49 protein-coding genes (2 of these 49 cut by a window edge) are annotated in these 57,671 nt (G+C 41.2%); 1 reads left to right on the top strand and 48 read right to left on the bottom strand.

The genetic code is table 11. The features are described from left to right. The 34 genes from NO992_RS14415 to NO992_RS14250 all read right to left on the bottom strand — a co-directional run. Positions 1 to 68 carry the start of a sugar transferase gene (locus NO992_RS14415; protein WP_371378273.1) on the bottom strand. It extends 493 nt beyond the left edge of the window, so 68 of the gene's 561 nt are visible here — the first part of the coding sequence; it begins with the start codon at positions 66 to 68; the stop codon falls past the left edge of the window. Position 69: 1 nt separating this feature from the next. Next, positions 70 to 1,284, bottom strand: coding sequence for a glycosyltransferase family 4 protein (locus NO992_RS14410; protein WP_371378269.1), 1,215 nt, complete (start codon positions 1,282 to 1,284; stop codon positions 70 to 72). A gap of 2 nt (positions 1,285 to 1,286) precedes the next feature. Then, the gene (locus NO992_RS14405) at positions 1,287 to 3,101 is read right to left on the bottom strand and encodes a heparinase II/III-family protein (protein ID WP_371378265.1); all 1,815 of its coding nucleotides are present in this window, start codon (positions 3,099 to 3,101) and stop codon (positions 1,287 to 1,289) included. Next, the gene (locus NO992_RS14400; protein ID WP_371378262.1) at positions 3,101 to 5,239 is read right to left on the bottom strand and encodes a bi-domain-containing oxidoreductase; all 2,139 of its coding nucleotides are present in this window, start codon (positions 5,237 to 5,239) and stop codon (positions 3,101 to 3,103) included. The genes NO992_RS14405 and NO992_RS14400 overlap by 1 nt, the downstream gene beginning before the upstream one ends. 8 nt (positions 5,240 to 5,247) lie before the next feature. Next, positions 5,248 to 7,140: an asparagine synthase (glutamine-hydrolyzing) gene (gene asnB, locus NO992_RS14395; protein ID WP_371378259.1), complete on the bottom strand. Its 1,893-nt coding sequence runs from the start codon at positions 7,138 to 7,140 to the stop codon at positions 5,248 to 5,250. 1 nt (position 7,141) lies between these two features. Continuing rightward, entirely contained in the window at positions 7,142 to 8,374 is a 1,233-nt protein-coding gene (locus NO992_RS14390) for a hypothetical protein (RefSeq protein WP_371378256.1), read from the bottom strand. 11 nt (positions 8,375 to 8,385) lie between these two features. Then, a complete protein-coding gene (locus tag NO992_RS14385; protein WP_371378254.1) occupies positions 8,386 to 9,756 on the bottom strand; it encodes a hypothetical protein in 1,371 nt (456 codons plus the stop codon). A 21-nt stretch (positions 9,757 to 9,777) separates the two neighbouring features. Then, positions 9,778 to 10,899: a hypothetical protein gene (locus NO992_RS14380; protein ID WP_371378251.1), complete on the bottom strand. Its 1,122-nt coding sequence runs from the start codon at positions 10,897 to 10,899 to the stop codon at positions 9,778 to 9,780. 55 nt (positions 10,900 to 10,954) lie between these two features. Then, positions 10,955 to 11,971: a nucleotidyltransferase family protein gene (locus tag NO992_RS14375; protein ID WP_371378249.1), complete on the bottom strand. Its 1,017-nt coding sequence runs from the start codon at positions 11,969 to 11,971 to the stop codon at positions 10,955 to 10,957. Next, the gene (locus tag NO992_RS14370; protein ID WP_371378247.1) at positions 11,964 to 12,644 is read right to left on the bottom strand and encodes a cytidylyltransferase domain-containing protein; all 681 of its coding nucleotides are present in this window, start codon (positions 12,642 to 12,644) and stop codon (positions 11,964 to 11,966) included. The genes NO992_RS14375 and NO992_RS14370 overlap by 8 nt, the downstream gene beginning before the upstream one ends. Further along, a complete protein-coding gene (locus NO992_RS14365) occupies positions 12,644 to 13,699 on the bottom strand; it encodes an N-acetylneuraminate synthase family protein (protein ID WP_371378244.1) in 1,056 nt (351 codons plus the stop codon). Before NO992_RS14365 ends, NO992_RS14370 begins: the two co-directional genes overlap by 1 nt. Continuing rightward, positions 13,696 to 15,153: a glycosyltransferase gene (locus NO992_RS14360; protein ID WP_371378241.1), complete on the bottom strand. Its 1,458-nt coding sequence runs from the start codon at positions 15,151 to 15,153 to the stop codon at positions 13,696 to 13,698. Before NO992_RS14360 ends, NO992_RS14365 begins: the two co-directional genes overlap by 4 nt. A 183-nt stretch (positions 15,154 to 15,336) precedes the next feature. Then, positions 15,337 to 16,476 (bottom strand): LegC family aminotransferase, encoded by a 1,140-nt coding sequence (locus tag NO992_RS14355; protein ID WP_371378238.1) that lies wholly within the window; start codon positions 16,474 to 16,476, stop codon positions 15,337 to 15,339. A gap of 8 nt (positions 16,477 to 16,484) precedes the next feature. Further along, positions 16,485 to 17,675 (bottom strand): UDP-N-acetylglucosamine 4,6-dehydratase, encoded by a 1,191-nt coding sequence (locus NO992_RS14350; RefSeq protein ID WP_371378235.1) that lies wholly within the window; start codon positions 17,673 to 17,675, stop codon positions 16,485 to 16,487. Continuing rightward, positions 17,676 to 18,938, bottom strand: a complete 1,263-nt coding sequence (gene wecC, locus NO992_RS14345; RefSeq protein ID WP_371378232.1) for a UDP-N-acetyl-D-mannosamine dehydrogenase — start codon at positions 18,936 to 18,938, stop codon at positions 17,676 to 17,678. It lies immediately after the preceding gene. 46 nt (positions 18,939 to 18,984) lie between these two features. After that, positions 18,985 to 20,100, bottom strand: coding sequence for a non-hydrolyzing UDP-N-acetylglucosamine 2-epimerase (gene wecB, locus NO992_RS14340; protein WP_371378229.1), 1,116 nt, complete (start codon positions 20,098 to 20,100; stop codon positions 18,985 to 18,987). 491 nt (positions 20,101 to 20,591) lie between these two features. Continuing rightward, positions 20,592 to 22,826 (bottom strand): polysaccharide biosynthesis tyrosine autokinase, encoded by a 2,235-nt coding sequence (locus NO992_RS14335; protein ID WP_371378226.1) that lies wholly within the window; start codon positions 22,824 to 22,826, stop codon positions 20,592 to 20,594. A 14-nt stretch (positions 22,827 to 22,840) separates the two neighbouring features. Beyond that, positions 22,841 to 23,275, bottom strand: coding sequence for a low molecular weight protein-tyrosine-phosphatase (locus tag NO992_RS14330; protein WP_010368554.1), 435 nt, complete (start codon positions 23,273 to 23,275; stop codon positions 22,841 to 22,843). 11 nt (positions 23,276 to 23,286) lie between these two features. Further along, on the bottom strand, positions 23,287 to 24,402 hold the full coding sequence (locus tag NO992_RS14325; RefSeq protein ID WP_371378223.1) for a polysaccharide export protein: 1,116 nt from the start codon (positions 24,400 to 24,402) through the stop codon (positions 23,287 to 23,289). Between the two features lie 225 nt (positions 24,403 to 24,627). Beyond that, positions 24,628 to 24,810: a hypothetical protein gene (locus NO992_RS14320; protein ID WP_010368557.1), complete on the bottom strand. Its 183-nt coding sequence runs from the start codon at positions 24,808 to 24,810 to the stop codon at positions 24,628 to 24,630. A gap of 1,433 nt (positions 24,811 to 26,243) precedes the next feature. Further along, entirely contained in the window at positions 26,244 to 26,723 is a 480-nt protein-coding gene (gene rfaH / locus NO992_RS14315) for a transcription/translation regulatory transformer protein RfaH (protein ID WP_010368560.1), read from the bottom strand. 75 nt (positions 26,724 to 26,798) lie between these two features. Beyond that, entirely contained in the window at positions 26,799 to 27,965 is a 1,167-nt protein-coding gene (locus NO992_RS14310) for a nucleotide sugar dehydrogenase (RefSeq protein WP_253104245.1), read from the bottom strand. Positions 27,966 to 28,017: 52 nt separating this feature from the next. Further along, positions 28,018 to 29,169 carry a hypothetical protein gene (locus tag NO992_RS14305; protein ID WP_253104242.1) on the bottom strand — a complete coding sequence of 384 codons (1,152 nt, stop codon included), beginning with the start codon at positions 29,167 to 29,169 and terminating at the stop codon, positions 28,018 to 28,020. A 2-nt stretch (positions 29,170 to 29,171) separates the two neighbouring features. Beyond that, the gene (locus NO992_RS14300) at positions 29,172 to 30,101 is read right to left on the bottom strand and encodes a glycosyltransferase family A protein (RefSeq protein WP_305776867.1); all 930 of its coding nucleotides are present in this window, start codon (positions 30,099 to 30,101) and stop codon (positions 29,172 to 29,174) included. A 24-nt stretch (positions 30,102 to 30,125) separates the two neighbouring features. After that, a complete protein-coding gene (locus tag NO992_RS14295; protein ID WP_371378217.1) occupies positions 30,126 to 31,208 on the bottom strand; it encodes a DegT/DnrJ/EryC1/StrS family aminotransferase in 1,083 nt (360 codons plus the stop codon). Positions 31,209 to 31,220: 12 nt separating this feature from the next. Then, on the bottom strand, positions 31,221 to 31,799 hold the full coding sequence (locus tag NO992_RS14290) for an acyltransferase (protein ID WP_371378214.1): 579 nt from the start codon (positions 31,797 to 31,799) through the stop codon (positions 31,221 to 31,223). Continuing rightward, the gene (locus NO992_RS14285; RefSeq protein ID WP_017217123.1) at positions 31,799 to 32,746 is read right to left on the bottom strand and encodes a Gfo/Idh/MocA family protein; all 948 of its coding nucleotides are present in this window, start codon (positions 32,744 to 32,746) and stop codon (positions 31,799 to 31,801) included. The genes NO992_RS14290 and NO992_RS14285 overlap by 1 nt, the downstream gene beginning before the upstream one ends. Before the next feature lie 16 nt (positions 32,747 to 32,762). Further along, positions 32,763 to 34,043: a Vi polysaccharide biosynthesis UDP-N-acetylglucosamine C-6 dehydrogenase TviB gene (gene tviB, locus NO992_RS14280; protein WP_371378211.1), complete on the bottom strand. Its 1,281-nt coding sequence runs from the start codon at positions 34,041 to 34,043 to the stop codon at positions 32,763 to 32,765. 7 nt (positions 34,044 to 34,050) lie between these two features. Next, complete coding sequence (locus NO992_RS14275) at positions 34,051 to 34,809, bottom strand: WecB/TagA/CpsF family glycosyltransferase (RefSeq protein WP_371378208.1); 759 nt, start codon at positions 34,807 to 34,809, stop codon at positions 34,051 to 34,053. Positions 34,810 to 34,843: 34 nt separating this feature from the next. After that, positions 34,844 to 35,920: a glycosyltransferase gene (locus tag NO992_RS14270; protein WP_371378205.1), complete on the bottom strand. Its 1,077-nt coding sequence runs from the start codon at positions 35,918 to 35,920 to the stop codon at positions 34,844 to 34,846. Then, positions 35,920 to 37,002, bottom strand: coding sequence for a non-hydrolyzing UDP-N-acetylglucosamine 2-epimerase (wecB, locus tag NO992_RS14265; protein ID WP_017217127.1), 1,083 nt, complete (start codon positions 37,000 to 37,002; stop codon positions 35,920 to 35,922). Before wecB (NO992_RS14265) ends, NO992_RS14270 begins: the two co-directional genes overlap by 1 nt. A gap of 248 nt (positions 37,003 to 37,250) precedes the next feature. Beyond that, complete coding sequence (locus tag NO992_RS14260) at positions 37,251 to 38,825, bottom strand: asparagine synthase-related protein (RefSeq protein ID WP_371378201.1); 1,575 nt, start codon at positions 38,823 to 38,825, stop codon at positions 37,251 to 37,253. Continuing rightward, entirely contained in the window at positions 38,822 to 39,994 is a 1,173-nt protein-coding gene (locus NO992_RS14255) for a glycosyltransferase (protein WP_371378307.1), read from the bottom strand. Before NO992_RS14255 ends, NO992_RS14260 begins: the two co-directional genes overlap by 4 nt. Positions 39,995 to 39,996: 2 nt before the next feature. Further along, positions 39,997 to 41,388, bottom strand: coding sequence for a lipopolysaccharide biosynthesis protein (locus tag NO992_RS14250; RefSeq protein ID WP_371378198.1), 1,392 nt, complete (start codon positions 41,386 to 41,388; stop codon positions 39,997 to 39,999). A 512-nt stretch (positions 41,389 to 41,900) separates the two neighbouring features. Between NO992_RS14250 and NO992_RS14245 the strand changes: the two genes are divergently transcribed. Then, positions 41,901 to 43,472 (top strand): Ig-like domain-containing protein, encoded by a 1,572-nt coding sequence (locus tag NO992_RS14245; RefSeq protein ID WP_371378195.1) that lies wholly within the window; start codon positions 41,901 to 41,903, stop codon positions 43,470 to 43,472. Positions 43,473 to 43,549: 77 nt separating this feature from the next. Here the strand turns inward: NO992_RS14245 and rfbA are convergent, their stop codons facing one another. The 14 genes from rfbA to NO992_RS14175 form a co-directional block, all read right to left on the bottom strand. Then, complete coding sequence (rfbA, locus tag NO992_RS14240) at positions 43,550 to 44,437, bottom strand: glucose-1-phosphate thymidylyltransferase RfbA (protein WP_371378192.1); 888 nt, start codon at positions 44,435 to 44,437, stop codon at positions 43,550 to 43,552. Then, a complete protein-coding gene (gene rfbB, locus NO992_RS14235) occupies positions 44,434 to 45,498 on the bottom strand; it encodes a dTDP-glucose 4,6-dehydratase (RefSeq protein ID WP_371378189.1) in 1,065 nt (354 codons plus the stop codon). Before rfbB ends, rfbA begins: the two co-directional genes overlap by 4 nt. Positions 45,499 to 45,500: 2 nt before the next feature. Then, entirely contained in the window at positions 45,501 to 46,451 is a 951-nt protein-coding gene (locus NO992_RS14230; protein WP_371378187.1) for a glycosyltransferase family 2 protein, read from the bottom strand. Positions 46,452 to 46,454: 3 nt separating this feature from the next. Beyond that, positions 46,455 to 47,195, bottom strand: coding sequence for a class I SAM-dependent methyltransferase (locus NO992_RS14225; RefSeq protein ID WP_371378185.1), 741 nt, complete (start codon positions 47,193 to 47,195; stop codon positions 46,455 to 46,457). Between the two features lie 6 nt (positions 47,196 to 47,201). Next, entirely contained in the window at positions 47,202 to 48,626 is a 1,425-nt protein-coding gene (locus NO992_RS14220) for an oligosaccharide flippase family protein (RefSeq protein WP_371378182.1), read from the bottom strand. Continuing rightward, on the bottom strand, positions 48,619 to 49,647 hold the full coding sequence (locus NO992_RS14215) for a TDP-N-acetylfucosamine:lipid II N-acetylfucosaminyltransferase (protein WP_371378179.1): 1,029 nt from the start codon (positions 49,645 to 49,647) through the stop codon (positions 48,619 to 48,621). Before NO992_RS14215 ends, NO992_RS14220 begins: the two co-directional genes overlap by 8 nt. Further along, positions 49,641 to 50,213, bottom strand: coding sequence for a DapH/DapD/GlmU-related protein (locus tag NO992_RS14210; protein WP_253104196.1), 573 nt, complete (start codon positions 50,211 to 50,213; stop codon positions 49,641 to 49,643). Before NO992_RS14210 ends, NO992_RS14215 begins: the two co-directional genes overlap by 7 nt. Next, complete coding sequence (locus tag NO992_RS14205; protein ID WP_253104193.1) at positions 50,191 to 51,303, bottom strand: DegT/DnrJ/EryC1/StrS family aminotransferase; 1,113 nt, start codon at positions 51,301 to 51,303, stop codon at positions 50,191 to 50,193. Before NO992_RS14205 ends, NO992_RS14210 begins: the two co-directional genes overlap by 23 nt. 160 nt (positions 51,304 to 51,463) lie before the next feature. Continuing rightward, positions 51,464 to 52,789 (bottom strand): hypothetical protein, encoded by a 1,326-nt coding sequence (locus NO992_RS14200; protein ID WP_253104191.1) that lies wholly within the window; start codon positions 52,787 to 52,789, stop codon positions 51,464 to 51,466. 379 nt (positions 52,790 to 53,168) lie between these two features. Then, positions 53,169 to 55,226, bottom strand: coding sequence for a type II secretion system protein GspD (locus NO992_RS14195; RefSeq protein ID WP_371378174.1), 2,058 nt, complete (start codon positions 55,224 to 55,226; stop codon positions 53,169 to 53,171). Between the two features lie 13 nt (positions 55,227 to 55,239). Further along, a complete protein-coding gene (locus NO992_RS14190; protein ID WP_371378171.1) occupies positions 55,240 to 55,749 on the bottom strand; it encodes a hypothetical protein in 510 nt (169 codons plus the stop codon). After that, positions 55,742 to 56,308, bottom strand: a complete 567-nt coding sequence (locus NO992_RS14185; RefSeq protein ID WP_371378168.1) for a GspMb/PilO family protein — start codon at positions 56,306 to 56,308, stop codon at positions 55,742 to 55,744. Before NO992_RS14185 ends, NO992_RS14190 begins: the two co-directional genes overlap by 8 nt. Continuing rightward, positions 56,301 to 57,434 carry a hypothetical protein gene (locus NO992_RS14180; RefSeq protein ID WP_371378165.1) on the bottom strand — a complete coding sequence of 378 codons (1,134 nt, stop codon included), beginning with the start codon at positions 57,432 to 57,434 and terminating at the stop codon, positions 56,301 to 56,303. The genes NO992_RS14185 and NO992_RS14180 overlap by 8 nt, the downstream gene beginning before the upstream one ends. Before the next feature lie 7 nt (positions 57,435 to 57,441). Next, on the bottom strand, positions 57,442 to 57,671 hold the 3' end of the coding sequence (locus tag NO992_RS14175; RefSeq protein ID WP_119231951.1) for a type II secretion system protein GspK. 622 nt of this gene lie beyond the right edge of the window; only the last 230 of its 852 coding nucleotides appear in the window; the start codon falls outside the window, past its right edge; the stop codon is at positions 57,442 to 57,444.

The raw sequence follows: 57,671 nt of genomic DNA, 5'->3' as shown, positions 1-57,671 counted from the left end.
ATAACAAGTAGGGGTAACAACGCGAGTAAAACTAGACTTGTAATACAAATATCAAATAATCTTTTCACCTCAGCGAGCCTCCGTAACCCAGTTGACCCATTTGCCGGACAAACATTTTCTATCAAATTGTTGTTTTGCTAACGTAAGAGCATTTTCTGACATTCTAGGCAGCTCGTTTCGATTGTCTGCAAGGTATTCCAATGCATTCGCAAAGGCCTGTGGATCATCTGGCTCCACTGTAACACCGCACTGATGTTCATCAATCATCTCTTTTAGCCAGCCTGGGTAATTATTCAGTACGGGCAAACCCGCAGAGATGTAATCGAAGAATTTATTAGGCGATGTGCCGTAATAAAACGCTGGTATATTTGCCAATAGCTGCAAACCAAGATCAGCAGCTTTCATCAATCCAGCTAGCCGCTCTTTATCAACAGGTTCATGAAAAATGACCGTATCTAATTGCTCACTTTGCGCTCGCTCCATTAAAGATGGTTTGAGCATTCCTTGGCCAACCAATACCAGCTTTATATCTTCACGCTCACGTTGCTTCAGTATAGCTGCGGCATTCAGTGCGGCTTCTAAGCCGTTAGCTTTACCGTGCGTCCCAGTAAAAATCGCCATAAAGTCATTTTGGCCTACGCCTTCAGGACGCCAGCTCATGATGTCATTTTGGAAAATATCTAGGTCACAGCCATTTGGCACTAAAGTGACCTTATGCTCAGGTACACCTCTTCGCACAATGCCATTTACTATCCCTGGAGACAAACCGATACACCGGTGAGCACTACGATAAGAAAGCCATTCCAACGCGGACATCGCTCCCAACACTAGGGGGTTTTTGATAACTCCCATCTCCTTTGGTATTTCCGGCCACAAATCACGCACCTCGAAAATGAACTTTTTATTTCTGAGCCACCTTGCAAAAATTCCAGGGATACCTGCTGTCAAAGGTGTTGTGGTAGCAAACACAACGTCATACTGGTGTGTTAAGGCGATACCAATACTTTTACACGCAAACTTTAAAAACGTGAGCGTTCTTTTCAAAAAGCCATCTGAATTTGAGTAAGCCAGATCAAATTCTATAATATCAATACCATCAATTTGCCCTGAACGCCTTCCGTTAACAAAAACGCCCTCAATACCCGTTTGTGCGGCACCATAGCTACCACACACCATAGTGACACTATGCCCCTCTTTAACTAACTTGCGAGCCATTTCATAGGATCGTATACCTGTCGCGCCTTGTGGCGTTGAAAAATGCTGATGAAAATATAGTATCTTCATAATTAATAATGTATTTCCGTTGTAATTCTACCCGCTTCGTGTACGTCGATTTCCAATACTAGAAGGTCATTTTCACGATAATAATATCTCGACTCTTTACCTTGAACTAAATCAACTCTCTTTATTTCTACATTGGCACTAAAAGTGATTGTACATAGACCTGACACCAGTTTTTCACCAATTAGCTTCCACTCCATTGGAGCAAGTCTGAATCTAAGACATGCTTTGTCTTGAAATCCTGAAACCTCGTCCGTGATCCGCAACATACCATCACCTAGTTGCAAAAACCGCCTGTGAGTACATCCAAACCGATCCGTGTAACCAGCAGCAAAGCTTTGTAAGCCTTGGGCCCGTGTAAACGGCTTTTTAAAGTTGGTTTTAAGCCAATCACCTAACAGAAAACGACTCAACCTAGGCATCTGCTCATGTTGATCAAATTCCACAGTGCTATGACTTTTGACCCCACCATAATAATCGATGTAATGCGAACCTGCGTTATAACTAAAAGTACCGCCATCACGAATCAAGTTGACTTCATTTAGCCAAATGTCTACATGTAACGCATCACACTGACAGGGACGGAATCTATAACTTGGATAACGCAAGTAAACTTGCAGGTCCGAACTATTGAGGTAACAATATCCACCATCCCCAAAATCTCTGGAATCTTTGTCACCAAGATATTGAGATGGTGGCGATATCTTCAGCCATCGCAGTGGTAAGTTATAATCTCTGTCTTTGGTGTATGCGGTAGCATTACAGAATAAAGCAGCAGCCAACTGTACGCTCGGTCGAAAATCTCGGTAATCTGTATTTGCTAATGGAAGAAGCTTAGCACCATCGTTTGAACCTAAATTAGGCGCATCACCAGTATCCGTATCAGTAAAGGTGTAAAGCCAGATAGTTGCCGCAGCAAGCTTTTTGTAACACTCAGATGAAAACTTTGCCAAGTTTTGAGCGCTTCTCCAAACTTCTACCACGCTATACGTATCGAGCATCAATCGATGATAGGTAACTGAGTACTGACTAAAGCTACCATCATTTTCTATCAACCTTTTAGCTCGGTTTTCAAGCCACTTTCGCCCCTGTTCTTGCCACTGCCGTCCATCCACATCGCCATTTAAGGACAGCCAAGATCCACCAATAAAAAGAGCTGCTGCCTCAGTTGTCGCGTGGTTATTATCTTGCGCAACTGCATACATGATCGTTGGAGATATGCGTTTTAAGTGTGCCTTTATAAAACTTAACAGTGCAGGTTGAGTTTTGTTCGCTTGTTGCAAAATGACCGCAGCTACGGCTAGATGAATGACGCGAAATGACGCTTCTTGTCCACATTTCCAGTTAACACCATTGTAGAATGGGTTACTACAACACCAATCTTCCAGCCATGTATTTAGTGTTGCAAGTGCATCACTATCACCCTGATGAGCCTTCTGTGACAAACTAATGACCCAATCAAAACGCGATGATTCCCATACTCCTTTAATATCTCCAATTTCGGCATCAAAATCACTGATAGCAAACCATGGTTTATCATTTGGTGCTACTTGTCCAGTGAGGCAGTTTTTATGCCAATTAGGTAATCCCGACACCGTGGACTCAAGCCCAAAGAAGCAGTGTTTTTTCAACCAGTTGGTATTTCCAGCTAGGTGTTCATCAGTCTCATAGTTTGCTGAGAAGAATGGACCTTCTGCTAGCTCACTTCTAATGGCTTTTACAGGGTTTAATCCTGACTTAACTCCCAGCCTATAAAAAAATATGCGCGCTAGGTTTTGAACTCCTAGCGCTAATGCCGTTTTAGCTTTCACTAAACTCATTACTGTTTTCTCAGCTGTTCCGCAATATCTATCGTCACTTTCGCAACTTCAAAAAGCTGCTCGGCAGAAATTGGCGATGGCTTACTTTGTCTAATCGCATCAACAAACGCAGCAGAACACGCGGTTTGACCTTTATCTTGTTTCCATAAGTTTAGGTTTTTAAAGCCTTTCCAACCGAACCCTTTCAGCTTCCTAAAGTTATCCAGCTGCAATGTGCCACCTGCCGCAAACACCTCAATCCGTTCTTTCGGGAAGTTGGTGGCTCCATTAGCTAGGTAATGAATAGTGCCAAAAGAGCCATCTGCAAACCCGAGTATAATGGCCGCTTTGTCAGAGACGACAGCCACAGAGTCTGTTTCTCCCATACAACGAGCCTGTACAGATACAATCTCGCTGTCAGCCAAATAGCGCATCAAATCAATAAAATGACATGCCTCACCAATGATACGACCACCACCTATTGAACTGTCTTGTGTCCAATGTTCTGCAGGAATGCTTCCCGCATTCATCGTCATGATAAACGATTTGGGCTCTTTAATGGGGGCCAAGAGCTGTTTCATTCTTTGTACATGAGGAGAGAAGCGGCGATTAAAGCCAACCATCAATTTAGGCGCTAGACCAGTTGCACATACAGCTTCATATGTTGCTTTAACTTCATCTAACTCTTGATGAGTTATAGCAAGCGGTTTTTCAACAAAAACATGTTTACCAGCTTTGAGCGCTTGTTGGACAAAGTGTGCGTGGCTATTGTGACGGGTCACGATAGCAATCGTATTGATACTTGGATTATCGATCATTGCTTGCGTATCAGTCGTAGCTTCAGAAAAACCCGCTTTTTCTCCATGTATGACACCGTTGATCCCACCAGAGGTCGCGATGCTGTGAAATTGCGCACCTGCGGCCTTAAATGCCGGAATTAACATGCGAGAGGCGTAATTCCCTGCTCCTATAAACCCGACGACAGGATCTGATGCTTGATATTCTTTAACCGCGCTCAGTTGTACCGTTGTTTCGTGTCTGCTGCGTCTATCTGATTCAAACTGAAGTAAAATACCAAGAGCGCTCTTGTCTGTTGTTAGCAGTTCATAAGCTTTTTCCGCACTTTCAAACATGAAGCGATGTGTAATTAAAGGCTTAACATTTAACAAGCCACCAGACATCATATCTAAAATTGCTTCAAAATTGCGCTGCTCTGTCCAGCGAACAAACGCCAGAGGATAATCATTTCCCTGTTCTTCGTAACTGGGATCATAGCGGCCTGGACCGTATGAGCATGACACCTGAAAGGTCAGCTCCTTTTCATAAAAGTCTACACGACTCAATTCCAAGCCTGTAACCCCCACAAGGATAATACGGCCTCTTTTTCTACTCATTCTCGCTGCATGAGTAACAGGGTCATTAGATTTTGTAGAAGCGGTAATAATAACGCCATCAACACCTACCCCTCGACTGAAAACATTACCGACTGCAACAGGGTCTTCACCCATACCTGGGTTACAAATTTCTGCGCCAAACTGTTTCGCCAAATCAAGTTTCGCTTGATCATAGTCTATCGCTAAAACACGGCAGCCCTGAGCGCGCAACATCTGTACGGTAAGCAAGCCAATTAAGCCAACTCCTGTGACAACAAAGCACTCACCCATTGTTGGGTTCGCCAACCGAATGCCTTGCAAACCTATGCTCGCAACAACAGTAAATGCGGCTTCTTCATCAGATACATTACTAGGAATTTTTGCCACTAAATTTTTACTAACGCGAACAACATCCGCATGAGGCCCGTTTGATATAACCCGATCACCAACTTTAAAAGCGTCAGCCCCTTTGCCAACACTCTGCACTTGGCCCACATTGCAATAGCCAAGTGGTAAGGGCTGTGCCAACTTAGATTTCACCGCCTCTACCGTTGTCATGAGGCCATCTGTTTTCACTTTTTCAAGCACCATTTTCACTTTGTCTGGTTGTGCTCGAGCTTTATCAATTAAATTCGCCTTGCCAAAATCAACCAACATTCGTTCAGTGCCCGCTGAAATGAGTGTTGTTGTGGTGTTGATTACCACATGATTCTTTGTTGCATGGGGTGCGGGAGCTTCAACAATCGTAGATCCTCCTTTAGACATGTCTTGAAGTATTTGCTTCATTAGATCCTCTACTCAACGTCATTATCGATAAATATTTTAAACCAAGCTTCAATACACAGTAGCGAAAAGATTGGGTAGCTATAATCTTGCTTGCCTGAACGATCTGCCTCAATTAAGGACCAAACTGCGTCTGCATCAAAAATACCGCGTTGCGTAATTTTTTCTTTCGCTAACGATTCATCTACTAGACCTTTGAGTTCATTGTTAAGCCAAGAGCGCAATGGAGCACCAAAGCCGGATTTAGAACGATATATAATCGACTTTGGCAGATACTGTTCCGCTGATTTCTTTAAAATGTACTTCCCGACGCCATTTTTTTGTTTCAATGGATCAGGGATATTTGCGGCCGCTGCAACGACTCTTTTATCTAGAAATGGCACTCGAACTTCTACGCCACAAGCCATGCTCATTTTATCTGTATAATTAAAGTTATGATCAATGAGGAAGTAGTTCTTATCCAAAAACAACATTTTCTCTATCGGGGTAGCCGTGGTCATATCATCTAACTTGTTTAATATGAAATCCATCGGATTATCGGACAAACGAGTTCTCACTTTCTCAGAAAATAGTGATTTCACTACTTGTGGGTCAATCCAATAAAAATATGATAAGAGTCTTTCATTCGCGTCCAATCCAGCATAAGAAAATGCTTTAGAGAAACGTCTTAGATTAGGGTTCGACTTAGGTATTTTACGCGCTTGCGATTGTAAAGCTGTGCGCAGTGGTTTCGGCAACCAAGACCAAAACTTCTCTAATTGCAAAGCCTTATGTCGGCGATATCCTGTGAATAAGTCATCACCACCCGCCCCCGATAATAATACCTTAACCCCTTTCTCTTTTGCTTGTTTTGAAATTGCCAGTACAGATAACGGTGCGGGATCGGCTTGTGGCTCATCCAGTGTATAAACCATCTTATGAAGATCATTGACGATATCAGGTTGAGACTGCACAACATTTAACGGAACACCCAAAAGCTCTGCGACTTTTTTAGCATAGGGCAGATCATCCACAAAGCCATCGTTTCCTTCATTAGCTGAGTCGATAGTAAAGCATGTCAGAGAGTCTTTTAGACTTTCATTGGCCATAGACACAATCAAGCTTGAATCTACCCCACCTGATAAAAAAGATCCGACAGGAACATCTGACACTAACTGCGATTCAACACTTTCTTTCAATGCGTTGGTCACTGAAGAAATATGCTCTTTCTCTGAGAGGTTAATTGCTTCTTTCAACGGCCAATTCCAATATTTAACCTTGCTAATCACTTTATTAGATTTAATTTTTAGCAAAGTACCTGGTTCAAGCTTTTTTACCGACTCTAATAGCGTGCTCTCTCCTGGCGACCAAAGAAATACAATGCTTCTCCATATCGCATCATAGTTTAGTGCTTTGTCTATACAAGGAAATTTTAATAGCGCTTTAATCTCGCTCGCAAAGAAAATACCGTTGTCGGTTTGTGTATAATAGAGCGGCTTAACGCCATAAGGGTCTCTAACTAAAAGTATGCTGTCATCAACAACACTGTATAGTGCAAAAGAAAAAATCCCTTCCAACTCATCAAGCCAACTCTCACCTAGGTAGAGAAAACTATTTAGGATAACTTCCCCATCTCCTTCAGAGTTGAAGGTTGCCCCTAAGCCTATCAATTTACTTTTGAGCTTTTTATAGTTATAAATTTCGCCATTAAAAACTATACAAGCGCGCTTGTTTGCATCCCAAAGAGGTTGATTACTATTTTCAGACAAATCAATGATACTTAATCGCGTATGGCCAAACACCGTGTCATCGCTGACTTTTTGCCAGCTTTGGTGATCTGGTCCTCTATTTTGAATAGTAGCTAGAGCGCTCTCCATGTAATTAGAAAAGTCCTCTGCGGATGAGTAACCTAGAATACCGCACATATTAATCACTTTTACCTATTTTAAAGCGCTTGTACAAAGCGCAACTTAACCCGAGCAATATCCATCCAAGTGGGTCAGACAATGCATTTAATGAAAAGAAGCCAGAAATTAAAAAGAATAAAGAAGATAATGCTAAGAAGTTCCAATATTCTTCTTGAGCAATACCTGGCTTATAACTCTTCGATAATATCCCGCCTATCACTGACAAAAAGTACGCATAAATAACTGTCGTTATTAATGGGCCAAACAATATGAATGCCATTATTGGTGTACTATGCAGATAAGACTTCGCTTCAGTATGTTCCTCGTTGTAGGATAAAGTCCACTCATAGGAGAACCCTACACCTAAGCCAGTAACATACTTAACCGCGTTATCTTTGAAAGAATTGAAAAGTGACAATATTTCGTCAACCCTTCCGCTAGAACCCATATACACATCAAAACTGGCAGAAAATGGATTGATGTAACGAATTCTCGACATACCTGATAATGTATAAAGATTGAACGCCTCAATAAAGTACAAAAATATTGAAACAAAGAAAGCAGATGCAAAAATCGACAAAGGTAAAGCAATTCTCGATCTAATCTTTTGACTTACCCAGAAAAACACCATACATAATAAAGCTGAAAACAAAATACTTCTCTTACCTTGGGAAACAATCACCACCACACAAAGAAAAGACATTAACCTTTGACCTGTGGCTAAGTAATACATCAATACATAGGCTGCACCTTGTGTTCCATAACCTGGGTAAATAAAGATAACAGTAGACAATATAGCAAACAGAACAACTGAAAGAACATTGCTACCAAACGACACCGTAGTGAAAGATCTTAGCTTCTCCAATGACCAAAACGAGAATGATTTTAGACCTATAGTAAAAAAAATGACTGAGAAAATAACCAGATAAAAGTGTTTAAAAAACTCACTAGTAAAGCCATTGTGGAGTAGACCGACAAACACACCATAGAACAAAAAGAAAAAAGCCAAAATGTGTGTGAGATCAACCTTTTTTAAAAAAATAAAATCTAAAAACACTACACAGGAAGCAATGATAAAAATGCCAAATATGATTATATTTGCAAAGCTTGCTATAAAATGTAGGTCTAAGCCTAGGCCAGGCGCAGCCAAACGAAGTAGACTAAATAAGGGCAATATAATGAACCAAGCTAACACTAACTTGGTTACAAAGGTATAATATCTCTCTATTGATGAAATGCGATTTTCAGGCATACAGATTAATCTCACTTCTGACCAAAAGAAGCCTTTAAAGACTGCGCCATAGTCAGAGTATCATGTCTATGCTCAGGATTATTTTCATCCCACGTGCCGTCATTTAAAAAGCGTCCTTTATACAATTGAGTACACAGATGTTCTAACAACTCATCTTGCTCTGCACTCGTAACAGGGCTTTCATTTGCTTTACGTATTTGCTCATTTAAATATTCAGCAGGGGTATCCAAACTAATGGTGTGTATAAAACGACCATATTTGTAATAAGGTTCCGCAAATGAAAAAACTGCTTTTCCTCTAAGTGCAGCTTCAAAACCCACCGTTCCCGTTAACACAAGAATTGAATCAGCTTTTTCAATGACATAATTAGAAGGTGTATAGGTAGGAACAATCGTTACGTCCTTTCTCAACTCCATGTTCTTGTAGAAACCTATCGGCCTTGAGCCTAAAATTGATGGGTGCTCCTTAATAATAATATTAAAATCAGCCGAGTAAGTATCTATAAACTTATCAATCACATTGTAGTAGTCTGCATACGCGACATCATTAACCCAGTAGTCAACTGTGCATTCAGGTACCATTTGTAACGGAATATAAATAGACGGCTTTTGCCTTTCTTTTAAGCACTCTTCCCACGCAGGGTCACCAAAGCTAAGTTTTGGTAAATAATTAAAGTTTAACTGTGAGACCACTTGAGATGACCAATAATGATAATTGAACTTATCGTGTGATAAATAACGCTTGATGAAAAAGTAAGGCACCCTTAGTAAATTAGATAACCAACGCTTTAGAATATATTTAACTGGTGACTTCGTTGATTTAGTGTTGAATGAAGGTACGTACAATGGATTAAGTAACGTTGTTCTTAGTTCATCAGCCAGTTCTTGTGAGCTCTGTGAATTAATTGTGCCCTCACCTTTACTCGTCACTCTAAAGTGGCCATTTACGAATGTTGGTACCAAAAAAATCTTTTTTACTGAAAAGTAATCACAGAAATTATCATATAAATCAAGAATATAAGAATCAACCGTTAAGCTTAAAAAGTAATCTGGGACTCCCTCTTTAAAGCCTGAATGGATTGCAACAGCCATGGCATTTAGATGCTTTCTAGCTTCAGAGTCACTCATCACTCTTAATAGCCGACACCTGAGTACAATCTCGGCTTTCCTTTCTTCACTCAAAATGACATCTATGTTTGCAGTATCTAATGAGGTCGCTTTTAAGTTCTGGTAATAACGATGATTCAGTTGCGAATGATCTACACCCTGATGCTCACTCACAAACACTATATTTGCATTCTCTGGCCATATTTCATTTGCTAGTAGCGAGAATTGTTTAAAATTCCAAGGCCTCACGTAGCAGTATATCAATAAATCTTTCATTAATTTCCCAAAAATATCGTGTTATTTGCTTTTCAGTCTATAAAATATGTACATTGAAGATGATATCGAAAAGCCTAAAAAGCATAGGTATGTTTTTAGCATCAAATTATAGTAACCAGCAGTCCCTTCAAAATTAAACCAGTAGTTACTGCTGAAAGAAATACAGAAGAAGAGTGCTAACAACACAAACATAATCCTATTACTTTTCAAATATGCATGAGCAGAGTTAAGAGAGTTCAACACATTTGCAAGCCCAAATAGAGCGACCATAATAAATGTTGTTTCAAACACATGTTCATAGCCATAAAAGATCTCTGCAAAATATGAAAAAATAATGCTCACCGATCCAATCACCATATAAAATGCGAAACATCGCATTAAAGATAACCGGATTTTCTTTGCCATTTCATCTAGATCATTTGAACTCTTACCAAACTCTACCAAGTTAACATATGAAAATGTCGTTATCGCCACGATAGTCAGTTGCATTATCGCAAAAGATAATGAGTAATCAGCTAACAGCTCTGGAGAGTTTTCCTTCAAAAAAAGACGATCAAAATAGAAAAATGCATATATAACAGCCGTTGATAAGTGCATTAAAAATCCTTTCTTAATACAGCTTATATATGAATCAAGTGATGACGTAGCTAATGTGTTCCCTTTAATATCTTTATTGAGAAGCGCAAAACACGTGGTAAAAATGATAAATGACGCTAAAAAAGAAATAATTAAGTATGAGTAGACACTTATTTCAAAGTAAAAGAATGCTGGCAATAACGCTAGTAATATCACAGATAAAAGTGGTTTAAAGCTCATCGCAGCTAAATAGTCTTCATTTGCTTTCATAATGGACTCTATGACTAGCGCAAACACCGCTAACATAGCGAGCAGCCCTGCTTGCCAATCATAAAATGCAGAGATCAACAAACCGGAAGCGAGAGCATGTACCAAGCCTAAACTGATAAAGTCTAGCTTAAACTTAGCCATGTAAGCATCATACTTTTCCATAAATCGAACGACATACCCTGTGCCAGCGCCAATCAACAGAAACTGTGCAAAAAAAGCAGAAAACTTATAAAACTCAACTTCACCATACGTTTGTTTAGGCAAAAAGTAAGGCATTATCAATGCTTCTAAGCCCATTACACTAAATAGTAAATATCGGCCCAATATTGTTTTTAACACGATACCGTTCGCTTTATTCTTCGTTCGCTTGCACTAAGTCATCTGGTCTACCTAAATCTATCCAGTAACCCATAGACTTGTAGGCGGTCGTTACTTGCTCTTCGCGAACAAGGTCGCTAAAAAGCGTAGGCATATCGTAAAAACTAGATTGAGGAATATAGCCCAGTATCTGTGGTGATATAACATAGATGCCGCTATTAATGTTGAATGCAATTCTAGGCTTTTCACTTAAGCCCGTAATGCGTGCATCGTCTGTTTCTATTACTCCATAAGGCACTACATGCTCGTATTCTTTGACGCACATGGTCGCCACCGATTGGTTCTTGATATGAAATTGAAGCATATCTTTGTAGTCAATCGCGCTCAGTACATCGCCATTGATGACAATCAATGGCTCTTCCATCTGCTCTTCTATCAGAGACAGCGCTCCTGCAGTACCTAAACGGCAGTTTTCTTCAAGATAACGGATGTTGACACCATGCCCATCTCCAGATTTGAAGTACTCTTTGATCACTTCCTTTTTATAATTGACTGCCAGATAGAAATTAATAAACCCTTGCTCTTTAAAGTTCTCAATTATTTTCTCAAGAATAGGTTTTCCTTTCACTTTGAGCATCGGCTTAGGAGTGTCTTTCGTTAGCTCCCCCAAACGACTACCTAAACCACCAGCCATAATGACCACCCAGTTTGACTGAGTGTTAAATTCAACTTCATCAAGCGTAAATATTCTAATAAACTTGTTGTCATTATCTACAAGTGGTACATGACGCCTTTTTATACTTTTTAAGAACTGCACTCTCTCACTGTGTGTCGAGTTAACATTCAAAAGTTTTGGGCTTCTGTTGATGACACTTTCAAGATTCAAGCTATTCTTGATAATCGCTTTGCGAATATCACCATCAGTAATGATACCATACACCTCTCCTTTATCATCAACGACCGGAAGCACACCATTACCATTACCATCAAGTAATTCAATCGCTTCATTAAAGGTCATACCATCAGAGATTTTTAGTATATTATCAGGCATTGTCTCTCCCCATTAAATACTCCGCGTACATAAAATCATCTATAGTATCAATATCTACAGAGCGACTTCTTGGCATTAAGTATGCGAACGTATTATCACTGTAGTACTTCCCTTCCAGCAATAGACTGTGAGTGAAAATAAATATTGCACCATTTGGGTAATAACTAGGTTTCAGAGCTTGCCGGTTATCAATATTGTCAGGAAAAATGTTTTCCAATCTCCCATCATCTTTAAGGTATTTGTGCCAGAAAATAGGGTGTGACTCTTCACAGTAACTTATGACTGAATCTGCATTTTTGTTTTTAAATAACTGAATTGCTTCGTCTATGTCTTTGGTGCTTCTTAAAGGTGATGTAGGCTGAAGCACAATAAAACTGTCTATATTACAGTTATATTCTCGACCTAAGCGCTCTAAAGTATACAGATAGTTATCAATGGCACGAGAATCATCTTGCGCGAGTTCACTGGGGCGTAAGAACGTATCTTCTGCACCAGACTCTAGTCCAATGTTGTAAATCTCAACATCGTCAGTTGAGACGATCACTTTTGATATATGTTCCGACGCTAACGCAGCTTCTATTGTATAAGCAATCATTGGCTTACCATTTAGAAGACGAATATTTTTTCTAGGGAGCCCTTTTGAGCCCCCCCTAGCGGGAATAATCGCTATCATTACAGCAAATCTTCCTTTTGCAGGATGTGGTCAAATTCAAGATCTTTGTTCACCTTCATACCAACAATAAAGTCTGTCATTTCAGGCTTAAGACCTACACCCGGTCTCTTGTAGTCGATATCAGCCGATGTAATAGCTTCGCCAGCTTTTAATGCGCGCGTTAGCACGATACTTCTTCTGAATTCGACCTTTTTCTCGTCCGTTTCATTTGCTGTTATTCTGTAGCTGCCAAGTGCATCTATAATACGTTTCGACCCACTCACAATCGCTTCCATTTCGTCTTTTGTAGCGGACACTTTGTGATCCCAGCCTTCCATATTCTTATCAAGCGTAAAGTGCTTCTCAATGATGCTTGCACCTATACTCACTGCAGCCAATGGAATTTCAGTACCAATAGTGTGATCTGAGAAACCGATACAATAATCTGGGTATGCAGCCATAAGCGTTTTGATATTGTTCAGGTTCACATCGGTATCAACTGGAGGGTATGTTGCCACACAGTGCAAGATAGCAATATTGCTATTCCCTTCAGCTTCAATCGCTTTGACTGCTCGATCTATTTCATACAGCTCGCTTAAACCCGTTGAAATCACCATCGGTTTTTGCTTTTTAGCAAGGTACTGTAGAAAAGGGATATTATTAAGATCCATTGACGCAACTTTAATAAATGGGCTATCTAATTGCTCAACCAAAAAATCCGCCTCTGCCTTATTAAATGGCGTTGAAGTACAATCAATTCCCAGTTCATCAGCAAAGACTTTCATATCCAATAACTCTTGCTCAGATATTGAATACTCTTCTACGATTTTTTCTAGGGTGTAGTCACTTCGTTCTCTATAGTCATCAGCTATAAAGTAGTTATCATCATATTTTTTGCGTGAAAATATTGAGTCTTTTGACCAACTCTGAAATTTAACGCAGTCAGCACCAGCTTCTTTCGCTTCAATAATAAGCTTTTTGGCCAATTCCATATTACCATTATGGTTTGACCCAAGCTCAGCAATGATATAAGGCTTTTTAAAGTTATTAATTTCAAATTTTGGCGTTAATTTCATTTATATAGTTCCTGTACCTTTAGTTTTTCCCACCATAATGGGTAGGCTATAGTTCCAACAAGGTTATTTAAGTTTTTACCATCAAGCATAAGCGCATTCTCGTATAGAGCGTTATATTCATCGCTGTGCTTTCTCATTTCTCGGTAATGTAGTTTCTTTACAGTTAATATTCTCTTTAACTCTTCATGATCATCTTTATTAATACCAACCGCATTATTATCATGCTGTCTATAATATGTCTGCGTATTGCTTGTAAACTTAGCCCTTAGTCCCATCAAAAGAAGACATGAGAAAAAGTACCAATCCACAGCGATTAATTCTTCATTGAAGTCAAAGTAAACATTGTTAATTTTACTAAGATTAACTGCAGTATTAGAAAAGCCTAGTACATTTTTTTCCAGTACATCTTCAGCACATATCACATCATTATCATTCAATCTGTTTGACAAGTAATAATCTTCAACAATTCTTTCACTATCAAAAGTAGAAAAGTCATTAACTAAAATATCGAACTCGTCTAATGATTTTATTGACAACTCAATTCGATTATTAGAGAAGTAGTCATCCACATCTCCAAAAACCACATATTTATACTTATTTAAAATTGAAAAATTAATCAATGATGCTCTATTATTAGCAATTCCACCCGCACTGGGTAACTCGATTATATTTAGTTCCGAGTATTTTTCTATCAATCCTGCTATATCACCATAACCATCATTAACTATCACTAGATCGAAATCTTTATATGTCTGGCTCACCAATGAGTCCATATAGTCTTTGACAAAGCGCTCTTCTACAGGGAAAAATGTGGTAAGGAATGCTGTCTTAGAGCTATTTTTCCTACTAAAGCGAGTGCCTGCTTTAATAAAAGAATTAACAGGAACAATACTATCATGAACAACTATGCTCCCACTGCCACAGAAGCTTCCTCGATTAACAAGCGCTGTGCCATTTATCAATGCACCCGTTGAAATGTGACAATGTTCTCGCACTTCGGCATCATGCTCAATTAATGCTCGGGAATTAATGATGCAATTACGCCTAATTTTCGCATGGCTATTGACTATCGCACCGTGCATGACAATACTTCCCTCATCAATTGAAGCATGTTGCGAAACATATGCTAGGGGCGAAATCACTGTTGCGAGCTTCGCTTTTTGACGTTGTAGCTTTGAGTATATCTTCTCACGCACCGCAGAGCTTTCAATTTGCCCAACCGTAATCATGAAATAGCAGTTCTGGGAAATATATTTATCTATATCTTCATCAGTACCGACGACACTGTAACCAGAAACCTTAGTCCCAACATTATCCGCGACATCAAGAATGCCAACAATATGATAAACACCCTGTGCTTCAATCACATCAATACATGAGCGGCAATGCCCTCCACCTCCAATAAGGATGATAGGTTTTAACTCTTGTGATTGAGCTTTTTGTTCGCAACCCATTCCTTACCCTTATATATGCCAGTTTGTTTGGCAACTCACCGCCATATATTTTAGCATTGTACTTTTACGCTTAAGTATCACATCATCCGTAAAAGTGGCTAAAGTATACATTGTTTTCATAGCTCATATCCAAATGCAGTTATATCGCTCAACCCTTTATGACACACAATCATAGCAACACCATCAAATCGGACTACTTGGTAAATTAACTAACCGCGCCTCAAGTCGTTCTGACACTTCTAAGCAACCTCGCAGTGAATCACGATACATAGGTAAGCGATGCATTAACTGCCATACAGGCCTTGTCATCACGCCTTGGCTGTTAGTTTCTTGCAAAAACCTCTCTCTCGCTTCCTTATCAGGACAAATTACGGCATTTAACCAGTAGTTTGAAGTGGCATAATCAGGCTCTGTTACAAATTGATACTCAGTGCCCGCAAACAGCGCCTGATAACGTGTTGCTAACGCTCGCTTTTTCTTTATATACACTTCAAGGACTTCCATTTGAGCACAACCGAGTGCCGCATTGATGTTCGGCATTCGATAGTTAAAACCCGCTTCGTCATGATAAAACTCATAAGGATGTGGTACTTTTGCCGTGGTCGTTATGTGTTTTGTACGTGCCCCAGATTGGGCATCTTTACACAATACAACGCCTCCACCTCCGGTAGTAATGATCTTATTGCCATTAAAACTAAGCGCACCAAAATCTCCAATAGTGCCAGTATGATGGCCTTTATAAAATGAACCAAGGCTTTCTGCTGCATCTTCGACCAACTTGATCTGCCATTTATTACATACCGTCACAAGCTCATCTATCTGCACAGGATGTCCAAAGGTATGCATCGGCACTACTGCGCTAATACGTTGGCCCGTTTTATTATGTATACAACCTTGGTCAGTTAGCCGTGCATTTTCTGACAAATACTCTTCTAGAGCTTTAGGGCACAGCCCTAAACTAACTGGTGAAATATCGATGAAAACAGGCTCTGCTCCCATGTGATGGAGCGCACTGCACGTTGCAACAAACGTTAGCGCTTGAGTGACGACCAAGTCTCCCCTAGTCACACCAGCCATATACAATGCAGTGTGCAGAGCGGCAGTGCCATTTACCGTAGCAATCGCTTTTTCACTCTGTGTGTAAGCTTCTATGCGTTGCTCAAATTCATCAACAAACTTTCCAACACTCGAGACAAATGTACTGCTGATGGTCTCCTGAACATACTTGCTTTCATTGCCATTGAAACTAGGCGCATGAAGAGGAATAAATTCATTAGTCGAGTACACATCACGTACGAACTTAATAAACTGTGTAGAATTCATCACATTTCCTACATCTTACTATCAAGGTACTTGCCTGTTTCTTTATGTCCAAAGTCAGGAATCATCTTGAAAAACAGCTCAACCAAAGCACCTTTTGACCATGCTCTAGCCTCTTTCATTGTCTCTATCTCGGATTCAAACAGCGCCAGCAGAGCTTGGTCATATTCAGGTTCATTTTTGATCACGCCAAGATTATCGAATCGCGTCATATCAAGTTCTTCGTTATCAGTAAAAAACTCTTCGAAGTCTTTCTCACCGGTCGTATCACTGCTGGTAAACATACATGGCCACTTACCTTCTTTAGGAAGAGAGTGTGCAAGAGCCCTTGCTTCTTCTTCCGTACTACATTGGTGTGCAGTGAAGCCCCTTTGTTCAAGGTATTTAGTGGCAATATCAGCAAATGAAATAAGGTGCAAGGCTTCACTCAATTTTGGGAAAAATATGTCTCGGTTTTCACCGAAAATGCATGACATCAAACATAGCTCACCAGACTCCTGTGGCGTCACAAAGTAGCGCTTAATATCATTTGGCGCCACAATCGGCTGTGCTTTTTGCAAGCGTTGATTAAAACCATGCAACAGTGATCCATCTGAAAAAGCAACATTTGCGAAGCGCGCAGTTGAAATACTTATTTCTTCACTTCTACGCATGAGAAACATTTCCATGATCCGCTTCGATGCCCCCATCATATTGACAGGGTTAGCCGCTTTGTCTGTTGAAACACAAAAATACTTTTTTACGCCTGCATCAATAGACTGCTGGATAGTTTTATCTGTATTGAAAACATTTACATCAATCATACGCATCAATGTAAAAGGATCCTTTTCGCTTCGAACATGCTTAAGAGCTGACAAGTTCAATACATAATCATATTGGCCATCAGCTTTGATAAACGCATCATATTCGATTGAACCAATATCAAGTGCAAACGTCTGAAAATCACCATTGATGTAGCCAAATGAACTGCGGATATCTCGAACAAGCTCAACCATGTTATTTTCGCTGATGTCTACAACATGCAGCTTAGATGGATTGCGCTTAAAAATTTCTTTGGTTACCGCTTGGCCAATAGAGCCTGCTCCCCCAAGCACAAGAAACCTTGATTGCGACACGATACGAGCTAATTCAGCTTCATTTTTGCTTATATCCTGAATAAATAGTTCTTCATTACGACCAATTAAAGGAAGGATATTGCTCATTTACCAAATCCCTTTTGTATCAATTAAGTATTTTGAGTGAAATTGAGAAGCTTTAAATTCTTTATGATCGACTAAAACCACATGAATGTTCGAATTTTCTTGCGCGATTTTCAAGTCTGCTAATTCTACATTATCTAAAACACCTGCTAGATTGGCAATATTTGGCTCTACAGCGAGAACTGCTCCTTGGTGGAACTCAGATATACATTTGGTAATGTTTAATGCAGGACTCTCGCGTAAATCGTCAATATCTGGTTTAAAAGCTAACCCGTAACAAGCAACAGTCACGTCCTTTGCTGTTTTGTCAGGATTATCTTGTAGGTAATCGGAAATAGCTAATTTTACTTTTTCAATTACCCAGCTAGGTTTAGCATCATTAACTTTGCGAGCAGTATGGATCAGATTAGCTTCGTTGGGAGTTTTACTCACGATAAACCAAGGGTCTACCGCAATGCAGTGACCACCTACGCCAGGGCCGGGTTGCAAAATATTGATCCGAGGGTGACGGTTTGCTAGAGCAATAAGCTCCCACACATTTATATCTAACTTATCACATATAACTGATAGTTCATTTGCAAAAGCTATTTGCACATCTCTGCAAGAGTTCTCTGTTAGTTTCGCCATTTCAGCTGTTCTAGTGTTAGTAATCACACACTCCCCCTTAACAAAGGTTTTGTACAACTCAATAGCTTGATTTGAGCACTTTGGTGTCATACCACCAATAACTCTGTCGTTTTCTACTAACTCACGCACTACATGTCCAGGCAATACGCGCTCAGGGCAGTGTGCAATATTAATATCCGCATGTTCTCCAGCTTTTTGTGGGAAAGTTAAGTCTGGGCGAGCTGTGGCAAGCCACTCAGCCATTTGCTCTGTAGCTCCGACAGGAGAGGTCGACTCAAGGACCACCAAATCGCCTTTTTTAAGCACAGGTGCGATTGCTTCACTCGCCTTTTGAATATACGTTAAGTCGGGCTCTGGGATTTTCGAGTCATTATTTTTGAACGGAGTTGGCACTGCTATTAAAAATGCATCTGCTGGTTCTGGTGTGAATGTAGCCTTTAAAAAACCTTCTTTTACCGCCGCATGCACGAGCATATCAAGGTCAGGTTCGACTATGTGAATTTCGCCCTTATTGATAGTATTAATGGCATGTTGATTCACGTCTACACCGATTACTTTCTTCTTACGAGAGGCAAACATCGCTGCCGTTGGCAAGCCAATATAGCCCAAACCAACAACTGAAATTGTGTTAAATGGCATACTTTCCCTTTGAGACTTTATAATTTAAAACGGCTTCTAATATCACTTAATTTGCTAAAATATCGCAGATTCTTTGACATGCATTGCCGTCACCATACGGATTATGAGCTCGACTCATTTGAGCGTAACTTGCTTCATTGACCAATAGTTCGTTTAACGACGAGGTGATTACTTCAACATCGGTCCCCACTAACTTTACCGTTCCAGCTTCCACAGCTTCAGGACGTTCTGTAGTATCTCGCATAACAAGTACGGGTTTACCTAAGCTAGGTGCTTCTTCTTGAATACCACCAGAGTCAGTCAAAATAATATACGCTCTATTCATTAAGTAAACAAAAGGGAGGTACTGCTGTGGCTCGATAAGGTGAACATTATTCACTTCACCCAAAATGCGTTTTACTGGCTCTTGTACATTCGGGTTTAGGTGGACTGGATAAAGAATTTGACACTCGGGGTAAGTACTTGCGGTTTTAGCAAGCGCTTCGCAGATACGTTCAAATCCACCACCAAAGCTTTCTCTTCGGTGACCTGTAACTAAGATAAGCTTTTTGCTCTCATCCAACATGGGGAATTGTGCAGCTAGAGTATTGCTTAGATCAGAGTCTGTTTCTATTTGATGCTTAACCATTAGCAAAGCATCGATCACTGTGTTACCAGTAACAAATATATTTTCATCATGGTAATTTTCAACTAGCAAGTTTTGTTTAGAGGTCTCAGTGGGAGCAAAGTGGAATCTGGTTAGCGCCCCTGTAAGCTTGCGGTTCGCTTCTTCTGGCCATGGAGAGTATATATTGCCTGTACGCAACCCCGCTTCGACATGACCAACCGAAATTTGTTCATAATAAGCTGCTAAGCTTGCTGCAAATGTGGTTGCAGTATCGCCATGCACTAAGACCACGTCTGGCTTAAACTCTTTAAGTACTGGGGTAAGCTCTAATAAAATTCGACCTGTCACTTCTGGTAGCGTCTGCCCAGCTTTCATTAGGTTTAAATCATAGTCAGGTGTAATTTTGAATAACTCTAGTACCTGATCTAACATCTCTCTGTGCTGTGCAGTAACACATACTTTGGCATCAAAGCGTACATCTTGCTTTAGAGCGTGTACTAAAGGTGCCATTTTAATTGCTTCTGGTCTTGTTCCGAATACTGTAAGTACTTTCACAGAGTGTCCCTTTATTTTTTCTGCTGGTTTATTTAGAAATGCCGATTGGATTTTAGGAAGCTTTACTTGTCTTATTCAGCCTTCCTATTCATAACGCCCTATACCTTTCGTGCAGAGCTATTATTCTACGAATTAAATTCGCAATTGAGTAACCTTGATTGGGTATCTTTCAATATCAACATAATGCGGCTTTATACATATTGAGTTGTTATGTTGCATCAACTCTGGCTTGCCCTATGTCTCACAATAACGACTCATCTTATCGGTCGTAACGTAAAATCGCTGCTACGAGTCGTAATGTAAAATCGCTGCTACGGGTCGTAACGTAAAGTCGCTGCTACGAGTCGTAACATAAAGTCGCTGCTACGAGTCGTAACATAAAGTCGTTGCTACGGGCCGCGACGTAAAGTCACTGCCACAGGTCGTAACGTAAAGCACTGCCACGGGTCGCGATATAAAGTCGCTGCTACTGGTCGCAGCGACATAACCTGCTATGCTTTGTCTGACTTGTACTCGTAGTTGTAATATCCATAATACCCATATGCATTGCTGGATTTACGAACCACACCGTTGAACACAACACCTTTTACATCGATGCCATTTTGCTCAAAACGGTTACGTGTAATTTCTAGTTCTTTTGCATGGTTTTGTCCAAATCGGGTAACGAGTAGCGTTGTGCCAGCATGTGCACTCACAATAGCAGGGTCTGTTACCGCTAAGATTGGTGGTGTATCGATAATCACCAAATCGTATATTTTACTGACCTCATCCACTAACTTGGTGAAGTTTTGGTGCATTAATAGCTCCGAAGGGTTCGGTGGGATTTGACCGCGAGTCATTACATCTAATCCTTCTACTTGCGTATTTTTTATCGTTTGAATTAACGCTAAACGACCAGATAGATAATCGCTTAAGCCATCATCCCATTTCATACCAAACTGTGTTTGTAAGTAGCCTTTGCGCATATCTCCGTCTATTACAAGAACTTTTTTACCGCTTTGTGCAAGGACGGTCGCTAAGTTGACTGTAATAAATGACTTACCAACACCCGGGCTTGGACCAGAAATAGCAATAACGTTGTTTTTAGCTTCTAACATAGCGAAGTGTAAACTTGTTCTTAAGCTGCGTAACGCCTCAACAGAGAGGTCAGCAGGGTTATCAATCGCCAGGATAGATTTTGCTTTTGCAGTTTTACCTTTCCGCGCTCTGGCAAAACCAGTCAGTTTCATTTGATATTCAGAGAATGGAACGCTTGCATAAACAGGTAAGCCTAACGCTTCAATTTCAGCAGGATCCTCAATGCCTTTATGTAGTGCTTTTTGAATCAGTACAATCGCAATGGCTAACATACCACCGAGCATGGTTGCCATCACAACGATTAGTGCTTTTTGAGGTTTGACTGGCTGGGTTGTATTTACCTCTGCATAATCTACTATGCGAACGTTACCTACCGTACCCGCACGTACAATATCTAGCTCTTGAGTTTTACCCAAAAGCAGCGTATAGATTTCGTTATTTACCTCTACATCACGTTTTAAGCGTAATAGTTCGCGCTGAGTCTCTGGTAAGCCTTGAACTTCACCAGCCAATTCGTTGCGTTGACGCTTTACGGTGTCTATTTGCTCTACCACACCGCGGTAAGAGGGGTGTTCACGTTTAAATTTACGGCCAAGCTCTAAACGTTTTAATTCTAATTCTTGCAATTTAGTTTCCAATGCAACTATTTGCTCTAAAACGCCCTGTGTTTCTAGACTAATATCAATGGACTCTTGGCGAATTTGGTAGTCATTAAAGGCTTTTTCTGCACGTTCTAGGTTACGTTTAACTTCTGGAAGCTGCACCTCTAAAAATTCAAGAGACTGCTGCGCCTCCGCGCTGTTACGCTCTACATTACGTCGAACGTATATACTGGCAACTTTATCGAGGACTTTTTCTGCATAGGAAGGGGTTTTATCTTGCAATGCAAGATTGATAATACCTGAATCTTTACCTTTTTCAGATGCAGAAATTGCCCCTTGTAAGTCTAATATAGTTTGAAGTCTATTACGTTTTACAATTGAGAATTCAGTACCAGGTCGTGCGATAAGTGTTTTAATGGTTAATTCAAACTGGCCTGCTTTAATCTCTTGCCCAACTTTACCAGAAAGCACCTCTTCATCATCTGCATTTAGTAGAACAAAACTATCATCCGCTTGCGCTAATAATGTAAACCCTGCGCCCTCTGCGCTTTTAGGCACTCTAAACCGATGGATCTCTACCTTTTCACCACCCCACGCATAAGAGCTTGCGCCAAAGCTTGGTTCCGCAACTTCACCTTCAGTTTGTGGTACAAACTTACGAAAGCTTCGCCCCCCAAATAGAGGGAACAATCTTGGTTCTACTACTATATCTAGGTTAAGTGTATCTACCGCTTCACCTATAATACTTCTTGATTTAAGTAGCTCGATTTCTGTTACCGCGGCAGAGGTACTTTCAAACATACCAGACATGTCGTCAAAACCTGGGACTGAACCGCCTTTTTCTTCTACCTGTACCATTGCGGTTGCTTGGTAGATTGGCGTGCTAAATATCGCGTAAGCTACACCTAGCAGCATAAATAATGACGTAATACCGGCAATAAACCATTTGGCGTCTAATAAAGCACCAAAGAGTGCCATTAAGTCGATCTCTTGCGTATCTTCTTGTTTAGATTTTTGCGGAGAGATTAGATTTGGCTGAGCATTCATATACTCGCAATTCCTTATAAATACTGTTGCCAAGCGCCGCAGGCGCTATCGATAAGCTCATATACGTGTTCAAACGCTTCTTTAGACTGGCGGTATGGATCGGGGATTTCTTTATCGCCAATCCATTTACCGAGTAAAAAGGTTTTACCGCGAGCTTGGGGGTAACGGCTACATAAGTCATCAAGGTGCCTATGTTCCATTACTAAGATTAGACTGTTTTGCGCAACAAGCGCACCACTGAGCTGACGCCCTTGATGCTCACTCATGTCGATACCTTGCGCCTTAGTAAGTTCTTGTGCCATTGCATCAGCAGATTTACCTTCTAACGCGGTTAAGCCCGCTGACGACACTTGAATATTCTTACCCGCCAATTTGCTTTTTAATACATATTCTGCAGTTGGGCTGCGGCAAATATTGCCAGCGCAAACCATTAATACACTATCAAACATGAGCAATCACACTATTGGTTTTCAATATCTTGAATTGCATCCACGGTTGATAGCGAAGGCAATAGTAAGCTGATAACTTTGTTCCAACGAGCAAGTGGCGCGCTGGTAACGTACACAATATCTTGAGGTTGCAGTTCAAACTGCTCTGCAAGTACCAATGAGGCAACATTTTTTGCGTGTAGTTGATATACATCTGCAAGTACGCCGTCTTTTTGTAGGTTGCGTTTACGCAGTACAAAAACACCATTAGCATCAGCTGTGCGCTCATTAAAGCCACCTACATCAGTAAGTGCTTCGGCTAAACTCAAGCCATAACGGTTTACGTCTACTTTACCTGCTTTAATTACGTCTCCTAACACATAAACATTACGCTTGTCATTGCGGCTGATATGAATAATATCGCCATGTTGCAACAAACGGTTTTGTGAAATATCGCCCTCGGCGTAGAAATCATCGAGTTGAATAACCTCTGTTTTCTCACCGCGAGTAAAAGTTACGGTTTCCCAATCAGCACTTTCTGTTAAACCGCCGGCTTGGTTTATTGCATCAATTAGCGTGACCGGCGTTTCTGTGATTGGGTATACACCCGGTTTTGTTACCTCGCCAGTTACATATGTTTTTTGACTTCTAAAACCAACCACTTTGACATCGATTTGGGGTTCTTCGATAACACGGCTTAAGCGTTTAGTAAGATCTTCACGTAACTCATTTACTGTTCTACCTGCTGCCGGAACTTTTGGGGCGTAGGCAAAATTAATAGTGCCGTCGGCTTGAACACGGAAACCATCAAACTCGGCTGTTCTTTGTACCGCAGCCGGGATTGTAAGTTCAGGGTGATCCCAAACGCCAATTGTAATGACATCCCCAACGCCTAAACGATATTCGTAGTTTGAGACATCGATACCAGCAAGTGACGAACGGTCAATTTTTTTGGCTTGTTTGATTTTGTGCTCTTGAACTAACTGAGAGTCGATGATGTGAATATTTACTTTTTCTAAGTCGCGTTCTAGATTTGCGGTTTGTTCACCAGAGCCGATTCCTTCAAAATGGCCACCAGGAACAAGTGTACAGCCGCTCATTGTCATCAGAACGGCTGAAGCAATGATAGTTTTACAGCGTAGCGCCATTGTTTCTTCCCAAAAGTGTTGTAATCTTTTCTTTTAATTACTTTTATTGCCCTTTATTAAATAGTAGAGGTGCAATAAAAATTTCGTGGGCTAATTAAAGCATGCACGATTGTTAATCGCAAGTGAGTACTAGGTTTTGCGCAAGATCTCACTCTATATTCTATGTTTTTACCTAGAGATGTGGTTAAAAGCCTATATCAAGTTTGAGTTCATTTTTTTAGATTGTTATTTTTGTTGTTTCTTAATTTGCAATTTAATCTTTGGTCCTTGGTGGTGGCATAAAGCTGCTATGTCTGAGTTTGAACCATTTTGTCGCGACATAAAGTCGCTGCTACGGCTGAGTTTGAACCTTTTGTCGCGGCGTAAAGTCGCTGCTACGGCTAAGTCTGAACCATTCAGTCGCGACATAAAGTCGCTGCTACGGCATTTAGGCACGCTTCCGCCCTTAGGTTGTAGCTCCTAAATGCTGGTTTCGGTTTAAGTAAAAGATCGCGAGGTGAACTCGCTCCTACCATATTGGCCTAAGGTGTTTATGTCTTTGCGGGGTAAAACCGCTGCTGAACCATTCTGTCGCGACATAAAGTCGCTACTACGGCATTCAGGCACGCTTCCGCCCTTAGGTTGCAGCTCCTAAATGCTGGGTTTCGGTTTAAGTAGAAGATCGCGAGGTGAACTCGCTCCTACCACGTTGACCAAAGATGTTTATGTCTTCGCGGCGTAAAGCCGCTGCTACGGCATTCAGGCACGCTTCCGCCCTTAGGTTGCAGCTCCTAAATGCTGGTTTTAGTTTTAGTGAAAGATCGCGAGATGAACTCGCTCCTACCACATTGACCTAAGGTGTTTATGCCTTTGCGGGGTAAAACCGCTGCTGAACCATTCTGTCGCGACATAAAGTCGCTGCTACGGCATTTAAGCACGCTTCCGGCCTTAGGTTGAGCTCCTAAATGCTGGTTTTAGTTATAGTAAAAGATCGCGAGGTGAACTCGCTCCTACCACATTGGCCCAAGGTGTTTATATCTTCGCGGCGTAAAGCCGCACTAAAACCATTCTGTCGCGACATAAAGTCGCTGCTACGGCATTCAGGCACGCTTCCGCCCTTAGGTTGTAGCTCCTAAATGCTGGTTTCGGTTTAGGTAAAAGATCGCGAGGTGAACTCGCTCCTACCACATTGGCCTAAGGTGTTTATATCTTCGCGGCGTAAAGCTGCACTAGAACCATTCTGTCGCGACATAAAGTCGCTGCTACGGCATTCAGGCACGCTTCCGCCCTTAGGTTGCAGCTCCTAAATGCTGGTTTTAGTTTTCGTAAGAGATCGCGAGGTAAACTCGCTCCTACCACATTGACCTAGGGCGTTTATGTTCTCCCGGCGTAAAGCCGCGTCTGAACAATTTTGTCGCGACATAAAGTCGCTGCTACGGCATTCAGACACGCTTCCACCCTTAGGTTGTAGCTCCTAAATGCTGGTTTTAGTTTTGGTAAAAGATCGCGAGGTGAACTCGCTCCTACCACATTGACCCAGGTGATTATGTTTTCGCGGCGTAAAGTCGCTGCTACGGCATTTAAGCACGCTTCCGCCCTTAGGTTGCAGCTCCTAAATGCTGGTTTTAGTTTTCGTAAGAGATCGCGAGGTGAACTCGCTCCTACCACGTTGACCTAAGGTCTTTATGTATTCGCGACATAAAGTCGCTGCTACGAAATGGTTTGAGCTTTTAAATTACGGCTACAAAATTGCTAACGTTCCGCTATGTGAATGTAATCGCTCTAACAACGTGAAGAAGTTTACAGTCAAACCAGAGTACACCTTTTTTATAACAATTAAATAAGAATAAAGGGTGAAGTTTTTATTGTACCTTTTTTATTGTACAGTTATCAACAACGATTTGTGCGTAATGGTTAAGCAGTTTAATTAATAAAATGCTACGTAGTTCTCCATCAGGTTGTTGATATATGGCGTGAATGTCTTTGTAACAGCCGTCTGTTAACTGAACCAAATCGCCTTCTTGAAGGTCGAGCTCGTCCGCGATTTCATTTTTATTCATTAGTTGAGCGACGAGTTCATCTGGCACCATTTGCAGATCGGTACCATAACGAATAAAGTCAGAAACACCGCGAGTGTTTTTTACCGCAGAAAAGTGTGAAGAATGTGGATCTAGCTTAACAAATAAATATCGTGGAAACAGCGGTTGCTCCACCGCCTTTGAGCTAGAGGTTTTTCTTTTTACGAAAGTTGGGAAGCAAGACTCTATCCCTTGATTTTGAAGATTTGACTGTGCTCTGTGTTCTTGTTTTGGTTTACAGTAGAGCAAATACCAGCATTCCATGCGTTGCGTTCCCTAAAAAAATAAGCCTAACGAATTAGGCCTACTATTATACGTATATTCTCAATTAGGTCTAGCCTAGTCACTGCCAAAAAGGTCTCTTGTGTAGACTTTTTCGGTAACGTCTTGTAACTCTTCGACCATACGATTAGAGATGATTACATCACAGCTACGTTTGAATACATCTAGGTTATTTTCTACTCTCGAATTAAAGAAAGTTGCCTCTTTCAGTACTGGCTCATAAACAACGACTTCAACACCTTTCGCTTTTATGCGCTTCATCACCCCTTGAATAGATGAGGCTCTAAAATTGTCGGATCCTGCCTTCATGATCAGGCGATAAATCCCTACAGTTTTGGGATTACGCTTTAGAATGGACTCAGCGATAAAATCCTTTCTTGTTGTGTTTGCATCAACAATCGCTTGAATGATGTTGTTTGGTACGTCTTTGTAGTTCGCTAGTAGCTGCTTGGTGTCCTTAGGTAGGCAATATCCGCCATATCCGAAAGACGGGTTATTATAATGATCACCAATTCTTGGGTCTAAGCACACCCCTTCGATAATTTGCTTTGTGTTTAAACCATGAGACTCTGCGTAGCTATCTAACTCATTAAAGTAGGCTACGCGCATCGCCAAATAAGTGTTCGAGAATAATTTGATCGCTTCGGCTTCTGTTGACCCACTAAAAAGCACATCTATATCTGCTTTTAATGCCCCCTGTTGAAAAAGGTTAGCTATAACTTGTGCATATTCTGATTTAGCACCAATTATGATCCGTGATGGATATAAATTATCGTGGAGCGCTTTACCTTCTCTTAAGAATTCAGGAGAAAATATAATACTCTCATAGCTAAACTGCTCCCTAGCTTTACGAGTGAAACCCACAGGAACTGTAGACTTTATTACGATCTTCGCCTGAGAATTGATAGACAGCAATTCACCGATTACATTTTCTACACTACTTGTATTAAAAAAGTTCGTCTTTGGATCATAATCAGTTGGTGTAGCGATTATAACAAGCTCAGCGTTACCAAAAGCACTCTTTGCACATGTTGTGGCTACTAATTCGAGCTCTTTCGAAAGCAGATACTCTGAAATCTCAGGGTCATAGAAAGGCGAAATCTTATCATTCACCAAGCGCACCTTGGACTCGTTTATATCTAGCAATGTAACTTGATTATGCTGCGCGAGAAGAATTGCGTTGGAAAGCCCAACATAACCTGCACCAACAACTGTTATCTTCATAGTTTTAGCCTCTTTTCAACTCTCAGCTTACTATAAGTAAAGAAGATGACAGTTAAGTGGACGCATTTAGCTCTCTAGCTGACTTTGCACTTGAAGAACCATAATATTTCAACCGCTCCGGATACAACGCGGTCATAACAATAATCAGTCCAACAATAGCATATACACTATTCATCGAGCTGACTGATGCTCCATTTAAAAATAAAATACTGATGCAGGCAAGTCTTGCTCGCGGCGAAACATCGCTCAATTTGAGTAGCTGATTCACTGCCAAAAAGATAAATAACAATCCTAAAAAGCCATGGTCAAATACCGCTCTAGTGAGATAAGTATGTAATATAACTGAGTAACACACTCCTGGCTTACCTGCACTAAATAGTGATTGGTAATACTGCAGCCTTGTGCACACACTTTCGGGCATTGCTGTAAGTGTTTGCGAACCAATCAAATATTCTTGCCACCCCCAACTTGAGATCGCTTTCAAAAAGCCTTGGAAAAAAACCACCCTATCGATTGCTTCAATATCACCGCCCGACAAACGACTAATAAAGGTTGCTGCGACACCGGCTGCAATTATAGCAACAACAAGCAACTTAATGATGGTCTTCCAACCAAAATCCTTAATATAGAAAATGGTGAACATTGCAAGAAAGCAGATCACACCAGAACGAGAACCTGAAAGAAAAGTAACCATACCTAATGCCATCCAGTCGAATAATGACAAAGAGCGATTAAAGCCCCATATTGCACACCCTAATAGCAATACAAACATAATTTCATAGTTATTTTCGGTAAAAATACCTGGCCGACCTTCTTGCCCAAGGCCAATCCAGATGACATACTTGATGAAAAATAGTAGCAGAAGAATATGCCAAAAACGTCGCAGTAGCTTTTCTTCGAATAACACTTTAGAGGAAAAAAATGACAATAAAGCGAGATAAAAAAAAGTTTTATAGGCAATAAAGTAATCTACAGGATGGATACCGCGAGCCTTAGCTAAGGCTAACGTAATAATTAAATAAAGCAGGCTACAACTGAACACTAGCCATGCGCTTGGGCACATGCGCTTAGCAACAAACAAAAAAGTACATAAAACCAGCAATTCGAAAATAGCATTAGTTGGCAGCACATGGTATTGACCAATAATACCAATACTCATGATTGCTAATGTTAGAAAGAAAAACAGAAACTGCTTTCTAACCATGCTTATCTCCGATGCTTTAAAGCCATATAGCTACGAGCGATCCAGCTCTTTGGCATTATTAGTAAGAAAAAAGCCGCTACGCGATACCTATCCCATTGTAATAAAGGGTGGGTTAGCAAAAGCTTTAATGCTTTCATGCGATTACCAATGAGTAAATTACTTTTTACACTGCTCATCACGGTAAGGTGTTGTAGGTATTTTACACTTCCAATAAGCTCATTAGGCACAATACCATCATCCAGCAAACGCTGAAATTCAAAAATATGTGGAGATGGCTGCTCAAAATCCGACGGCGACTGCCCAACACTAGAAGCTGTTAAATCATACATCACAGACACAGACTTGTCATAAGCAATTGGCCACTGACAAGCAACGCTACCCCATACGGCCTGATCTTCACCTAGGCTTAATCCTTCTTTAAACCCACCGACTTTTAGCAAGCTATCTTTTGCAATGCAAACAGATGACGAAGTTATTGGTAAATCAGCATTACAACACGCTAAAAAATAATCTTGCAGCAACCCTCTATTTTCTAGCAAATGTTGATTTTTGGCAGCTCGCTTCCCTTCCACTGTATTGAACTCATAGCCAGTACAAAAAATACGTGCATCGGGAAAGGTTTGATAAAGAGATTGAATATTAGACAAAAAGTCATCATGCCAAACATCATCAGCATCCAAGAATGCGACAAACTCAGCGTTAGCAGCACGAACACCAACATTTCTTGCAGCAGAAACGCCTTTGTTAGCCTGCTGTAATAATCTCACCTTACTGCTGTTTATTTTTTCAACTACACTCGCTCCAGCATCAGTGGAGCCATCGTCTACGACGATGATCTCACTCGCTGGATGTTTTTGAGATAGTACAGAATGAACAGCTCGTTCAATATATTCAGCTTTATTAAAAAGCGGAATAACTACAGAAATATTCATTCTTTTAAGCACTCACAAGCAAAATTATTCGACACTGTCGGCGCATAAATATCCATGCATAGGCAGACTCAGTACTGACTTAGCCAGTTTTTCAGCAATCGGAAAATCACCTTCCTTATGACCTAAATGCTCAAAAGCACTTTGCTGATGCATACAGGTGCCATAGTAAATCATGGTCGGAATGCCTTGTTCTTTATATGATTGCATTACCTGTTCACGATTATCTACTTGGATAGTGTATTGCGCCCATGAACTTAGATATCCCTCAGGCACAAAAGGCGCAACAAACTGCGGCTGAAGATCATTGCTATAGTTCTTGGCAGCGCGGTTACGATTCTCCAACTCGGTCGGAAAAGCAGCAAGCTTCTCCAATAAAATAGCTGCTTGAATTGTATCTAATCGGCTATTCATGCCGATGCGAACATTATCGTACTTGTCTTTGCCTTTACCATGCACTCGTAGAGATTGTAATAATGCAGCATATTCATCGTTATCGGTAAATAGCGCCCCACCATCACCATAGCACCCTAATGGCTTAGCTGGGAAAAAGCTGGTTGTAGCTATGTCGGCAAAAGAGCCTGCTCGTTTGCCATCAATCTCACCACCAAACCCTTGCGCTGCGTCTTCAATAATCTTTAGTTGATATTTATCCGCAATTTCCTTAATCGCTGGATAATCAGCAGGTAAGCCGAATAAATCCACAGCCATAATCACTTTAGGTGTCAATTCACCAGCGTCTATTACCTGCTTAATTCGGTTTTCAAGATCGATTGGACAAATATTGAATGTTTTTGCGTCAGAATCGACAAATACAGGAGTCGCTCCCGCAAAAGCGATAGTCTCAGCAGAAGCGAAAAATGTAAAAGTTGGACAAAAGACGGCGTCTCCAGCCTTTACATCTAATGCCATCAGAGCTAAAGACAGCGCGTCAGTACCGTTAGCACAAGTGATTGTATGCTTTACACCTACATAATCAGACAATGCGGCTTCAAGCTCTTGTACTTCTGGCCCCATAATATACTGACCATGTTCTAATACCGCTGCGATCCGTGTATCTATTTTTGTTTTTAAATGCTGATACTGTGCAGCTAAGTCGATAAATTGCATTACATCATTCCGTTAAAATTGATGACTAAGTTGGTTTCCGTTTAGTACATACTGCTCGCCAGTATGCGGACAAACACAACGACCTTCACCTTCAAGGGGCAAGTCTAGTTGCTCACCATATTTACTGATCCAACCGATTTGCTTCGCTGGTACTCCGACCATAAGCGCAAAAGGAGGAACGTCTTTATTAACTACAGCGCCGGCACCAACCAACGCATACGAGCCGATTGTAACGCCACACACGATTGTGCAATTTGCCCCAAGCGTTGCGCCTTGCTGGACGCGAGTATCTCGGTATTCAGTTTTGCGCTCTATAAACGATCTCGGATTATAGACGTTAGTGAATACCATGCTCGGACCACAAAATACATCGTCTTCTAGATAAACGTTGTCATACACTGACACATTGTTCTGGATTTTAACGTTATTACCAATCTCTACTTTATTACCGACAAAAACATTTTGCCCGAGCGAACAGCCGGCACCAATTTTGGCGCCGCCACAAACATGTGCAAAATGCCAAACTCGAGAGCCTTCACCTATCTGAGCGCCGTCATCCACAATCGCGCTTTCATGCTTTTGGTAAGCCATTAGAGCTTGCCTTGTAAAAACGGATGAACATCCGCTTGTGATTCAATATGTACTTTACCTTGGCGGATTGCATTTACGGTTTCGATACAGTGACGTGCGTCTTCTAAGCCATAGCCTCTGCCAGCTAAAATTTCTTGATAAGAAACAGTATGAAGATCGGTAAAGCCGCCCGAAAACTCTAACTCTTCGCCATCACAAGTGATTGAGCGATAAGTCGGTTGCTTACCTTTAACGACCTCTGGTAAATCTTCAGCATCAATAGACAAAAACCATTTTACTCTGGCATTTTCATACTCTAAATAACCAGCCGCCTTGTCATTGTTCATGAAATGCAGTTCGTTGCGCTGTAAGTCACCAAAAATAAAGTGCAGCATGTCAAAAAAGTGAACACCAATATTCGTCGCCACGCCAAAAGATTTTCTAGGGTCGCCTTTCCAGCTTTGCATGTACCACTTACCACGAGAGGTAATGTATGTTAACTCCACTTCATGCTTGTCGGTATTTGACGAACTTGCGACTTTATCTTTCAGATCTAAGATAGCTTGGTGATGTCTTAGCTGTAATATGTTGAATACTCTCTTGCCGGTTTCTTGCTCAACCTGAATTAGGTCATCAAGTTCAGCGAGCGTCGGTACTAAAGGCTTTTCGCATATCACATCACAGCCCAAACGCAGACCGGCGGTAATGTGCGAGTGGTGTAGATAGTTAGGTGAGCAAACAGAAACATAGTCAAGCTTAGTCGCTTCATCGCGCTTCAATCGATGTGCATGGTCATAGAAGCACTCAAACTCTGTGAAAAACTCACTTTGAGGTGAAATACTATCGATGATACCCACAGAATCATTGATGTCATAGGCAACCGACAGCAGATTACCAGTTTCTTTAATGGCTTTCATATGACGAGGTGCGATATAACCCGCCGCACCAATTAATGCGAAATTCTTCATCTTTTCCATTGCTCTGTTATAGCCTTATGTCTGCATCTTGTGGGTTTAATACATGTTTAACATCGTATAAAACATGATCTTCTTTACCGAATGCTCTGATCTTTTCCACGCCCCACCCTTTAAACTCAGAGTGATCGACCGCGAGGATAATACCATCGTATTGACCGTGCTGTATCTGATTGACAAGTTGTATACCGTATTCTTTGTCTACTTCTTCTGCACTCGCCCAGCCATCGTAGACATCAACTGACATATTGAAATCTTGAAGTTCACGCACTACGTCAATGATTTTAGTGTTTCTCACGTCAGGGCAGTCGCCCTTAAAGGTAAACCCAAGTACGAGTACTTTAGCTTCATCTATATGAATTTTACGGCTTGAAAGCTTCTTAACTAGCTGTGTCGCGACATATTCGCCCATACCATCATTAATGCGACGTCCGGCAAGTATGACCTCTGGACGATAACCAACTTCTTCTGCTTTAAAAGTCAGATAATAAGGGTCAACACTGATACAGTGACCGCCGACCAGTCCAGGCTTAAATTTCAAAAAGTTCCATTTTGTGCCTGCTGCATTTAGTACTTCTTCCGTATCAATATTCAAGCGATTGAATATTTTTGCAAACTCGTTAATCACAGCAATGTTTAAGTCACGCTGGGTGTTCTCTATCACTTTCGCGGCTTCTGCAACCTTAATTGAAGATGCTTTATGCGTACCAACGGTAATAATTGAGCGGTACATCTCGTCGATAAAGTCGGCAACCTCAGGTGTCGAACCTGAAGTGATCTTAGTAATCTTTGTTAAAGTATTAACTTTGTCACCTGGGTTGATCCGCTCTGGTGAATATCCAGCAAAGAAATCTTGATTAAACTTAAGGCCTGAGTTCTTCTCAATGATAGGAATACAGACTTCTTCTGTTGCGCCTGGATATACTGTGCTTTCGAAAATGACGATGTCGTTACTGCTGATATGACGAGCCACCAATTCCGACGCTTTACGAAGAGGATTAAGATCCGGTGCATGTGTATCATCAATCGGCGTAGGCACAGTAACGATAAAAATGTTACATGAGGTTAAGTCATTTTCGTCACAGGAGTAAGAAAGCTTAGCCGCTTCAGTTAGTTGTGTCTTATTCACTTCTAACGTTGCATCAAACCCGTCACGTAATTGCTCAATTCGACGTTTATTGATGTCAAACCCAACAACGTCAAAATATTTACCAAATTCAGCTGCTAACGGCAGACCTACATAACCAAGGCCAATAATGCCTATTTTTTTTGTTGGTGAAGGAGAAAACATACTTTTCCTATTTCTCGCGAGGGTTGGCTTCTTCGATTGACTGAGTGCGTTTATTTTTCATTTGTGCGCGCAGATAGCTAACAACAAACTTTGGGTATTCTTTTACAAGCCTTTGACGAACATGCTTGTGCAATACCGCTCTTTGCAACCAACGTAATCCAAGTTTTTTTACTAAAGGGTGATAATAGTCAGCTTTAATTGCTGACTGCTCAATAAATCCGCCACAAGTGAACAGTAACGCAGGAGTATCTAAAGCATTTTTTAATTCAACAATAAATTCATCTTGCTTTGGAGTCCCCATGCCACAAACAATAATTTCTGGCTGCTGCTGATTAAGATCAGCGATGACTTGTGACTTAAGTGCCGCATCATTTACATAACCATGATGCTTATAAACGACATTGAGGTCTGGAAACATGCTGACGTAATTTTTGACGGCGACATCAACTAAGGTCGGTTTTGCGCCAATAAAGGCGATGCGTTTTCCTGTTTGATTGGCAAAGCGTAAAACATCGACTGCTATCGAAGAAAAATCGAAGCTTAATCGCTGAATTTTATTTTGGTTAAAAGTGTTATGTAATTTTGTATGCAACGAACCATCTGAAAAAATAACGTCCAGTCCCGATAATAGGCGAGCATTTTTACTCAATAGAGAGTATGAAAATGGATTTACAAAAGTCACAGCGATACTACGCGGCAGCCCTTTCGTACTCTCATCTAATAATTTATCAAATACTGTTTTAGAGGACAGTTTGTTATCTAACACTTTTGAATGAATCAAATTACGCCTACACTATCTGTTAATTTAACTTATCTAAAATACGCTTGAGCTTACTCTCCATGCTCAGGTTTTCTTCCGCATACTTTCTTAACTCACTAGGTGACATTAGTGTTTTAGTCGGTAACTCACAAATCAACGTCGTGATGTCATTCGTGCTATCACTATTACTCACCATCAAGCGAATATCGGAATCCGCGGGGAAGTCTGGATCATTGGCAGCACCAATGACACTTAACCCTCTTGCTACATACTCTCTGGCTTTCAACACTGAAGCTTCATCAAGCCCAATGCGATACAAGCCAAGGCTCGCAATGCCTATATGTGCATTGCTAAACTGTGTATCTAACCTAGCGCCCGATAAAAATCCCGTAAACTCAACTTGCGAGTCAATTTTTAATGATTTTGCCAGTTTCTTCAAAGGTTCAAACGCTTCCCCTTCGCCTACAATAGTCAAACTGACTTTCGGCACACCGGGGTTATTTGCTAATTCTGCGATTGCTTTCAACAATCTATCATATCCATGCCAATCTGCGAGTTGCGCTACCGCAATTAAATTCAAGGTATCATCGGCTTTCCAGGATGACTGTGCGACAGGCAAATCTTCAGGTATATTAATCCCGTTACCAATTTTAAGTGTTTTATGCTTAACGCCGAATAAATACCATGCAGACTCTTGCGCATATTGCACTATTAGATTTGCAGGCATTAGCACCCAACTGCCAGAAAGTAATGAGATACTCTGTTTAAACATTCTTACAAGCGCTCTAGGCTCTGATGTTTTAAGCTCTACCAGCACGGACTTTCGTGGCGTTGGCACATCCACTACTATTTTTGTTCCTCTTAGTCGCGCGAGCAAAAAAGGAAAAAACAAAAATGGAAACAATAAACTAGAAAAACGAACAAACAATACTTCTGTGTTGGTGCTCAACAGGGCCTTGATAAACCCCCACGCTCCCGACATCGTTGGCGCAAGCAACGTAGACTTGGCATTCAAGCCCAACTTTTGCGCAGAAGCAACTGTACTTTCTATTTTCTTCGCTACACCGGGCGTCTTCTCGGCATCTACAAAAGCGATATATTCAAACTGATATTTCATTAGGCGCTTTCAAACTCCAGAAGAGCTGCCAATATCGCCTTCGCGGCTTCACCGTTACCATATAAGCTCTCAGCTTGAGCAAAGTTCGTTGCTTTGGCAGCGTCAACCGCATTTAAAATTGCCTGTTTATCAGCGCCAACTAGTTGATTCACGCCTGTATTGACAAGTTCAACCCACTCAGTTTGATCTCGCATTGTAATACATGGCTTTGAGAAAAAATACGCTTCTTTTTGCAGGCCACCACTATCCGTTAGTACTATCTCGCAATGCTCTAATAGCCATACCATTTCGAAATAACTCACCGGTGGTATTACGTCAAACTTAATCTCAAGACCCAAGCATTCAGCTAATTTTTGTGTTCTAGGGTGAATGGGGCAAATAACAGGTTGAGTTTCCGATAACTCATTTAGTGCTGTAATGATGCTTTTGAGACGATTTTCATCATCGGTGTTTTCTGCTCGGTGGATTGTACACAGATAGAAACTGTCATATTCTGGGATAGCTGGTCGCTTTGCGCTTTGTGTATAGAAACTAGCAGCATCAAGCATCACATCACCGACATTGCGTACCTGACAGCTTTTATCTTTAAAACCTTCTCGTACTAAGTTTTGCACAGCGGTATCTGTAGGACAGAATAGAATTTTGCTGATTTGGTCAGTTAGGATGCGATTAATCTCTTCAGGCATCCTCATATTAAAACTACGTAGCCCAGCTTCAACGTGAGCAACCGGAATATGAAGCTTTGCTGCAGCTAATGCACCAGCTAGTGTCGAATTGGTATCACCATAAACCAAAACCCAGTCAGGCTTTTCTTCTAATAGTACCTTCTCAATCTCTTCCAACTGACGGCCGGTCATTTGTCCATGGGTGCCACCACCAATTCCGAGACTGTAATCTGGCTTGGGAATTTGCATCTCTTCAAAAAAGATATCGCTCATATTGGCGTCGTAATGTTGCCCCGTATGAACTATCACTTCTTGCACTGCTTTTTGGCTGGTTTGATTGTGCTCTCTGACTGCGCGACTAAATGTAGCGGCTTTGACAAATTGCGGCCTTGCCCCAATTACTGTTACAACTTTCATAAATATGTAGCCAAATTAGTTGAGAATATTCCTCGTAGGAGACCTATTTCATAAGGCCTTCTACTTTTCCTACAAAACCGCGTTTTACACAGCCCGTGAACCGACGGATTTTACCTTATTACCAAGCAATGATACAACCGGTAGGCTGTTAATTGCCTACAAAAGTCACAATCTGCTTATAAAGTTGAGCGAATATAACATGTATCAGAAATAAAACTGTTAAAGAATGCAATCAACAATACTTTCTGCTAGCTCTCTTTATTTCCCCAGCGCGATTGTAAGAACAGTAAGGAATAAACTCCAATCATAGTGTAACCAAACTTGGCATATGCATCTTTTTGCTCATCAGAAAGTAACGCCCCAAATGCCAAAAAGTGATTATCAAAGTCTTTTCTGAGTTTTTTACCATAGATAAACTGTTTGAGCGGTGTAGGCATCACTCGATAAAGCCTATGCGCTAACTTACGAGCAAAGCTGAAATCCGCCGCATTTTTATCCGCTATTTCACTTTGGGCGCCAACTACAGATTTGAATCTGTCAGCAACATAGGCGTTATACCAAAGGCGTTTTTTCCTGTATTGCAGTGGCATTTCACACCAAAACTCAACAAACTCCTTATCCCATAAGGGCAACCACCACTGCATGCCAAAAAACTCGTACACACGAACCGAATTGATAATGTATTTTGCCTGTCTTTCTCGCCAATCCCAAAGCTCATATTGATTAGCGAACGCTTCTGCATTAAGAACATCGCCACCTGATAATTGCTGCTGCAGGCTTACCTTTATTCGATTAAATGTCTGCGTTTCAATAAGTCGCCTTGGCACATTCTTATAGTGATCCGTGAGCAATTGTGAGGTTAGGTCAGATTTTGAGAACTGCTGTTGTTCAAAAACAATGTCTGGGATATGAGAGCCTGCGACAAAATCGCCACTGTGGCCCGGCACAAAAACGGCATCGCTTGAAATTAACTGTTTGTCTTTTAATTCTCTGACCGCCAACCAATCCTGTATATGTGGTAAAGACACACCATTAGAGGCCATCTCTCGAAACTCATCGGCTTCGTCACTAAACCAAGCATTGCGCCATTTATCTTCGTTATACTCAACAAAGTACCATTGAAAGCCCAGCCCAGTAGCAATTTGCTTGCTCAGCGTTGCTTCTTTATTTCCTGTTAAGCCATAGGAAAAACAGACGACATTTTGATAGCCAAGTTGTTTTATCGTTGAAGCGATGAGTCGAGAGTCAAACCCACCAGAAAGCGGCAGCACAATTTGGCGTCCAGCGGCAAATTCTATAAGCCGCTTGAATACAGCCCCCACAGCCATGTCTAACTGTTCAACATATAGAGACTCAGCCTGAACCTCAGGCTCATGATGTTGGAATAGGAAATAGTTTGATTTGCTGACTGTCCCAGTGCGCTTACAAATGATGACTTCTTGGCCCGCCTCAACTTGCTTTATTTGCTTAGATAGCGTTCTATCTGCACACACATAGCCAGTTAATGCGAACTCAGCCTTGCCCTGCTCACACTCTTCATTTTGCTGTAACTCCGAATGCAGCCAAGCATAATCAGAGGAGAACAATATTTTGTCATTTATTACTGTATAAAATAATGGAATCGAGCGGACTCTATCAACTACAAGCCTCACAAACTCATCTTCATGGCTGAGCAATGCAAAAAAGCCAGATAATGAAGAAAGGGAGTGTCGTTCGAAAAGCTCACGACCAAACTCACTACCATAGAGCCCTTTTTGCTCTAAGTAGGGACTTCCGAGGACATCAAATGCTTTTACATGGTTTGTTATTACGCTATACATCATTTGACTTCCGATACTCTCTGTAAGTGCTTACTAAGTTGACTGGCAATGTGAACAGTTGAGAAACGCAGCTTAGTTTGCTTTGCAATAGTTTGGCTGCAGTATTGTGCTCTGTTATCCCTCATATACTGCATCGTATTTGCAAGTAACTCGATATTATTTGGTTCAACCAAAATGCCATTTTCTTTATTTACAAAGTCCACAGCCCCACCAGTATTCGTGGCGATAACCGGTAAGCCTGCACTCATTGCTTCGATATATACTACCCCAAAGGCCTCGTATTGACTTGGAAGAACAAAAACATCTGCCTGCTGAAGCGCATTCACAACCTCACTCGCCGTCAAGTTACCCGTAAAGTTGACTCGGTTCTCTAGGTTCAACTCTACAGCCAACTCTTTGACTCGGTTTAAATACCAACCATCACCGACTATCGTTAATGAGACATCTTTATCTTTGGATGCTACGCTCGCGAAGGCTTGGAGCAAAGTTTCATGACCTTTTAGAGGCGTAACATGCGCAACACAGATAAACTGACAAGCTTGGTGTACTGTTGAACGTTTCATTGTAAAACGATCCACATCTACCATATTGGCAAGGACTTCAAGCTTGGCCTCAGGACACACTTTCTGTAGGTAAGGAATAAGCTTAGATGAGACGCATAGGACTTTACTTGCCCCTTGCAGCGCTTTTTTAACCTGTACCAGTGACATTTCCTTTTTTTCACTCTCATTTACGTACTGATTATTAATAAATCGCCCTCGATGCTCTGTGACCACATAATTAACCGGAAACATTTTGGCGATTTTGCTCGCTGCATATCCGGCCCATATTAAACTATGTGCGTGGATCACATCTGGCTGGTACTGCATCACCTTTCTGTAACGTTTAAATACTTGCTTAGATTTAAATGCAAACAGCTCAGCATATAATGCATAAAACTTTGGAATACCAGGTAATGGCGCCCGTGCGACAGTCAACGGACCTTCTTGCGATAACGTGTAACGACCGGAAAACAACCAACACCAAGCGCTCAACCATCGCAGTAGCTCTCTTGGTGAAATACGCTCTACGCTTTGCACTATGACATCATATCCCTGTTCAGCCAGCGCTTCCGCCTGTTGCTGAATAAACTCCCCTTTGTACGGTGGATACCAAGAAGGTAAAACGAGCACTTTCAAATCTTTTTCCTTATCATCAGTAATGTTAATGGCAACACGACAAACACTGCACTGAGAAAACCAATGAAATCACTTTGCTTGGCAAGTAAGCGAATAATCACAAAACTTGGCAAACATAAAACAGCAAACGCTTTTAAATGCGGCATGATCAAGTCTGCTATAGAAATATTGAGCTGAGAAAAAACCAATAAGATGAACGCACTTACTACAAGTGCATTGATAATTGAAAAGTACATAATTGCATCTTTAAAAGCCATGGAAGATAACAGCACTACGCTGCCTAGACGAACGATACAAGAACCAAAGTCAAAATAAGCCGCAAGTTTTTGCTTTTCCATTGCAACCAAAACAGTACTGATAGGAGACGCAGTAAATACAAAGTAAATCCATATAGCAATAAACTGAGCAATCTCCCCCGCTTCAGTCCACTTTTCCCCGAAAACCACTGCGAATATCTCAGGTAAAAACGGCAAAGTTAAGGCCATAATAGGCATAGCAATCAGTATCAGGCGATTATGAATATCTAGGGTATTTTTTGCCAACGTTCCAGCAACTAAATAATGTTTGGCGTTTGACATAAAGACATTTCCAACCGCATTTCCGATGAGCGTTACAGGTGCAAATAACATTCTATGTGCCAAAATGTATAGCCCAACAAGTGCCGCAGAGTAGTAGCCGGAGAACAGTACTACAGGCAACATCGTACTTGAGGTATTAGCTAATGAGGCCCAAAGCGTATACTTAGGAAAGTTTTTAAAGCGTTTAGCAACCGCTAGCAACCGTTTTGGATTGTAGCCATTAAAGTGTAGCGTATCTCGCTTTTGTAATAAAAACATCAAAGTCGATGCAATAAATCCGAAAGTATGCCCAAGCACTAAACCAAAAACCGTCCACAACGAAAGTCCTACTTGCGCTACTGCTATAATCACAGACTGCGTCACTTTTGACACACTTAACACCCGAAAAGATTCTGTTTTAATCGCGTAAAAATGCAAAAGTTGATAACAACCACAAGCAAATAGCGCAACAGGGATAAGATAAAGCTCACTTTTATTTAGCGATAGATTGAGATGCTCTACCAACCATGAATCAAATGCATAGACAACAACTGCAACCACTGTGCAGCTCAATATAATCAAGATAAAGCAGAGGTGTAGTAGCACCTTAGCAATCGAATGTTGTTTTACAAGGGGAAGTGCAAGCTCATACTTCAAGCTGACGAGTACTAAAAGTATAGTGATAATACTGACGAACACACCGAAGTTACCAAACTGCTGCGCACTATAGAGTCGTGTCAAAACAGGCGAGATCAGTAACAAAATGAGTTGCGCCGAAGCAGTGCCCGAAACAAGAGTTAGGATATTTTTTAAAAAGTTATTTGTGGCCAAGCGCGTATCTTTTAATTTGCAATATTAACACATCAACAGTCAAACCAGTCACTACGCGAAAAGTATTAACCTTGACTTCATCATCAAACTTCCATTCTAACACGAGCAATGCAACTCATCTACGCCACAAAATACCTTATCGTAAGCCATAATATTAGCGTTCAAGGTATTGAAAAGATATTGCTTGAATTTCGTCCAACAGATACTCACACTAGGGCCTGTTTACCTTTCAAGTTTGTTTTTGCAGCAGTTTGATTGGTATTTGTACAAGACAGAGCCTGCGTAGCATAGTTATTCTATGTGAGTCAGGCGAGAACACAGTAGAAATACTAATCAAGCGCTGCCCTTTGGGTTCACCTGAGTGCGCTTTGTTCATTGTTGCTCAACTTTTGCCTAGATTACTAGGCGGCAAGTCGAGCGTCGCGACCAAAACACACTCAGGAGAACAAAAATCAAACAGCAAAGATCAACAGGCCCTAGAGGTGAGCACAACATTCAAGGAGAAGGTATTTATGAAAAGGTCAATAATCTCTACTATCATTGCTAGTGCTTTGTTAAGCGCCTGTGGAGGGAGTTCAGATAACAATGACAATGATGTAATCGGCGGCCAAGGAAACTTTACTGTAGAAACATCAACAGCATTTACCACCCAAGAAGATACAACCTACACGCTTGCGGTTAGCCCAAAGTCCGCACCAAGTGGAAACGACACATTAACGGTTGAAGTCATAAAGTCCCCCACTCTTGGCACGCTCACCAAAAGTGGCTTGAACCTAAGTTATCAACCAGCACCAAACAAAAATGGCACTGACAGCTTCACTTACAAATTTAAAAAAGGTGGGGTATTAAGTAATGAAGTGACCGTCGATATCACAGTCGAAGCGATTAACGACGCTCCCACTATTTCAGGAACCCCCTCGCCCGAAGCTATCAAACTTAACGACAACTATCATTTCACGCCAACGGTTGAAGATGTTGACGGTGAAACTAGCACATATCAATTCGGAATTACCAACAAACCTAGCTGGGCGGAATTTGATACAACAACCGGTGAGCTAAGTGGAAAGCCTGCTAATATCGAACAGCTTGGTAACTATCGGCAAATTGTTATATCCGTACTAGATGGCGAACATAGCGTGTCGCTGCCCCCTTTTGACATAGAGGTTGTATCTCAACCATGGCAAGCTTTTTCAGAGTTCCCAAACAATCTAGGTAGTCATTTGCAGTCTGCGACACTTGGAAAGGAAATCATCATTGCAAGTCATGCAGCATCACTTTCTTCCTCAATGAGCTGCGCAAATGCGCCTTTAAGCGCACCTGAGATCCACTCGCTTGCAACCACAAATACGGATTGGCAAGCATTACCTTCTGCAAACGAGTCTCGCTATTACTATCAAGCTCAAATATCAAACAGTAAGCTATTTCTCTTCGGTGGAACAGAGGCCTGCCCAAGCACATCGACACCCAAGGAAACAATGGAGATCTTTGATTTTAGTACACAACAATGGACATCAATTGCAGCGCCCAAATTTGCCCCTTTTGAAAATAATGTTCTAGCGAGTTGTGCAAACAATGACACGATTGTTGCGTTCACCCAACAAGGTAACACCACGTATGCTTACCAGCTGGCCACCGCTGATACAACTTGGTCTCACAAACCGGCATCACTACCAAATCTATCGATTACTGACTGCCAGTTTATCGGAAACGAATTATTTATAACGGCTAACAATACTCAAGAGCAACAAGCTCACTTAATTCAGTATCAACTCTCAAGCACTCAGATACTCTTAAATGAGCAGGTACCGGCTGAACTCTTCGGGAGCTACTATACACTGACGCATAATGAGCAAAACATTCAGCTTCATAGCGCAGCACACGTTTTGAATTACGATACTCAAACTATGCAGTGGAGTAACCTATCAAGCAATCCAAGTGCTACGGAGCAACAAGGCTCTGAAACTTACTACTTGCGTGACTTTAAAATGGAGTCAGTTGATCAGAAGCAGTACCAAATTGGAGGTGCGTTTACGACCCAAATGACAAGTCGAATATTTATTTTTGATACTGCACTGGAAGAGTAGCTATTTTGACGAAGGGGAAACTTGCAGTTCAAGTTTATTTCGCATGTATCACCAGCAAGCAATACGGGGTGTGAGAGCTACTGAGCTCTCACTCTTTTCTCTTTCGTAACAAGTGCCTTTAAATAATCACCGTATGTTGTTTTTGCTAATAGGTTTGATTGTTTTTCAAGGCTCTCAAGAGTTAACCAACCTTTGTTCCAAGCTATTTCTTCTAAACATGCGACCATGAGCCCTTGCCGACGTTCAATGGTCTGCACAAAGTGACTCGCTTCTAGCATGCTGTCGTGTGTACCAGTGTCTAGCCAAGCAAAACCACGTCCTAGTACGCTGACTTGCAATTGACCGCGCTCTAAGTATGCTCGGTTGATACAAGTAATCTCTAGTTCCCCACGTGATGATGGCTTTACTGTTTTAGCGATATCTACAACTTGATTGTCATAAAAATACAGTCCTGTCACCGCAAAGTTTGACTTTGGCTGGCTGGGCTTTTCTTCTATTGATGTTACTTTACCCACTTCGTTAAATTCGACAACACCAAAACGCTCAGGATCAGCCACTGGATAACCAAATACCATTGCTCCGTGAGTCAATTGAGCTGCATTATTCAGGTATGGAGAAAACGCCTGACCGTAAAAAATATTATCTCCTAATACCAAGCAAACAGATTCATTCCCAATAAATGTCTCTGCAATCACAAAAGCCTGAGCAAGCCCCTCGGGTTTTTCTTGAACCGCATACTCTAATTTGACACCAAATTGCGTTCCATCGCCTAATAAATTTTTGAATAACTGCTGTTCTTGTGCCGTTGTTATCACCAAAATATCCCTAATACCAGCCAACATCAATACTGATAATGGATAGTAAATCATTGGTTTATTGTATATTGGCAACAATTGCTTTGAGACCCCTTGAGTTACTGGATATAAACGGGTACCACTCCCTCCAGCTAGAATAATTCCTTTCACAACTTATCTCCTACCTCAAAGTCTTTAAGATACCATTGAATGGTTTGCAACAACCCATGTTCAAATTGATATTCTGGATACCAACCAAGTTCTTGTTGAATTTTTGTATTATCTATAGCGTAGCGAGTGTCATGCCCAGCTCGATCATCCACAAAGCGAATTAACTTAGCAAAGCCATGTCCGCCAGCGGCTATTGCTATAGGGTGATTTGGCATCAGTAGCTCTAGGTGGTGACATATCATCGATACCAGTTCAATATTTCTTATTTCATTCTTACCACCAATATTAAAGGTAGTTTTTGGAGCAGCACGTTCTAACACGGTACAAAGTGCACTAGCATGATCGTCTACATGTAGCCAATCCCGCACTTGTGTACCATCACCATACACTGGTAGTTCTTTTCCCTGTAACGCGTTGCGTATCATTAGCGGAATGAGCTTTTCCGGGTGCTGGTAAGGTCCGTAATTATTAGAGCAATTAGTGATAATATAAGGGAGTCCATAGGTTCTTCCCCACGCCCTTACTAAGTGATCGCTACTGGCTTTAGAAGCGGCATAGGGGGAGCTTGGTTGGTATTTGTGATCTTCCGTAAATGGCGCTGCATTCTCATCTAAATCACCATATACTTCATCCGTTGAAATATGGTGAAACCTAAAATGACTTTGCGCTTCTTTTGTCAAAGAAGCGTAGTATAAACGAGACACCTCTAACAACTGATAAGTACCAACAATGTTAGTCTCAATAAACTCAGCAGGGCCGCTAATAGAGCGGTCTACGTGACTTTCTGCGGCTAAATGAAGAATATGTGACGGCTCAAAAGATAACACCGCTTGTGCCAAGGCTTCACGCTCACATATATCCAATTGAATAAATTGATAGTTTGGCTCTTCAGAGAATGTATCTAGTGCTGCTTTGTTGGATGCATATGTAAGCTTATCAATATTGAGTATCTGAGCATTAGTATTAGCTAGTAAATGCCTGATCACGGCACTACCAATAAAACCAGCACCTCCAGTTACCATAACTTTGGCTTGATCCAGTTTCTTATATTTACTTGCCATTGTTACTTCCCATGCACCTTTTCATAGACTGGCTTTTGTTTGTTCAGCAAGCCACTTAACTTGCCCAGCTGACGTTGTAATAGCAACCAATACTTCATTCTACTTCTAGAGTTTAGGGAGAGTACACTACCAGAAGCACCAACTAAAGTTGCGAGAAGTATTTTTATAATCTCACTCAATAAACTAGAGCGATGATGCAATAAGATTATTCGCATATCCGCAGCTCCAATACGAAATGCACGTTCCTGCGCCCAGCGCTTGGTGACTCTAGCGCCATCAAATAGTTCGTGTGAAATAGCAGTGTGTGCGCTGGCAAACTTTATGCCTTGTGCTTTCAGACGAGTAAAGTACTCCTTGTCACCACCACCGTATACAGAATAAAAGGGATCAAATCGTTGCTGGCCAAAACCAAAATACACACACTTATGCAACAGTACGCTGGCTGAGCTTTCTAACAGTGGTATCTCTTGGGAAAGGCTTGCCTGCTCTGGAAAGTAGATAGCCAATGCTTTTGTCCAGCTCGGTGGTTCGCCTTCAAATTCAGCAAGCGTGTTGCCACCTACGACCTCACACCCTGTTTTGAAATGTGTCTCGAGCAAAGCATTCAGCCACTTGGACTCAACCCACTCATCATCATCAACCATAACTAGAAAGTCAGCTTCATAGTCTAAAAAGGCAACGTCGAGTAAGGCATTTCTAACAAAAGAAATACCACGTTGTGATACATCAATTGATGCTAAAGGCAGTGGATAATTGTCAGATACTTTAGTAACCAGCTTAGCACCTGCCCTATGTTGTTGATCGTTCTCAGCAACCACGACTGATAGTTCGATATTCGAGCACTCAAGCTTGGTAATGGATTCCAAAAGCTTAGCTAGTCCTTGAGGGCGCTTATAGGTAGGAATACCAATAATAACTTTTGACTTAGGACTTTCTCCACAGCTTAAACTCATGCCTTACTTCTTCCTTAACACAGTAAAATACCCCATAGGCATAACGGATTGGGTTCTTTGCATAATTTTTTGACCCAAGCGAGTTCGAGCTAGCGCGATAGCAGCGCTCTGAATTAGCCAACATACCGGCTTTCCTAAGATGGGAAGTTTATTAAAAAACTTACTTAAGACATCAGCAGCTACCTCGAGTGCTCCCCCCACCTCATTGAGTACGACCACTTCCAGGCCAGCCTCACTCGCCATCCTTTCTATCGCAAAGCGCGTATAGCGATAGTAATCATGAGGCTGCTCATGAAGCCAGTACATAAAAGGGGTATTGAATATAAATGTACCATTTGGTGTGAGCACACGAGCGACTTCTCGTATTGTCATTTGAGGTTCTAGTAGGTGCTCAAGTACATCAGAACTTAAAACAGTATCAAATGTTTCAGTTGCAAAAGGCAGCGGTTGATTTAAATCACAAAGTTCATCCACATAGGAGCTTTGATGCAGTGATTCTCCCCAATCCACACAAGTCGTTTGACTAACGTTACTTGAATAAGCTTGGTAAAAAGGCACTTTTCCGCATCCTAGATCAAGTAAAGAGCCAGTAACAAAATCACCTAGATAGCGGTTATATTGCATAGCAACCAGCTCAACAGCTAACCTAGATGACAAACTAACTTGTTGTAGGTCTTTATTTGCTCTTAGCTCACCATTTTTATAAACAAACTTACTCGGTGTCCAGGATTCACTGTTTCTCATGTTGATTTACTGTTGTCTTGTCAATGAAGTGGTGGATTTGGATTTTAGCAAAGTTATAAGTAAAACCAAGCCAGCTGACGTAGCCAAAGCATAAATGACTAGAGCAAAGAAATCTGATACGAAGAAGTAATGCTGAATTAATAAACTAATAAGCAAAGCCAGCATAGTGATCGTCAGTCCTGGTAGTAGAGATTTAATAAACTCAAAGATACCTTTATTTGTGAAAGGGGTAACCAGAATAAACCAATGTACTGCCAATACAGCGCCCTGTAAAACAGCCAATGCCAAAGCTAGTTCATATAAGCCACGAGATACCATAGTGAGTATGATGGCGGCTCTGAGCAAAGAGAGTACCAAGTTCCAAACAAATGAGCGTCGAACAGCACCCGATGCTTGTAAAAGTGGACCACATGGATTGATAAGTGCCGTCGAAAGCATCGCTATTGCCATAACAGACACTAGCTGATTATGCTCCAGCCAACTTTTTCCAAAAGCCAGGACAAGTGTCGGCTCTGCAAAGCAAGCGATGCCTATGTATAAAGGTATGTTAATACAGCCAAGCGCCATCATTAATTTAATATATAAGTTTCCCTTTTGTTGCACATTGAGCTTTACCAATGATGGAAACGTCACTCGATTAACGATCGGATTAATAAACTGCAGCGCCGGTTTGGCAACAAGTTCCTTAATATAGGAGTAAACGCCTAACACCTCGGCTCCCATAACTTTGGCGACAACCAGCTGATCAAACTGTCGACTTAAAAAACTCACCACACCTTCAGCACTTTGATAGATACCATAACGCAACGGTCCTCTGAGTTTTTTTACTCGAGGTAAAGCAAATCCTAACTCATCTTTACCGTACCAGCTGGTACATAAGGCGATAAACATCGCGTTTGTTAACTGCGCTGATAGCGCTGCCTCAATGGTTGCACCTTGTTGAAGCTGATATACTAGGGTCAATAAAGAAGCTACCGAGGCAAACACTTCAATTGTTGCTAGCTGTTTAAACGCGAGTCGCTTTTGTAATATTGCCGTTGGCTGCGCTGCAGCACCTCTTAAAAGCAGTAGTGAGCCAATCCAAAGGTGATAATCAGCAAGGTTCGAAATATTAAAGAATGCCTCAATAACAGGCAGCAAAAATAGGATTGATGCTGCCATAACAGCAACTAAAAACAAGCCCAGCACATATAGCTGGCATTTAACTTGTTTGTCTAGCTTGTCAAAATAAATCAATGCGTTAGAAATCCCGGCATCACTCAGTAGCTGAGAAATACTGACCAGTAATGTAACAAAAGCGACTAGACCGAGTTCACCTAAGGACAAGTATCTCGCTAATAAAATAAATATAACAAACTGTACGCCAGCCTTTACCAGCGTCGCAACAGCCGACCATGATACACCTTGAGCAAAACGCTTAAGGTTAGTCATTAGAATCGACCAACATAGCAGCCCATTTAGGGCCAAGCGCAGCCTCGGTAAAAGTGCTTACCATTAATTGCTGATTTATCTCCATCGGCTGCATAATTAGTTGAGTCAACTCTGCATTAGTTAGCTTTGAGAATTTATTTATATCACCCAGCGAAAACCCCTGTTGAGTTAAGTCGCTATAACTACTCGTACACGTATCTAAAAATATAGGCTTCCCCTGCAAGAGCATTGCGTAAACAACATATAGCCCCTGTTGGCGTTGATGGGCAAACAAGCTCAAATCTACTTTACAAAGTAAACGGTCATATTCTGGCTTTGACATGATAGCAGTAATGGGTATGAAACATTGCCCTAACCTTTTCTGAGCATAGGTAATGACTTCTTGGATATACTCTTTTGTTCCCGCATAGTTGAGTGGCATATAAACTTCAAATTCGGGTAAATCAGCATTTGCAACATGGTCAATCAATTGCTTGTGGTTATTTGCAGGATCGGCAGAATTACCAAGTAAGATCTTTAATTTCTCGTTCTGCTCATTCGCTAAAGTTAAACCGAAGTCAATTAGGGGATAAGGTAAAATATCGACTTTTCGTTTTAGCTTCATATAATTTTTAACAAGCTCAGCATCACCAGAGTTAAGCGTGATAACGCATTGAGCCCTACTTAATAGTAGCCGATGAGCAAACCAGTTAAGATAGCCTTTTAAGCCCTGCACATTTTTATTACGATAAATTTCCGCTCCCCACAATACACAGGTAGCTCGGCTTAGCATATGGCTTAACGCTAGGTTACGAATTAGCACAGGAGAAAATAGACCATGAAATACTAATCTAGTTTCACTAGGTTGCGCATCTAGCGCTTGATACAGTTCCTTTTCACACGAAAAAAATAAAATGTCTTTATCTTTATTCGTATCGCTCCCCAACACCCAAAAACATTGTTCACTCTCAATGTAGCGTAAATAAAACTCAACCATCGGTTTATAGTGATGAGGCGTATCTGAAAAGATATGTATTAACATTGACCTTTGAACGCTTTTTCTTTTTCAAGAAGTGCTCTACTGCGACTTTTGACAAAACGAGCAGGAGAACCTGCCACTATTTTAAATTCGTCCACAGAGCGAGTCACTAAGCTTTGTGCACCAACCGCCACACCTTCTTTGAGCGTAACGCCTGGTAACACAATGGCACCGGCACCAATAATGCAATGTTTGCCAAGATAAACCGGCTTACTAGTCACATTGGTAAAAGCCTCATCTACCGTAGGGTTTGTCATCCACTCGCCACTGTAGTCATCACTACTTGAATAAATCGTTACTCTCGCAGACAGTCCCGCATAGTCCTCTAAGATGATAGCTGAGTCACCTATGAGTGATGAGTATGCGCCTATATGTATATAGCTACCTAACGTGATCCCTTCAGAGCCTGCGGATAGAATACAAAAATCGTCTATGCGTACATTATCACCGAGCGATATTCTCTCAATGCCAAATAAAGAAGCCTTTCTAGATACCAAACAATTATCGCCGACGGCTTTAATCCCTAATTCTATCAACTCAGCTTTGCTATAGTGTTGTTTGTGCGCCATCTACTTCTCGAAATTTATTTAGTAAAACGATAATGTTATCACAAATATAATCTATGTCTTTTAACCGCAGCTCATAATACATAGGCAAACATAAGATCGTTCGTGAAATCGATTTTGAACAAGGTAAGTCTCTATACTCAGTGTATAGCTTAAGTTCATTGAGATCAGGGAAGAAATAACGACGTGTTTGAATGCCAATACTTTCTAGGTGTTCACGCACATACAACAACTCGTGTTCGCTATTAAATAGTACAGAAAAGTAGGAGCCATTCGTGCTCGTATTAGATTTCCAATGCTGGAAATTGAGCAAGCCTTTGAGACGGTATTTATAACGATTAAATAGCTCGACTCGATGCGCGAGAATATCGTCAATATGATTAAACACACATAAGCCCATTGCGGCGTGCATTTCGCTCATTTTTGCATTCGTGCCGACGAGTACTGGAATTTGCTGCTCATTTTGCCCAAAGTTTATTATTTGCTGTGCTTTTTCTAGGTCGCTACGATGTTTAAAGATAACCGCTCCCCCTTCTACGGTATGAAACAGCTTTGTTGCATGGAGGCTAAGGGTTGCACAATCACCGTACTTTAACAAAGACTCACCTTTGTATTTACTCGCAAAACAGTGCGCAGCATCGTAAATGACTTTTAGTTGGTATTGCTCGGCTATACTGTCAATTGCTTCTACATCACAGGGGTTAGCAAATACATGCACGGGCACTAAAGCATCCGCCCACTCTAGATCCGCGCTATCTAATTTGCTTGGGTCTAAATTAAATGTATTGGGGCAAATATCACTGAAGCGGGTTGCAATATTTTGCATACGTAGCGAGCCCAAGGTGGCGGCAAACGTGAACGGTGTTGTAATGGCTTTTGTGATCCCCATAACTTGATAAGCAATGTGCAGCGCCATAGTGCCGTTCGCCACAAGCAGGATATGCTCAACCCCTAAATACGCTTTTAGCTTTTCGACTAACTCAGCTTCACATGGGCCCTTGTTCGTCAGCCTATTTCTTGCAAAGATCTCTGTGATTTGTTTTTGGTATAAATCTAATTCAGGTAGGAAGGGCTGTACTATGGGGTATTTCACTCGGCACTCTACATGTTTGCAATACTGCCAAGCAGTTTACCGAATGGCTTAATAGATAGAAAGTACAAAGTTTTTATACTTTTTATTTTGTATAACGATAAAGCGTATAAAAGTAAAAAGCGAGCCTCGGCTCGCTTTTTTAGACTAGCTAAAAGTTAAATTAGTTAACTTTAACGTGGTCTTGTACTTCTTTGTTGTAGTAAAGCGCGCTTACTTCGATGTTAGCAGCTGGAGCATTAGTAGTAACGCGGATACCAGCAACACCTGTGATTTCGTTTTCTTTAGCAAGTGCGTCAACAGCAGCTGTTACGTTAGTTACAGCGTACTTAGCAGCAGTACCAACTTTCTTAGTAGCTACCATCTTACCACCAGAGTATAGCTCAACCATGATGTCACCTTCAACAGTACCGTTGTTAGTTACCATGATTGCGCGTGAGTATACGTCTGAGAAAGGCATGATTTCAACAAACTCAGAGTCACCATTTAGCTTCCATGAAGAGGCAACTGAGCCAGAAACTAGAGCTGATGACTTAGTAGTACCTTCTAGTACGTTCACGTCAAGAGTGAAATCTTGAGGAGCTGTAAGTGCTACACGCTTGTCAGCAGCTGGTAATTCAAAGTTGATTGTGTAAGTACCAGCAACTAAAGCAGCACCAGTTTTGCCTGTTGCAGATTTAGCATCAGCAGCAATCTTAAGTTCGTCTGCAGCAGCAGCGTTATCTTTAACTGTTACCTTGCTAACACCAGTGAAGTCGCCTTTAAGGGTTAATTCAACATTGTCATCAGCAATTGTAGCGATGTCAGTAGCATTTTCAGCAACAACAAAAGAAGGTGCTGGGATTTGTTCTACACCACCAGTTTTCTCGAAACCTTTGCGCAATTGAGCAACGTCAACTGTACCATCAGCTTTTGAGAATGAAGTAACAGAAAACTGCTTAGTACCTACGAAAAGGTCCGCAGAGTCAGTGTTACCTGTGCCTGTTGCTGTATCAATAGTAATACCAGTAGATGTTTTCGCTACAGTTGTTACTGTTACTTTAGCTTTGTCTGCTAAATCAGGAAGCTTAACTAAAACTTCGTTGCTGTTGTTACCTGTTGCTTCAAGGTTATAAACTAAACCTTCAGTTGAAACACTTCCGCTGTTATCAGCGTCATTTGTCTCAGTAACACGGAAAACTAATTCCGTCTTTGAAGAGTTGATTAGACCCCAAGTAACAGTGTCACCAGCGTTACCTTGCTTTGTAAGTCTGTAACCAGTGTCAGCAAACTCTGCACCACCAGTTAGAGTTAGAGTTACCGTATCGCCAGCTGTATACTGAGCATTTAAGTTAAGAGCTACAGTAGGTGCATTTGCAGTGATAGCAGCAGAAGTAGCAACCGCGCCTTCAACAGATAGTTTTTGAGCAGTACCTGCAGTTGTGTTTACAGCCATAGCTGAAGTTGCAGCAGTTGTAAGCGCTACTGCTAGTAGAGATTTTTTGAACATGTTTTCCATTCTCCAAAGTTTCATGAAACAAGAACAATGCGTGTTCCCATTTTTCTTATATTTGATCATTCAATTAGGCCGTCACCCAAGTGACATCCGATCAAATCCATGCTTAGTCTAACCATTGTCTCTGCATTGTCAAGCAGTTAACTTTGCAAATACTAAGCGTTAATACAAATAACATAGCACAGCCAAAAAGACCATTAAAAAAACACATAAAAATCAAAAAGATAAAACAACAAAACCCAATAAACTGTTGTTTTTTTACGCGTTTTCAATTGTAAAAAAAAGTATAAAACCCAGATTTACTGTATGCTAATGAATAAGATAAGCAACTTTTTTGTCAGTTTTATGACTATATTAGCGCAATCTACTTCATCTAGTTAGATTTATTATTACTAAAATCTAAACTGCTTAGATTCTTCTTAAATGCATCCATCACGCCTTGCCACTGCTCAGATGCCTCAACCACTCTTGGTGTCACCATGACAACAAGTTCGGTCTTGGTATTGGTGTCTTTTTTACCGTCAAACAGCCTACCTAGCACAGGTAGATCCGAGAAGAAAGGCACGCCAGTATTCGTTAGGCTATTGTTTTGACTAATCAAGCCACCAAGCATTATCGTTTGGCCATCAGCTGCTATCACCTCAGTTTTAATATTACGGGTAAAAATTGTCGGTTGATTATCCGCGGCCTTATCACCTGATGCTTGATTACTGATCTCTTGCTCAATTTCCATCAAAATAACGCCTTGCGCATTGACGGTTGGAGTTACATTTAAATCAATACCTGTTTTACGATACACGACAGAAGCGCGAGAACCATTTACTGGATCGGTTATAATATCACCTGCAGTTGGGATTTCGTCCCCTACAGCAATATTCGCCTCAACCCCATCACGAACAGCAATAGTTGGTCTTGAGAGTACATTAACGTTTTGGTTTTTCTCAAATAGCTGAATGTCTAGCTTACCAGTTAACCCCTCTAATACGTAGTTAAGCCCAGTTTCTGTATTTCCAGTAAAATTGTAGTAACCCGTTCTAGCGGCGCGATTATTAGCCAGTGCAAATTTAACCCCTTGACTAAACTCGTCCGTCAGTGTGACTTCTGCGATAAGTACTTCAAGCACAACTTGCTTTGGCATCACATCCAAACGCTTCACTAAGGGAAGTAAGCTGCGATATTCCGAACCAGATGTGTGAAAAATAATGGCATTGGAGCGCTCATCCACTACCATACGAAGGTCTTCGTTATTCACGCTCACATTGGCACTTCGAGGTGTTGATTCACGCTGCTCTTTTGCCTCTGACGTTGCCGAAGTAGAGCGACTAACAGCAGAACTATTTCCACCACCCAGCAAGTTTTGTAAACTTTGGCCTAAATCTACGGCTCGAGCGAACTCGGGCTCAAAAATAAAGTATTGCTTCTCGTTGCCATCTGCTGGCTGATCGAGTTGCTGCGACCAAAACTCAACGCGCTGTAAAAAAGCCTCATTATTGGTGAAGAAGACCAAACTATTAGTGCGCTCAATAGCGACCATGCTAACCGCTTGCTCTGTAGAACCTGAGCTATTACTGCTTATGCCTTCTTGCTTTAACAGCTCGCCCAGTTTTTTACTTAACTCTTTTGCAGGCATAAACACCGATTTATACATACCAATATGACGGTCTCTGAATGCAGGCTTATCCATCATTTGCATAAATTCAAGGGCTCTGATCACCTCGGCACGCTTACCTTTGAACATTATCGCATGCTGGTCAAAAAGAGGCTGCGCGTCTACGTTTGTCATCTGCCTAATAGTGTTCGCAAGTGGCGTCTGCATGCCACTGGTAAATGGCGCAATCTGTATTATGCTATTGGCGGTGTTAGGTACATCTTCTACTTTGTTACCATAGCCATACACCACGCTTCCACCAGAGGCATTCTCAGAGGGGTGGATATAAAAAATATCATCCTGCTCGCGGATAATAATACCGCGTTCGGTCAACAAGTCTTGGCTGATAGAAAATAAACGGCGCTTGCTTAGCTGCTCTTTAAGATTAATTGTTATTGCGTCGTCACTGTTGGTGATTGCATCTCCAATGATGTAATTAACGCCAAGTAAATCGCCAAATACATAATGCAAATAATCCTTAACTTTGAGACTGTCCGCTGTCAGCTTTACTTGCTCGTTATCACTAAACCGTTGCGCTAAGTTTGGTTGGCTGGTTTGTGTTACTTTACCATCAGGTAATGCAGGTAAATATACCAAGCCGCTCGATTGCGTCTGCGGACGCGCTTTTTCGTCGTGTGACGACAAGTCGTTGTTGACTGTTTTGCCTTTACTCTCTTTTTCTAAGTACGAGCCGTTGACTGCAACTGAGTTAGGTACTGAACTACATGCCGACAGTCCCGCTGTGACAATAAAACCGAGTAAGATTTTCTGTGCTTGTTTCATAGTGCTTCCGTCGTTATTGCTTCGTACTTTGGTACATAATAAGCGTGATATGCTGGTCACCCTTATTGAGTTCTACTTTTACATTAGAGTTAATAGTCAAAATAAAATCTTCTATCACTTCGCCCTGATTAAACCTTTTTAGCTCATTGGCACCATTTTTGACTGACTTAATATCTATCAGGGCGTATGTAGATTCAGGCGAGTGCACCACCGCCTTCAATCTCAACTCTTTATCGCGAGCAAAAACAGAAGTCAGCTCCCCTGTTTGTTTTGCCTGCTCATCAGGACTCATGCCATTATCTTGCGACTCTGGCTGTTCTACTTTTTTAACAACCCATGTGTCAAGCGCACGCTCAATATCAAGCTTACTTTGTTCTGATAGCTTAGGTAAAAACGTTTGTTCAGCGTTATTTAGCCTAAACGGCTTACTGTCAGCATTAACTTCTGTTTGTAGGCGAGTGACGGCGTCAATAGCAAAGAGTGTTAGCATAAAAATACTGATATAGATGTATAGTTTATTCACCCTTAGCCCCTTCTTGTATGTAAAAGGAGAGCAACAAGCTAACTTCTCCACTCCCTGTTTCTTCAGCGCTCAGCCCTTGTATATTTAAATCGAAATATTCAACAACCACGACTGGTGATTGAGATTCGAGCATAACCAAAAAGGCAGCGAGATCGGTCAATTTTCCCGAAATATTTAGTCTAATTTGCTCCTTGTGCAGAGCCGCTGATTGATATTTTAGTGCTGGCTGCCAACCTATATTAATAGTCGACAAATTATGTTCTGTGAGCCATTGATTGACTTGCTTTTGTGTATCAATTCTAAACTTCGAAGGTTCTTGCCAATCAAATAACATTGTGGTGAAAACACGTGCTACATCAGCAACCTGCTCTTTTGCGAGCTCGATTTGTTGAAGCTGTGTCATTACCTGTTCCGCTTTAAATAGACGCTTCTCAATTTGAGCGATATTCTCAACTTGTTCTTCCTGCCATGTGAAAAGCGGAACTAATGCAAATTTTATTGTGGCTAACAGAATCACCAATGCTAGGAGCATTTTATATTGTTTTAGTTGCTCAACCATGGTCGCCACCTGTACGTTCATTTATTGGTTGATATTCAGCTTTATAGGTACTTACCGGAATTGTATAGCTAATTACAAACTCTTCTTTTCCTTGATAACTTCTAACAGGGAAGTCAAATTTAGGATCTAGAACCCAGTCAAATTCACTGAGTGACTCGAGGACGGCAATAGCATTTGAGCTCTCTCCTCGAATTACAAATCGGTCGCCTTTATATTGTAAGCTTTCGATCCTAGCTTTACCCCGAACGCTATCCAATAAAAGCAAGTTTGGTGAAACCTTAGGTACATCCTGCATTACTGCTTGCCAATTTTCGACTCTACTCTGATTCTTTTCATACTCTGAAAATGTTGATAATGCTTGATTAATATTACTTTGATTTCCACTGAGCTCAGCTTGGAGATATTCTTTTTTGGCCACCAAGTAAGCACTGCTTAGCGCGAAGTATGATACACATGCAATGGCGCTGAACACTGCAGCTTTTTTGAAATAAGCTTGATAAGCCAATAAACCTTGTGGCTGAATAAAGCTAGATACAGAGCGCTTAAGAAAAGGAAAGATAGACTCGACCATGCGCTTTACTAGACTTCTCTCTGAATCTATTTCAGATACGGTATCAAAGCTTATGCCAACCGTGTTTGCAAAACGCTCAGGGGAATTCACTAACCCAAAGCGAGCAACGGAATATATCACCTGATTTCTTTGTGCAAGGTAATACTCGTTATTAACCAAGGTGATGCTCGAATTAGATTCACCGATGGCAATTAACACCGATTCAGGTATCACAACTAATGAGCCTTCAGCTTTTATATCGAATAACCAACTGTTTAAAATTGACGTACTTTCATCTTGAGCGCGGATCTGCGTGGAATAGCGCTCAGCGCTGTGCTTCTGCTTACGCAGTTTTAACAAGCTATTTAATGCTTTGCGATCAGTTACAGGCAGTTTATCGACTTGCTCAATATAATGGTTTCTAGCAACGATTTGGATAAGCTTTGGTGACGACGACTTGATTAAATGCCACCCATCCTTGTCATAGTTAAGATGAAAGTGCTGACTATCTTTGTAGTAACTAACCAGATTACAAATCAGCCTTTTTTGCCAACCTAGCAATGCATGTTCACTCATTGTGTTATTAACCTTCCGAAGCCACTAAATTTACTGGCTTTGACTTGTTTGGATCTAATAGGTAATAAAGCGTACGACTTACGCGTGCATCGCCCAGCTGAGTCTCAATTTTTATCTTATAATTACTGGACGGAAACAAAGTGATGTTTCGGCTTTGCTCAACCCCTGTATACGCTGAAAATAATGCTGGGGTTAACGTTTTCTCATTACGCATCTTTATAATTTGTTCTACTACTG

The sequence above is a fragment of the Pseudoalteromonas sp. DY56-GL79 genome, from assembly GCF_041414765.1.
GTDB classification, from domain to species: Bacteria; Pseudomonadota; Gammaproteobacteria; order Enterobacterales; family Alteromonadaceae; genus Pseudoalteromonas; species Pseudoalteromonas piscicida.
Note: the sequence above shows the minus strand (reverse complement) of the source record. Positions and strands in the feature narration are given on the sequence as shown.

Coding starts and splice junctions, on each gene's coding strand:
- NO992_RS14410 (WP_371378269.1), bottom strand. CDS start 1,284: ATGAAGATACTATATTTTCATCAGCATTTTTCAACGCCACAAGGCGCG.
- NO992_RS14405 (WP_371378265.1), bottom strand. CDS start 3,101: ATGAGTTTAGTGAAAGCTAAAACGGCATTAGCGCTAGGAGTTCAAAAC.
- NO992_RS14400 (WP_371378262.1), bottom strand. CDS start 5,239: ATGAAGCAAATACTTCAAGACATGTCTAAAGGAGGATCTACGATTGTT.
- asnB (WP_371378259.1), bottom strand. CDS start 7,140: ATGTGCGGTATTCTAGGTTACTCATCCGCAGAGGACTTTTCTAATTAC.
- NO992_RS14390 (WP_371378256.1), bottom strand. CDS start 8,374: ATGCCTGAAAATCGCATTTCATCAATAGAGAGATATTATACCTTTGTA.
- NO992_RS14385 (WP_371378254.1), bottom strand. CDS start 9,756: ATGAAAGATTTATTGATATACTGCTACGTGAGGCCTTGGAATTTTAAA.
- NO992_RS14380 (WP_371378251.1), bottom strand. CDS start 10,899: ATGGGCTTAGAAGCATTGATAATGCCTTACTTTTTGCCTAAACAAACG.
- NO992_RS14375 (WP_371378249.1), bottom strand. CDS start 11,971: ATGCCTGATAATATACTAAAAATCTCTGATGGTATGACCTTTAATGAA.
- NO992_RS14370 (WP_371378247.1), bottom strand. CDS start 12,644: ATGATAGCGATTATTCCCGCTAGGGGGGGCTCAAAAGGGCTCCCTAGA.
- NO992_RS14365 (WP_371378244.1), bottom strand. CDS start 13,699: ATGAAATTAACGCCAAAATTTGAAATTAATAACTTTAAAAAGCCTTAT.
- NO992_RS14360 (WP_371378241.1), bottom strand. CDS start 15,153: ATGGGTTGCGAACAAAAAGCTCAATCACAAGAGTTAAAACCTATCATC.
- NO992_RS14355 (WP_371378238.1), bottom strand. CDS start 16,476: ATGAATTCTACACAGTTTATTAAGTTCGTACGTGATGTGTACTCGACT.
- NO992_RS14350 (WP_371378235.1), bottom strand. CDS start 17,675: ATGAGCAATATCCTTCCTTTAATTGGTCGTAATGAAGAACTATTTATT.
- wecC (WP_371378232.1), bottom strand. CDS start 18,938: ATGCCATTTAACACAATTTCAGTTGTTGGTTTGGGCTATATTGGCTTG.
- NO992_RS14335 (WP_371378226.1), bottom strand. CDS start 22,826: ATGAATGCTCAGCCAAATCTAATCTCTCCGCAAAAATCTAAACAAGAA.
- NO992_RS14330 (WP_010368554.1), bottom strand. CDS start 23,275: ATGTTTGATAGTGTATTAATGGTTTGCGCTGGCAATATTTGCCGCAGC.
- NO992_RS14325 (WP_371378223.1), bottom strand. CDS start 24,402: ATGGCGCTACGCTGTAAAACTATCATTGCTTCAGCCGTTCTGATGACA.
- NO992_RS14320 (WP_010368557.1), bottom strand. CDS start 24,810: ATGTCGCGACTGAATGGTTCAGACTTAGCCGTAGCAGCGACTTTACGC.
- rfaH (WP_010368560.1), bottom strand. CDS start 26,723: ATGGAATGCTGGTATTTGCTCTACTGTAAACCAAAACAAGAACACAGA.
- NO992_RS14310 (WP_253104245.1), bottom strand. CDS start 27,965: ATGAAGATAACAGTTGTTGGTGCAGGTTATGTTGGGCTTTCCAACGCA.
- NO992_RS14305 (WP_253104242.1), bottom strand. CDS start 29,169: ATGGTTAGAAAGCAGTTTCTGTTTTTCTTTCTAACATTAGCAATCATG.
- NO992_RS14300 (WP_305776867.1), bottom strand. CDS start 30,101: ATGAATATTTCTGTAGTTATTCCGCTTTTTAATAAAGCTGAATATATT.
- NO992_RS14295 (WP_371378217.1), bottom strand. CDS start 31,208: ATGCAATTTATCGACTTAGCTGCACAGTATCAGCATTTAAAAACAAAA.
- NO992_RS14290 (WP_371378214.1), bottom strand. CDS start 31,799: ATGGCTTACCAAAAGCATGAAAGCGCGATTGTGGATGACGGCGCTCAG.
- NO992_RS14285 (WP_017217123.1), bottom strand. CDS start 32,746: ATGAAGAATTTCGCATTAATTGGTGCGGCGGGTTATATCGCACCTCGT.
- tviB (WP_371378211.1), bottom strand. CDS start 34,043: ATGTTTTCTCCTTCACCAACAAAAAAAATAGGCATTATTGGCCTTGGT.
- NO992_RS14270 (WP_371378205.1), bottom strand. CDS start 35,920: ATGAAATATCAGTTTGAATATATCGCTTTTGTAGATGCCGAGAAGACG.
- wecB (WP_017217127.1), bottom strand. CDS start 37,002: ATGAAAGTTGTAACAGTAATTGGGGCAAGGCCGCAATTTGTCAAAGCC.
- NO992_RS14260 (WP_371378201.1), bottom strand. CDS start 38,825: ATGATGTATAGCGTAATAACAAACCATGTAAAAGCATTTGATGTCCTC.
- NO992_RS14245 (WP_371378195.1), top strand. CDS start 41,901: ATGAAAAGGTCAATAATCTCTACTATCATTGCTAGTGCTTTGTTAAGC.
- rfbB (WP_371378189.1), bottom strand. CDS start 45,498: ATGGCAAGTAAATATAAGAAACTGGATCAAGCCAAAGTTATGGTAACT.
- NO992_RS14230 (WP_371378187.1), bottom strand. CDS start 46,451: ATGAGTTTAAGCTGTGGAGAAAGTCCTAAGTCAAAAGTTATTATTGGT.
- NO992_RS14225 (WP_371378185.1), bottom strand. CDS start 47,195: ATGAGAAACAGTGAATCCTGGACACCGAGTAAGTTTGTTTATAAAAAT.
- NO992_RS14220 (WP_371378182.1), bottom strand. CDS start 48,626: ATGACTAACCTTAAGCGTTTTGCTCAAGGTGTATCATGGTCGGCTGTT.
- NO992_RS14215 (WP_371378179.1), bottom strand. CDS start 49,647: ATGTTAATACATATCTTTTCAGATACGCCTCATCACTATAAACCGATG.
- NO992_RS14210 (WP_253104196.1), bottom strand. CDS start 50,213: ATGGCGCACAAACAACACTATAGCAAAGCTGAGTTGATAGAATTAGGG.
- NO992_RS14200 (WP_253104191.1), bottom strand. CDS start 52,789: ATGTTCAAAAAATCTCTACTAGCAGTAGCGCTTACAACTGCTGCAACT.
- NO992_RS14195 (WP_371378174.1), bottom strand. CDS start 55,226: ATGAAACAAGCACAGAAAATCTTACTCGGTTTTATTGTCACAGCGGGA.
- NO992_RS14185 (WP_371378168.1), bottom strand. CDS start 56,308: ATGGTTGAGCAACTAAAACAATATAAAATGCTCCTAGCATTGGTGATT.
- NO992_RS14180 (WP_371378165.1), bottom strand. CDS start 57,434: ATGAGTGAACATGCATTGCTAGGTTGGCAAAAAAGGCTGATTTGTAAT.